The 57,671-nt window shown below is 45.0% G+C and carries 48 protein-coding genes and 1 pseudogene (1 of these 49 running past the window's edge); 45 read left to right on the plus strand and 4 right to left on the minus strand.

Annotated features, from left to right (window positions below):
* Positions 1 to 616: 616 nt before the first annotated feature.
* Together ACFQ0C_RS34580 and ACFQ0C_RS34585 are read right to left on the minus strand one after the other, a co-directional pair.
* Entirely contained in the window at positions 617 to 904 is a 288-nt protein-coding gene (locus ACFQ0C_RS34580) for a hypothetical protein (RefSeq protein ID WP_379373807.1), read from the minus strand.
* A gap of 288 nt (positions 905 to 1,192) precedes the next feature.
* Positions 1,193 to 1,294, minus strand: a pseudogene (locus tag ACFQ0C_RS34585) (exosporium protein C); the annotation flags it as partial.
* 152 nt (positions 1,295 to 1,446) lie between these two features.
* Between ACFQ0C_RS34585 and ACFQ0C_RS34590 the strand changes: the two are divergent.
* The 6 genes from ACFQ0C_RS34590 (at position 1,447) to ACFQ0C_RS34615 (ending at position 7,221) form a co-directional block, all read left to right on the plus strand.
* Positions 1,447 to 2,046, plus strand: coding sequence for a C40 family peptidase (locus ACFQ0C_RS34590; RefSeq protein ID WP_379373809.1), 600 nt, complete (start codon positions 1,447 to 1,449; stop codon positions 2,044 to 2,046).
* Between the two features lie 222 nt (positions 2,047 to 2,268).
* A complete protein-coding gene (locus tag ACFQ0C_RS34595) occupies positions 2,269 to 3,387 on the plus strand; it encodes an amidase domain-containing protein (RefSeq protein ID WP_379373811.1) in 1,119 nt (372 codons plus the stop codon).
* Between the two features lie 82 nt (positions 3,388 to 3,469).
* Positions 3,470 to 4,984 carry an oligosaccharide flippase family protein gene (locus ACFQ0C_RS34600; RefSeq protein ID WP_379373813.1) on the plus strand — a complete coding sequence of 505 codons (1,515 nt, stop codon included), beginning with the start codon at positions 3,470 to 3,472 and terminating at the stop codon, positions 4,982 to 4,984.
* Between the two features lie 30 nt (positions 4,985 to 5,014).
* Entirely contained in the window at positions 5,015 to 5,197 is a 183-nt protein-coding gene (locus tag ACFQ0C_RS34605; protein ID WP_379373815.1) for a VOC family protein, read from the plus strand.
* Positions 5,198 to 5,518: 321 nt separating this feature from the next.
* Complete coding sequence (locus tag ACFQ0C_RS34610; RefSeq protein ID WP_379373817.1) at positions 5,519 to 6,103, plus strand: undecaprenyl-diphosphatase; 585 nt, start codon at positions 5,519 to 5,521, stop codon at positions 6,101 to 6,103.
* Positions 6,104 to 6,330: 227 nt separating this feature from the next.
* Positions 6,331 to 7,221 carry a polysaccharide deacetylase family protein gene (locus ACFQ0C_RS34615; RefSeq protein WP_379373819.1) on the plus strand — a complete coding sequence of 297 codons (891 nt, stop codon included), beginning with the start codon at positions 6,331 to 6,333 and terminating at the stop codon, positions 7,219 to 7,221.
* Positions 7,222 to 7,328: 107 nt separating this feature from the next.
* On the opposite strand, the gene ACFQ0C_RS34620 is transcribed toward ACFQ0C_RS34615, so the two are convergent.
* On the minus strand, positions 7,329 to 7,646 hold the full coding sequence (locus tag ACFQ0C_RS34620; protein WP_379373821.1) for a hypothetical protein: 318 nt from the start codon (positions 7,644 to 7,646) through the stop codon (positions 7,329 to 7,331).
* Positions 7,647 to 8,154: 508 nt separating this feature from the next.
* A complete protein-coding gene (locus ACFQ0C_RS34625) occupies positions 8,155 to 8,766 on the minus strand; it encodes a GerAB/ArcD/ProY family transporter (protein ID WP_379373823.1) in 612 nt (203 codons plus the stop codon).
* A gap of 481 nt (positions 8,767 to 9,247) precedes the next feature.
* Between ACFQ0C_RS34625 and ACFQ0C_RS34630 the strand changes: the two genes are divergently transcribed.
* The 39 genes from ACFQ0C_RS34630 to ACFQ0C_RS34820 form a co-directional block, all read left to right on the plus strand.
* Positions 9,248 to 10,270, plus strand: coding sequence for a response regulator (locus ACFQ0C_RS34630; protein WP_379373825.1), 1,023 nt, complete (start codon positions 9,248 to 9,250; stop codon positions 10,268 to 10,270).
* The gene (locus tag ACFQ0C_RS34635) at positions 10,270 to 12,075 is read left to right on the plus strand and encodes a cache domain-containing sensor histidine kinase (RefSeq protein ID WP_379373827.1); all 1,806 of its coding nucleotides are present in this window, start codon (positions 10,270 to 10,272) and stop codon (positions 12,073 to 12,075) included. Before ACFQ0C_RS34630 ends, ACFQ0C_RS34635 begins: the two co-directional genes overlap by 1 nt.
* Before the next feature lie 95 nt (positions 12,076 to 12,170).
* On the plus strand, positions 12,171 to 13,145 hold the full coding sequence (locus ACFQ0C_RS34640) for an ABC transporter permease (RefSeq protein WP_379373829.1): 975 nt from the start codon (positions 12,171 to 12,173) through the stop codon (positions 13,143 to 13,145).
* 16 nt (positions 13,146 to 13,161) lie between these two features.
* A complete protein-coding gene (locus tag ACFQ0C_RS34645) occupies positions 13,162 to 14,055 on the plus strand; it encodes a carbohydrate ABC transporter permease (RefSeq protein WP_258216268.1) in 894 nt (297 codons plus the stop codon).
* 16 nt (positions 14,056 to 14,071) lie between these two features.
* Positions 14,072 to 15,715 (plus strand): ABC transporter substrate-binding protein, encoded by a 1,644-nt coding sequence (locus tag ACFQ0C_RS34650; protein WP_379373831.1) that lies wholly within the window; start codon positions 14,072 to 14,074, stop codon positions 15,713 to 15,715.
* Between the two features lie 57 nt (positions 15,716 to 15,772).
* A complete protein-coding gene (locus ACFQ0C_RS34655) occupies positions 15,773 to 17,173 on the plus strand; it encodes a sulfatase family protein (protein WP_379373833.1) in 1,401 nt (466 codons plus the stop codon).
* 789 nt (positions 17,174 to 17,962) lie between these two features.
* The gene (locus ACFQ0C_RS34660; RefSeq protein WP_379373835.1) at positions 17,963 to 18,937 is read left to right on the plus strand and encodes an SGNH/GDSL hydrolase family protein; all 975 of its coding nucleotides are present in this window, start codon (positions 17,963 to 17,965) and stop codon (positions 18,935 to 18,937) included.
* A 148-nt stretch (positions 18,938 to 19,085) separates the two neighbouring features.
* On the plus strand, positions 19,086 to 20,090 hold the full coding sequence (locus ACFQ0C_RS34665; RefSeq protein ID WP_379373837.1) for an ROK family protein: 1,005 nt from the start codon (positions 19,086 to 19,088) through the stop codon (positions 20,088 to 20,090).
* Between the two features lie 11 nt (positions 20,091 to 20,101).
* Positions 20,102 to 21,280 (plus strand): MFS transporter, encoded by a 1,179-nt coding sequence (locus ACFQ0C_RS34670; RefSeq protein ID WP_379373839.1) that lies wholly within the window; start codon positions 20,102 to 20,104, stop codon positions 21,278 to 21,280.
* A gap of 282 nt (positions 21,281 to 21,562) precedes the next feature.
* On the plus strand, positions 21,563 to 22,867 hold the full coding sequence (locus ACFQ0C_RS34675) for a polysaccharide deacetylase family protein (protein WP_379373841.1): 1,305 nt from the start codon (positions 21,563 to 21,565) through the stop codon (positions 22,865 to 22,867).
* Positions 22,868 to 23,263: 396 nt separating this feature from the next.
* Positions 23,264 to 24,778, plus strand: coding sequence for a phosphoenolpyruvate carboxykinase (ATP) (gene pckA / locus ACFQ0C_RS34680; RefSeq protein WP_379373843.1), 1,515 nt, complete (start codon positions 23,264 to 23,266; stop codon positions 24,776 to 24,778).
* A gap of 220 nt (positions 24,779 to 24,998) precedes the next feature.
* The gene (locus tag ACFQ0C_RS34685) at positions 24,999 to 25,688 is read left to right on the plus strand and encodes a TerC family protein (RefSeq protein WP_379373845.1); all 690 of its coding nucleotides are present in this window, start codon (positions 24,999 to 25,001) and stop codon (positions 25,686 to 25,688) included.
* A gap of 356 nt (positions 25,689 to 26,044) precedes the next feature.
* The gene (locus tag ACFQ0C_RS34690) at positions 26,045 to 27,259 is read left to right on the plus strand and encodes a threonine synthase (protein ID WP_379373847.1); all 1,215 of its coding nucleotides are present in this window, start codon (positions 26,045 to 26,047) and stop codon (positions 27,257 to 27,259) included.
* 18 nt (positions 27,260 to 27,277) lie between these two features.
* On the plus strand, positions 27,278 to 27,934 hold the full coding sequence (locus tag ACFQ0C_RS34695) for a helix-turn-helix transcriptional regulator (RefSeq protein WP_258216776.1): 657 nt from the start codon (positions 27,278 to 27,280) through the stop codon (positions 27,932 to 27,934).
* A 37-nt stretch (positions 27,935 to 27,971) separates the two neighbouring features.
* On the plus strand, positions 27,972 to 29,531 hold the full coding sequence (locus tag ACFQ0C_RS34700) for an ABC transporter substrate-binding protein (protein WP_379373849.1): 1,560 nt from the start codon (positions 27,972 to 27,974) through the stop codon (positions 29,529 to 29,531).
* A gap of 22 nt (positions 29,532 to 29,553) precedes the next feature.
* Positions 29,554 to 30,483: an ABC transporter permease gene (locus ACFQ0C_RS34705; RefSeq protein WP_258216774.1), complete on the plus strand. Its 930-nt coding sequence runs from the start codon at positions 29,554 to 29,556 to the stop codon at positions 30,481 to 30,483.
* Positions 30,480 to 31,385, plus strand: a complete 906-nt coding sequence (locus ACFQ0C_RS34710) for an ABC transporter permease (protein ID WP_379373852.1) — start codon at positions 30,480 to 30,482, stop codon at positions 31,383 to 31,385. Before ACFQ0C_RS34705 ends, ACFQ0C_RS34710 begins: the two co-directional genes overlap by 4 nt.
* 8 nt (positions 31,386 to 31,393) lie before the next feature.
* Positions 31,394 to 32,200, plus strand: coding sequence for an SDR family NAD(P)-dependent oxidoreductase (locus tag ACFQ0C_RS34715; protein WP_379373854.1), 807 nt, complete (start codon positions 31,394 to 31,396; stop codon positions 32,198 to 32,200).
* A gap of 1 nt (position 32,201) precedes the next feature.
* On the plus strand, positions 32,202 to 33,050 hold the full coding sequence (locus ACFQ0C_RS34720) for a polysaccharide deacetylase family protein (RefSeq protein WP_379373856.1): 849 nt from the start codon (positions 32,202 to 32,204) through the stop codon (positions 33,048 to 33,050).
* Positions 33,047 to 34,066 (plus strand): ABC transporter ATP-binding protein, encoded by a 1,020-nt coding sequence (locus tag ACFQ0C_RS34725; RefSeq protein ID WP_379373858.1) that lies wholly within the window; start codon positions 33,047 to 33,049, stop codon positions 34,064 to 34,066. Before ACFQ0C_RS34720 ends, ACFQ0C_RS34725 begins: the two co-directional genes overlap by 4 nt.
* On the plus strand, positions 34,063 to 35,070 hold the full coding sequence (locus ACFQ0C_RS34730) for an ABC transporter ATP-binding protein (protein WP_379373860.1): 1,008 nt from the start codon (positions 34,063 to 34,065) through the stop codon (positions 35,068 to 35,070). The genes ACFQ0C_RS34725 and ACFQ0C_RS34730 overlap by 4 nt, the downstream gene beginning before the upstream one ends.
* Positions 35,071 to 35,127: 57 nt before the next feature.
* Positions 35,128 to 37,086 carry a S9 family peptidase gene (locus ACFQ0C_RS34735; protein WP_379373861.1) on the plus strand — a complete coding sequence of 653 codons (1,959 nt, stop codon included), beginning with the start codon at positions 35,128 to 35,130 and terminating at the stop codon, positions 37,084 to 37,086.
* 16 nt (positions 37,087 to 37,102) lie between these two features.
* Complete coding sequence (locus tag ACFQ0C_RS34740; RefSeq protein WP_379373863.1) at positions 37,103 to 38,257, plus strand: M20 family metallopeptidase; 1,155 nt, start codon at positions 37,103 to 37,105, stop codon at positions 38,255 to 38,257.
* A gap of 1,679 nt (positions 38,258 to 39,936) precedes the next feature.
* Positions 39,937 to 40,395: a DUF2269 family protein gene (locus ACFQ0C_RS34745; protein ID WP_379373865.1), complete on the plus strand. Its 459-nt coding sequence runs from the start codon at positions 39,937 to 39,939 to the stop codon at positions 40,393 to 40,395.
* Positions 40,396 to 40,442: 47 nt separating this feature from the next.
* Positions 40,443 to 41,192, plus strand: coding sequence for an SDR family NAD(P)-dependent oxidoreductase (locus tag ACFQ0C_RS34750; RefSeq protein WP_258216764.1), 750 nt, complete (start codon positions 40,443 to 40,445; stop codon positions 41,190 to 41,192).
* A 51-nt stretch (positions 41,193 to 41,243) separates the two neighbouring features.
* Complete coding sequence (locus tag ACFQ0C_RS34755) at positions 41,244 to 43,319, plus strand: LuxR C-terminal-related transcriptional regulator (RefSeq protein WP_379373867.1); 2,076 nt, start codon at positions 41,244 to 41,246, stop codon at positions 43,317 to 43,319.
* A gap of 292 nt (positions 43,320 to 43,611) precedes the next feature.
* On the plus strand, positions 43,612 to 44,295 hold the full coding sequence (gene sdaAB, locus ACFQ0C_RS34760) for an L-serine ammonia-lyase, iron-sulfur-dependent subunit beta (RefSeq protein ID WP_379373869.1): 684 nt from the start codon (positions 43,612 to 43,614) through the stop codon (positions 44,293 to 44,295).
* Entirely contained in the window at positions 44,292 to 45,218 is a 927-nt protein-coding gene (sdaAA, locus tag ACFQ0C_RS34765) for an L-serine ammonia-lyase, iron-sulfur-dependent, subunit alpha (protein ID WP_379373871.1), read from the plus strand. Before sdaAB ends, sdaAA begins: the two co-directional genes overlap by 4 nt.
* Before the next feature lie 208 nt (positions 45,219 to 45,426).
* Positions 45,427 to 47,001, plus strand: a complete 1,575-nt coding sequence (locus tag ACFQ0C_RS34770) for a spore germination protein (RefSeq protein ID WP_379373873.1) — start codon at positions 45,427 to 45,429, stop codon at positions 46,999 to 47,001.
* 40 nt (positions 47,002 to 47,041) lie between these two features.
* On the plus strand, positions 47,042 to 48,139 hold the full coding sequence (locus ACFQ0C_RS34775) for a GerAB/ArcD/ProY family transporter (protein ID WP_379373875.1): 1,098 nt from the start codon (positions 47,042 to 47,044) through the stop codon (positions 48,137 to 48,139).
* 3 nt (positions 48,140 to 48,142) lie between these two features.
* Positions 48,143 to 49,339 (plus strand): Ger(x)C family spore germination protein, encoded by a 1,197-nt coding sequence (locus ACFQ0C_RS34780; RefSeq protein ID WP_379373877.1) that lies wholly within the window; start codon positions 48,143 to 48,145, stop codon positions 49,337 to 49,339.
* A 95-nt stretch (positions 49,340 to 49,434) separates the two neighbouring features.
* Positions 49,435 to 49,797 carry an ArsR/SmtB family transcription factor gene (locus tag ACFQ0C_RS34785; protein ID WP_379373879.1) on the plus strand — a complete coding sequence of 121 codons (363 nt, stop codon included), beginning with the start codon at positions 49,435 to 49,437 and terminating at the stop codon, positions 49,795 to 49,797.
* A gap of 23 nt (positions 49,798 to 49,820) precedes the next feature.
* A complete protein-coding gene (locus ACFQ0C_RS34790; RefSeq protein WP_379373881.1) occupies positions 49,821 to 50,255 on the plus strand; it encodes a BlaI/MecI/CopY family transcriptional regulator in 435 nt (144 codons plus the stop codon).
* Positions 50,252 to 51,106: a M56 family metallopeptidase gene (locus ACFQ0C_RS34795; protein WP_379373883.1), complete on the plus strand. Its 855-nt coding sequence runs from the start codon at positions 50,252 to 50,254 to the stop codon at positions 51,104 to 51,106. Before ACFQ0C_RS34790 ends, ACFQ0C_RS34795 begins: the two co-directional genes overlap by 4 nt.
* Before the next feature lie 262 nt (positions 51,107 to 51,368).
* A complete protein-coding gene (locus ACFQ0C_RS34800) occupies positions 51,369 to 54,011 on the plus strand; it encodes a heavy metal translocating P-type ATPase (RefSeq protein ID WP_379373885.1) in 2,643 nt (880 codons plus the stop codon).
* 508 nt (positions 54,012 to 54,519) lie between these two features.
* Positions 54,520 to 54,720, plus strand: coding sequence for a hypothetical protein (locus ACFQ0C_RS34805; RefSeq protein ID WP_258216756.1), 201 nt, complete (start codon positions 54,520 to 54,522; stop codon positions 54,718 to 54,720).
* A 65-nt stretch (positions 54,721 to 54,785) separates the two neighbouring features.
* Complete coding sequence (locus ACFQ0C_RS34810; protein WP_379373887.1) at positions 54,786 to 55,304, plus strand: redoxin domain-containing protein; 519 nt, start codon at positions 54,786 to 54,788, stop codon at positions 55,302 to 55,304.
* Between the two features lie 340 nt (positions 55,305 to 55,644).
* A complete protein-coding gene (locus tag ACFQ0C_RS34815; RefSeq protein WP_379373889.1) occupies positions 55,645 to 57,540 on the plus strand; it encodes a copper resistance protein CopC in 1,896 nt (631 codons plus the stop codon).
* 53 nt (positions 57,541 to 57,593) lie between these two features.
* Positions 57,594 to 57,671 carry the 5' portion of a DsbA family protein gene (locus ACFQ0C_RS34820; RefSeq protein WP_379373892.1) on the plus strand. Its footprint extends 591 nt past the window's final position, so 78 of the gene's 669 nt are visible here — the first part of the coding sequence; its start codon is at positions 57,594 to 57,596; its stop codon lies off the right edge, out of view.

A 57,671-nucleotide genomic window follows, 5' to 3' on the forward strand; every position in this document is an offset into this window, starting at 1 on the left:
CATGTTGTTAGCTTCCCTCATTCACTGTAGTATTGTTTATTAAAACACAAAAACCCAAAAGACGGGCACTTTTTTCAAAGTGTCTATCTTTCGGGTCACAGTTCACCCGAGGGAAAAAGGGCTCAATATATTGGATATTAACGGTGGGTGCGTGATTAAAATCCGATTTTATCTTTTCCAAAATACTATTAAAAATATGATTAAATCATCTATCTGGTCTAACACATTTTATCTGCGGACAGAACTGCTTCATTCCATCCCACTTTCCCCAGATACATCCCCGACATCTCATGGGCTGCCTAGGTGCCCTCAGTCACAAAAGAAAGAGAGCTCCTCATTTTAATTTACTTGTTTATCCAAATCCCTGTAAATACCTCATACGAGCCTACCTGTGAATCCGTAATAGAATATCTGGCAAGAAATTCATACCAAAACTGATCAGAAGAAATCGTTTCCCCACGAACAGCACGAATAGATAAGTAGTGGTGCCATAATATCCTTCAGAACCATTCTAAAATAATGTCTGACTCCATGAGATGTACTTCCCTCGAACGCGTCATCTGGACGAGTGTACATGATGCGTATTCGATCCGCCCATTTATTTGGGTACATGACCTTATTCTTGATAACCGCATAGAATGGAGTAATCTAAATGAAGGGAGTTATACAATGAGCCAAGAAAATGTTTATCAACAAATGCAAGGAAGAGAACCACAGAAAACAGAACTTCAACAAAGAGAATTTCAACAACGGGAACCTTACCATCCTCATCATGGCCATAACCCCGGGCATCCTCAACATATGACTTATCACCATCACCATCATCATTATCATTATCATTATCCAATGCATCATTATCAGGGTAGATAGCAATAAATTTCACATGAGCCAATTGCGAATTCAAGGTTCGCAGATGGCTTTTTCTTTTCCTAACATAAAAAGAACTGAGGGCGTATAGCTAGAATCGTTCATTTGCCGTTACTAAGAATCATGTTTGTCAAAGGAAAAGGCTCTCCATGTTACTTTATACACTCCGTCTTTCAGTTCGTGGATGAATAATGTTAGGCATTTGTTCAAACAATGTGAGCTCGTTCAGTGCTGTATCTATTTTCTCTGTAAATGAGAATATGAAAACCATTTGGCAATGAAAAAAAAAGGCACCTTTGTAGGTGCCAATATTGAACATAACGTATTATCTTGTTTGAACAGCAAGCCCACTAAAAGAAATCGGACCTACAACATCAACTCTTGTATTTGCGGTTTGGTTTTCAGCGGTCACTGTATAGATATAAGTCATCTCGAAAAGCCGAATTCTACAGCAAAAATAACAAAATCTGGCGATTACCTACAAATCTCTGTCATTTTCCGATAATAAAACCACCAATTGTACAGTATAGATATTCTCCTGAATAATCACACTATATGTATCTATGGGGAGGTGGTTAAATGAACAAGAAATTGTATAAAAATTTAATAAACATGCTTTTAGTACCTACCCTTATCTTTGGGGGATTGTCCGCTTGTAGTTCTAAAAAGGTGCCAAATGTAACCGATGGGGCTAAACCCTACGCCACTAACGATGCGAGACCCTTTAAGGCTAAAGAAGAGGCAGATAATGCCCAATGGGAAAAGACCGCTGATGCGATTATTGCAGAGGGGGTTCGTTACATGGGAGTGCCCTATGTTTACGGTGCAGAGAGATTTAATGATAAGGCGTTTGATTGTTCTTCTTACGTGCAATATCTTTATGCTAAACAAGGTATTCATTTAGGCTATAACGCAAGAGAACAGGCAGCCCAAGGACAAGATGTACCGTTTATAAATTTGCGCAAAGGGGATATCATGTTTTTCTCTGATGAAGATTTTCCGAACGAAACAGGATTAAATAAAGTGCGGCATGTCGGCATTTATATGGGGGATGGGCATATACTCCATACCTATGAGGAAGGAACTGGAGTCATCATAAGTAATATTCATAAGGATAAAAAAGAAGGGGAGTATTGGTATCAGAATTACCTGTTTGCCAAAAGATTAATCCCGGGTTAGGCGCTTTTAGAAACATAAACCTTCTTTGTTTTCAGGGATTCAGGGGCAGTTCGGGACGAATTCTTCCCGGCTGCTCTTTAGTTACGATGAGTTATCGGATGGTTTGCTTACTGTTAATTCAGTTGTCATGGATAAGATTCTTTGGTAAGCATCAAATTAGGATGGGCAAATCTTTTTAATTATGTCACGATCCTACCGGAGGTATCTATTGGAGTTATGAATATGAAACGTTTGAATTGGCTTATGATTATCTTGTGCGTACTTCTTTGTCCGGTTCAGGTTTTTGCTACCGATACGGAAGATGAAACACAGGATATAAGAACTTTTTTAATAAAACTATTCAACGACAGAACTCAGCTTTTAATTGATCAAAAGCCGGAAGCAATAAATCATTATTATGAAAAAACGAACACAAAAAGCAGGTATGCGTATGAGCAGGAGCTGTTGAGGTGTAAATATATCAATACTTGGGCGGAAAAAAGGGGCATCGTTTTTTCCGCCGCGGAAAGCAGCATCCGAATCAAACGAATAAAAAAAGAAGGGGATTTGGTAAGGGTTTCGTTAAACCAAAGCTTACAATTAAGCTATGTGTACAAAACAGATAACTACAATCCACAGTTCTTCGGCATAGGAACAAGGCATGCACTGACACTTAAAAAAATGAATGGCGAATGGTTGGTACTCCGTGAATGGTATACCGATCCGCTTACGGAAAATCCGAAATGGATTCAAGAATTAGATGGATTCCCAAACCCCGCTTTTACGAAATCCGAAACAGATACCTTACAAACCAGTGATAAAAAAAAGAAAAGATACGATAGAGAACGGGCAGTAGAATATGCCAATAAATACGCAGGCGATGCATGGGCGGCAGGCAACGATCATCGTTACAACAAAAAGTATTTGGATTATACGTATAAGGGAGGAGATTGCACCAACTTCGCTTCACAAGTACTTGGTGATCAGCAGGAAGGTGGAGGATTGAGAATGAGATCGGGATGGCATTACAGTTCTGAGGGGAGCCAGGCTTGGGTACGGACGGATTCCTTCAAAAACTTCGTATTACATAGCGGGTATGGCAGACTCGTTGCCAAAGGTTATTTTACAGATGTGGTTAGGTCGACTAAAAAATATTCGGGAGGAGCCGTTGCGGAATTGGAACCGGGAGATCTAATCGCTTATGAAATGGATGGGGATGTCGATCATTTTTCGATTCTGGTTGGTTTCGACGACCATGGATATCCGCTTGTCAATTCCCATACAGCGGACCGGTATCGCGTACCTTTTGATCTGGGATGGGATAAAAACACGAAATATTTATTAATTCACATAAATGACTGACTTGTCTCATCTCGAATCATATCTGAGTCGCTTGTGCAATAAGATAATTAGGACAAAGCGTACAGGTATTTGAGGTGAAACCATGAGATTACCCGATCTGGCAAAACAGATCGCACTTCGTACAGGAGCTATTTTCCTAGTTAAGGTAATAGGCTTCTTTGCCCGAATTATGTTATTCCGGTTGCTCGGATCCGAAGGCATTGGACTTTATCAAATGGCTTATTCCGCATACGGACTAATCCTTACAGCCATTACAGGAGGATTCCCTACGGCAATTGCCCTTTCAACAGCCAGAGACCGTAGACAAGGGTTGCAGCTATTTAAATGCGGGGCCATTTTTCTCGCCTTGTTTGGCGTCGTATTGGGGTTTTATTGCTACAATCTTGCGTCCTCTTTCTCTCTATTGCTCGGTGACGCGAATCTTGAATTCGCCTTACAATGTATTGCCCCCGCTGTAGCTATTGTACCGTTCCTTAGTTTCTTACGCGGGTATCTGCAGGGGATGGAATTTTATGGGTATATTGCGGTCTCAGAGCTTATTGAACAGTTGGTTCGCATTGCTGTAATGATCATGATTACAACCGCATGGTTACGGTTCGGTATCCCCTATGCAGTCGGGGGCTCGATGTTGGGAGCTCCAGCCGGTGCTTTTATATCCTTATGCTTTTTACTGATCGTTCTAGTAAGTTCTATCATTCATAATCTGAATTTTATCGATAAAAAACCTACATTGCAGAAGTTGACAAAGCCTAGTATATTTTTCTTTATCACTTCTGCACTTTCCATTCTTGCTACGCGTTTGATTGTTCCCGCTTCTGATTTTCTCGATGCCATCATAATCCCCCACCAGCTCCAAGCTGCAGGGTTGAGCGTTTCCGATGCGATTTCCGTTTATGGCATTATTACAGGTATGGCTGCAACAATTGTGTATATGCCCACACTCGTTACCTTCGCATTGGCCTACACTTTATCCACCAAAATCACAATAGATTGGCAAGCAGGGAGGCAGGATCGATTAGTTTGGCGTACGAGATCAGCAATGGAAGCGGTTTGGCTATGGGGATGCGGTTCTGCTATGGTTCTGTACTTTTACGCAGGGGACCTTTCGAATTTATTATTTTCGAATGATTCGGCAGAAGCTGGTATTCGTTACATGGCCCTAGTTCCTTTGCTGTCAGGAATCAGAGAGCTTTCGACCGTTGCTTTATGGGGAACTGGAAATAAAAAAACACCTCTAGTCGGGTTAATCATTGGTGTTATTTGTTCATTGACGCTTAATTATTTTTTAATCGCCATTCCCGGATTCACCTATGCTGGAGCTGCCATCGGGATACTTTCTTTAGAATTGATTGCTGCCTTATGGAATATGAACGCACTGAGAACCTATACGAAAGGGTTTTTAAAAGGAATAATTTCGAGAACGATCGTTATCGTCTTTCTTTTTGCCGTGAGCTTGTTTTTGGCCCATCTGACATCTAAAGCTGTTCATCTGCCCCGCCTTGTACAATCTATAGGTGAAATGACATTCATATACGGTTGGATGATCCTCTATATTTTAACGCGTTTCTTGAAAAATGAACGTCGCCTTATTTTATGAACGATGCTGCGGCGGAAGCGCAAATGGAATGTGAAGCCGCCTAATCTCAGCTGCGGGCTGCGATGGAATGAAATTGCCTCGACGCAAGGAGCACAAACGACCTTTGTTCTTCACAACAAGCAATTCATTGCCCAGATGGAGTCGGAGCTTAACCTAAGCACACCTTCAATCATGTTTATACCGACGATCTTGACTGATGTATCAGGTTTTTAAGTGGCAATACGGTCGGGAAATTGGTGAACATGCCTGTGGGTCGGGTATTCAACTTTGCCGATGATGTGAACAACTACTTTGGGGTTATGGAAAAGAAGTAACATGGTGTTCATATGCGTTGTAATAAACATCGCCTCAATGGCGATGTTTATTTATGTTTGATATGCCGCGGCGGACTGATGTTTTTGAAGGGGCTGCCGCTGCAGCTCCATTTTTACTTTTGCAAAAAAAATGGGTCAGGTAACATTTCTTAATAAGATTTTAATAAAGGTATAGTATGATTACTAACCGATGGTAATATGACTATTAGAGGAGACAATTATGAATTTAACTCAACTAGACTATCAATGGTTTCAAGCGGTTAATCAACTTGCCGCTAAGTTTTCTACTTTGAATCCATTGATGGCTTTCTGTGCCGTGAATTTGGATTACCTGTTTTACCTGGGCGTTGTCGTTTATTGGTTTGTACGAACCCCTGAGAATCGCCAAATGGTAGTGAGTACGCTATTATCCGCCGCAGCGGCGTTAGGAACAAACGGCATCATTGGCGCCATCTATCATCGGGATCGTCCATTCGTGGCTCATCACGTCATCCAATTAGTTAACCACGAGGCATCTGCCTCCTTCCCAAGCAATCACGCGGCTGCCGCATTTGCAGTTGCAGCCTCTATCTGGCTTTGGCGGCGGAAGGACGGTTGGGTTTGGTTCATACTTGCTGCTCTCATCGGTTTCTCCCGTATTTGGTCCGGTATCCACTATACGACGGATATCGTTGGGGGAGCCATTTTAGGAATTCTCATTGCGGTCGTGATTGGCAAGCTAGTGCGTTCGCGTGGGCTCAAATGGTTATCAGAGGCGTTGATCCGAAATTATGAATTAATTGAACATAAGGTTTGGAAGCCTTGATCAGCTTTGTAAGCTCTCACACGATGGAGGAGTCCTTTCTGGCAAAAAAGATATGTAACCGCTAAAGAGATTATATGATTATCGCTGATTTCCTCCTTCAGAGGATCGATAATTTGAGGAGAGGGGGATGGTACCTTGAAAGCTCCTCCTCTTGATGCCTATTTCAGCCTGCAAAAGTTGAGAAATAAGATGTATTAACATTGCTGAAAATGGGAATGGTATAGGCTATGAAAAAGCTGCTGCTTTCCGTTCTTATTACACTAGTTGGCGTATTTGTCTATTATGTTGCTTTCGGGCCTTTTTCGGGTCCTATCCATTACAAAAATCAAGCCGCAGTATTGGAATACCACGATATTGACCCTCATGAATCGGAATATAGCATTTCCCCGGAACGGTTTGAATTGCACTTAAAAGCGCTGAAAGAAAATCATTACAACGTCGTTTCAATGGAAGATTTTAGCTATTTCCTGAAAAAAGAAAAAGAGCTGCCTCCAAATGCGGTAGTGATCACTTTTGACGACGGGTATGAATCTTTTTACAAATATGCTTATCCGATTCTCACAAAAGAAAAGATGATGGCCACTATGTTTCTAATTGTCGGCTATGTAGGAAAACCTCCGTTTATGACTTGGGAGCAAATAACAACTATGAAGCAACAAGGCTATAGTTTTTATTCTCATACCTACAATGCCCATAATCCGGTCATGGGAGCAAAAGGACGACAAGTAACCCCCTTAACGGAGCCGATATTCTTAACAGACCAGAAGCGGGTAGAGACGGAAGAAGAATATATCGCCAGAATTAAAAATGACATCTCTAAGGCAAATCAAATTTGTGGAGAGAAAATTGGAAACCAATTAAAGCTGCTGTGCTTCCCCCATGGAAAATACACCGATCAATTAATAAAGTTAGCGAAGGAGGAAGGAATTGACTATTTCATTACAGGAAACGATGGACTTAATTCACCAGGCGATACACAGATCAAAAGAATCATCGCTGGAGCGCCTTACGTTACACCGGACAAGTTAATAAACAAAATGAACCAAGAACCAACAATAGTCGGTAAAATAAAAAGAACAGTGAAAAAACTTATTCAAGAGACTACACCACATGATTAAGCTTGATTAGCAACAAAAGAGTGACGATCGTGCAATGATAACCTCTTGTATGGCTCGCTTAATTCACAAATATCTCGAAAAAAAAGGAAAAGAGGTTGCCCTGAAGGTTATCTACCTTTTGGGACAGCCACTTTAAGGTTCTTTCTCAAATTAATACTAGTGTTCTCCTTGCTCATTTTCACCATGAGAGGATTTAGCTGGAGTTCCTTTGCTATGCTTGGTTGGGCTCTTCTTTGATGTTGGTTTGAAGAAGGTTTACCCACTGGATGCGGAGCAGGTGCTGGAGCGGTAATCGCTTGTCCGCCTCCTCCCGGAATTACGCGGCGGGCTGTAACAAAGGTCTTGTCCCATGTGCTGCCTGCATAATTGGAGATAGTGACACCAATTCCAACTCTATAGGTATGAAGTATTTGATTGTTACCCATATTGAATTAGGTGATCACCTAAGAACACGATACCACAAAATAAAAACCCATTAATTACCTGAGGTCGCAAAACCCCTTAACAGCCTTACATAAAACGCTATTATTAGAAGTCCATGAGAAATTTTTAATAGAAATGATCTTGACAAGGAAAGTCAAGTACTCACAATCAAAATTTCCTTTACTTCCTGAATTTAATGATTTTAACCCATAAATTCTAACGATCAATTACTTGAAAAAGAGTCAGAATGGATTATGTAGTATACCCCCATCTTTCGTTTATCTCCCAGATGTTATGAGTGGAATTATGTGGCTTTTTGGTGATTTATCAGTTACCTTTCTAGTTGATCTCGCATTCTCTATAGTAACTTATAGGAAAACGAGGTGATTAATATGGCTCGCATAAATTGATTTTAGTAAGCGAAATGCAGCGGTACGACCCGAACCTGATAAATAAAACAAACGAACCGTAAAGTCAGCACAAACATCGTTCCGTAATTTATAGGTTTGCTCATTTTATGCTGCAGCAGCATAAAATGAGCAACTCTATACTTCCTCCGAACACAATCACCCCTCCGTGCAGGTTCGGCCCTATTCCTTCCACAAAAAAGGGATGAATGATGCCATAATCCTTTTTTTTCATGGTAAACATGGAAATGCCGATTCCCAGCAACCACACGATCGGCAATAAAACGCTAGACATATAGACAATTGTTTTGAGTCCCGATCTTGCCGCGATGTAAGAAACAAGCACAAAACTGAGAACGACTACGGCGTTCGACGTTCTGGGAAGCAAGTAGATGTTTATGTTTCTTGTCATATCGAAAATGATCAACATCCCTAAGATCAGGGGGTATAAGACCAATACGCCGCAAACGAGCCAACATCCGAATTTACCGATCCTCTCTTTAAGCCAATCGTTAAATGTTGTAGCGTGCATGGACTTTAAAACCAGGTACATAATCAAACTCCAACCTAACAAAACCACATACCCAAGCAGGATGCTGAACCAGGAGTCCCGTCCTGCCGCTTGGATAAGATGAGAAATAATAAACACATGATTCGAGATGCCAAGCGACAGCAGCATGAATAGGATCAGCCGTCTTGAAAAGGTTGACTCCATCGCTTTCCCACCGGAAACAGGATCACAGTACGCATTGGTATAATATCCATAAATGGAATTTATATACATATAGTATCAGTACGATAATTCGACACATTCGCGAATGGCACGATTATTCAGCGTCCTTCACGGTGATATCGATTATTTGATCGATCATGTGATTGGAATTTTCAAAATCGACTGATTGGACGAAGTTTACATATTAAGGAAGTGCTGGAGCAGTTGTACCGGTCCATTCAGGATGACCGTTCTCAGGATCAGAACCAGCTGAGCCATTTTGGATTATTAACGGTAGGGAATTTTAGATTTTGATGACTATGTTCAGGTTTTAATGGGTAGGCAAGCTAAAGGGAATCTTAACATAATAGAGGTATGGATGAGACCGATTCTGCTTGTGTATCCTTTCCAGCAAAAGTATGTCAAAGGCGCTCTTGTCGGGGCGATCAAAGGATAACGTTTTTTTAGAACAGGGGGCAAACGAATGGCGAGAATCTTTGTTGTTGACGATGAACCTATCATCGGGATTGGGCTCAAAACGTTAATTGGGGAATATAAACGGTTTAGTGAGATCGATACGTTTACAGACGGTGTGTCAGCGCTGTCGAATATCGTAGCTAACCCGCCAGACGTTGTGTTAACCGATATTCGGATGCCTCGTATGGATGGACTGGAGCTATGCCGAAATATTCAGCAGCTAAAACTCTTCACCAAAGTTGTTGTGCTTTCGGGATATGGGGATTTTGCGTATGCACAAAAATGTATGTCGTACGGCGTACAGGAATATTTGCTAAAGCCTATTACTGAAATCGAGCTTTTTCCGGTGCTGGATAAACTGCTCGCCATGCGGGATGCGGCGGTTATTTCCTTCTCCCTATTTGAGCAGTGGATCGATCAATTGGAGGAAGCGGTTTGGATGATGGACAAGGTTCGGGCCGATGAACTACTTGAAGAGGGAAAGAGGGAGGTGTTTGCCTTTGAAACGGACATCCAGCAGCACCAACTGGTATACGACGCTGTCAGGCTGCTTCTCAAGAAACTGAATGCCAGAGGGGCGTATAGGTTTGAGACGAAGCCGCTTTTAGAGGAGAACACTGTCATCACGATTACGTATGAATGGTTTCAGGCCGAAATCGGAATATGGATACAGCGATTGAGCGAGTACCGCAATCATGAAAAAATCAATGTTTTGGAGGCGGCTATCCAGTACATCGATGAGCATCTTTTCGAGGAGGAGCTTTCATTGGACATGGTTGCAGGGAAGTTAGGTGTAACGCCGACCTATTTCAGCCATTATTTTAAGAAAAAGACGAATGAGACCTTCGTGCAATACCGGATGCGCAAACGAATTGATAAAGCCAAACAGCTGCTTGCCATTCCGCACTACAAAATCATCGACATTGTAACCGAGGTCGGTTACGAAAGCTACCCACACTTTTCCAGAGTGTTCAAAAAGGCAACCGGATATTCCCCTACCGAATATCGCGGGCTGCTCGGGATCAAGTAATGAATAACAGGCTGGCACGCAAGGTTTATATTTATTTTGTCATTATTATCGCGCTGACCTTGGTGACGGTGGGGGTCACCGGCTATTGGCGGTCATCCAATGAATTGGAGAATCAGTATGAAGGGCTGTTGACTCAAATCGTTGATAATGTTTTACATGAAACCGATTTATATTTAAAAAACTACGAGAGGGCAACGGTATCTATTCTGACGTCTCCTATAGTGAAAGAGGCTCTGGATCTTCCACGCAATACAACTACCGGCTTTTATACATCCGAAATTGCCATGAAGGGGGTATTTCAACCGGTTCTCATCAACAACCCGGAAATATCAATGACTTACATCATCGGTTACAACGGGTTCCAGGCAACGGATTTCAATATTCACATTGTTTCTTTTAATTACAAAGCTTTTCAAGAATATGTCGAACAGATGAAGGAAGACGATGAAATAAACGGGAAGCTGACGATCCAGGACTCCGGATTTCTGGACGGTCATCTCACACTCGTTCGCAAATTGGCGGACCGAACCTCATCTAAATCATTTAAAGGCATTATGGGCTTCGAACTAAAGATAGGGGAGTTGAACACGCTCTGGAAGGGTATAAAGCTCGGACAATCCGGGTATTTTTTTATCGTCAACGATCGCGGAAAAATATTATACCATCCGGATTCGAGCCGAATCGGCAAACAGCTTGACGGTATGCATTTCAATTCGGTTGAAGCCAATAAAGACCAAATATTTGAATTGCCCGGAGAACCGGGGCGTGTTTTCTTTAGTCGAAAGTCCGACTATTCCGGATGGACGCTGGTGGCAAGCATGTCGGTTGCTGAACAGAGGAAGCCGATTTCAGACTTGCGGCAAACAACGCTAATCGTGGGTATCTTCACCTTGATTTTGTCCTCATTTCTAGCTTATCGTTTCGGTCAATCTATTGTTCGTCCAGTTCGACTACTGGAAAACGGGATGCGTCAGACGGCCAAAGGCCAGTGGACCAAAGTACCTCTGACCGGAAGCCGTGATGAGATGGATCAGCTTATTACTAGCTACAATACGATGGTCTCCCGACTTGAGGAGCTTGTTGAGCGGGTTTACGAGACCGAACTGCGCAATCAAGAAAATTTAATGAAACGGCAGCTGGCCGAATTTCAATCGCTGCAATTACAGATTAATCCGCATTTCTTGTACAACACTTTGGAAATTATTATTTGTTACGCCGTTATTCAGAAATCAAGTGAAATTAAAGACATCGTTCGTTCTTTGTCGTATATGCTGCGCTATTCCATACGCACTGATTTGGAGGAAATTACGGTAGTCAACGAGCTTAAACATATTCTGTACTTTATGTCTATTATGAAATACCGCAACCAGCGTGAATTTGAAATCGATGTTCGCATCCCTGCAGATTATTTTCTGGACAGCATGGTTCGCTTGACGCTGCAGCCCTTGGTCGAAAATGTGTTTAAACATGCATTTCCCGATGGGATCGAGGATACTCACACGATTATTATTGACGCCTGGAAGGATGAAGCGGATTTTTATGTGACCGTAGAAGATAATGGCTGCGGCATGGATGCAGAATCTCTACTGCAATTAAGCACACGACTCATGAACAGCCGGGAAGAGAGTCTGTTGGATACACAACCAACATTCGAAGGCAGCATCGGGCTGCTCAATGTGCATAACCGGATTCAGATGGTGTTCGGACAGCAGTATGGGCTTTCCGTGCAAAGTGAGCAGGGAGTGGGTACGAAGGTTACGATTCGCATGCCGTCATCCAGTGCAAATAAAGTCATATCGGTGTAAATGAGCATAATGCTCGGCGGACCCTTTTTTCGTATTCTAAACAAAGAAAGACATCAAAGATACCTAGTCAGGGTCATCGAAACAGGGAGGGGTTTATGGAAGTTTCGGCTAGCAAGAGCAACACATTGTCTGCAGTTGTCCGTAAAAAGGAAAATTACTTGTCCAGACTGAGGAAGAACGCATCCAGCCATTGGCAGCTTTACTTGCTAATGCTGCTGCCGATTATTTATTTGCTCATATTCAAGTACGTGCCGATGTATGGGGCTTTGATTGCGTTTAAAAATTATATTCCGACTAAAGGGGTATGGGGTAGCGAATGGGTGGGCTTGAAGCATTTCGATCGTTTTTTTCATTCGTATGAGTTTGTTCGGATTATGAAAAATACGATTCTGATCAGCATCTATAGTTTACTTGCGGGGTTTCCATTCCCAATCATACTTGCGCTTTCCTTAAATTACGTAAACGCTCGTTTCTTTAAGAAAACCGTACAAATGGTCACTTACGCACCGCATTTTATTTCCGTAGTCGTTATGGTTGGCATCATCCTGCAAATGATGGACCCGCGGATTGGCCTGGTTCAAACGATTATGAAATATTTCGGATTCCCTGCAATCAATTTCATGGGCATACCCGAATGGTTCTCACATGTTTTTGTCTGGTCCGGTATTTGGCAAAATGTTGGTTTTTCCTGCATCATCTACCTGGCGGCGCTTGCAGCTGTCGATCCTTCGCTGCATGAGGCTGCTGTTGTGGATGGAGCGAATAAAGTGCAGCGTATGTGGCATGTCGACTTGCCGGGTATTATGCCGGTTGCCGTTATTTTGCTGATCATGAACACGGGTCATGTGCTGGATATAGGCTTCGAAAAGGTATTGCTGATGCAGAATCCGCTGAATATGAGCTCTTCTGAGGTAATCGATACTTTTGTGTACAAAGTCGGCTTGGCATCAACAGCAATCAACTATTCCTACTCGTCTGCCATTGGATTGTTTAAATCAGTAATTAATTTGGTCCTGCTGGTTCTCGTCAATCGGATAGCGAGAAGATTGGGCCAAACCAGTCTGTGGTAAAAAGGAGGGCGCATCTATGACGGGAAGTATTAAAGAAAGTGCGGATGACAGGCTTTTTACAATTCTGAATTATATCATCCTATCCATTTTTACGATTACGATTCTTTACCCTCTGGTTTACATTGTCAGTGCTTCCTTCAGCTCATCCACAGCGGTTATTTCCGGTAAAGTCTGGTTGTATCCGGTAGAGCCGACGTTAGCGGGTTATGAAGCGGTATTTAAGCATCGTTTAATTATGTCGAGCTTTTTGAATTCGGTCTATTATACGGTAGTGGGAACGACGATCAATGTGCTTTTTACACTCATTGCGGCGTATCCGCTTTCAAGAAAAGATTTTATGCCACGAAACGCAATTATGGCTCTGTTTGTATTCACAATGATGTTTTCCGGCGGATTGATCCCGTCTTACCTGGTTGTGAAAGGGCTCGGTATGATTGACACAAGGTGGTCTTTAATTATTCCGGGAGCGCTTGCCGTTATGAATATGATCATTACCCGTACTTATTTTCAAACGACCATTCCGGATGAATTGCTTGAAGCCGCTCAAATGGATGGATGCAGCGATTTTACGTTTGTACGAAAAATCGTGCTTCCGTTGTCAGGTCCGATTATAGCTGTAATCTCCTTGTTTTACGCAGTCGGACATTGGAACCAATATTTTAATGCACTGCTTTATTTAAAACATCAGGAGTTGTACCCGATTCAATTGGTTTTAAGGGATATTTTGGTGCAAAACGAGGTCGATGCGTCGATGATAACCGACGTTGCCGATCAAGCGGCAAGGGATGGTCTGCGGGAGCTGTTGAAGTTTTCCCTTATCGTCGTGTCTACGCTGCCCGTGCTCATCATTTATCCATTCATACAAAGGCATTTTGTCAAAGGCATGATGATTGGATCATTAAAAGGCTAATAAGGGAGGTCTTTACATGAAAAAAGGTTTAACAGCTTTAGTAGCGCTTACGACGTCTTTAGCGCTCCTAAGCGCATGTGCAGATAGCGGACAAAAGGAAGCTGCTCAAAAGAAGGAAGCAAGCAGTGACGATCAAGTAACGGCAGCGGGCGTATTCCCGATCACGAAAGAAAAGACGACGCTTAAGGTCATGGTCAAAGGCTCCAGCATTGTCGAAAATTTTGCAACCAACGAGTTCACCAAGTGGCTAGAGGAGAAAACGAACATTCATATCGATTGGGAAGTCGCTCCGGAAAAAACATTTGCAGAGAAGCTTAACGTTTCACTCGCAAGCGGCGATTATCCGGATGTGCTGCTTAATATGAGCGTATCGCCGATTCAGCAGTCAATTTACGGTAAGGATGGCGTATTTATTCCGCTGAACCCGTATATTGATAAATATGGCGTGGAAATGAAAAAGATGTTCGAGCAGGTTTCTTATGTAAAAGATTTGATCACTATGCCTGACGGCAATATTTATTCGGTACCTCAAGTTAATGATTGCTATCACTGCTCGCTCGGTCAAAAGATGTGGATTTATCAACCATGGCTAGACAAGCTCGGATTAAAAATGCCGGAAACGACTGACGAGTTTTATCAAGTGCTTAAAGCTTTTAAAGAAAAAGATCCTAACGGGAACGGCAAGGCAGATGAGATTCCGCTTGTCGGCGCTACTAACGGCCCTTCCTCGACATTGGACCTTTTTCTGCCCAGCGCTTTTATCGAGAAGGATTTCAACCTGCGCTTCGTTAAGGATGGAAAGGTTCAAGTTGCCTTTAATCAACCGGAGTGGAAGGATGCTTTGAAGTATATTAATAAACTATATGCTGAGGGTTTAATATCTCCGCAAACGTTTACACAGGACAGAAACCAGTTGAAACAAATGGGCTTGAACCCGGAAATCCCGATCGTAGGAGCTATTGCCTCGCAAAACCAAACGGTATTTGTCGATGTCGATAACCCGAGATTCAAAGACTACATTTCCGTACCGCCACTCAAAGGGCCTGCAGGCATACGTTCAACTGCATATAATCCTTACGCGGTCTCTACCGGTCAATTCGTTGTCACCAATAAGGCGAAAAATCCTGCTGCCGCATTCCGTATGGCTGACCTGCTGCTTTCAGAAGAAGCGACGCTGCGCAGCACACAGGGCCGTCCTGATCAGGAGTGGGTGCGTTCGGCGCCAGGAGAGATTGGGGTTAACGGGAAGCAAGCGAAATGGAAACCAATTGTTACGTTTGGCAAACTGCAAAACGTACACTGGGCGCAGGCGGGGCCGTCGTTGCGAACCAACGAGTTGCGATTGAGCGTGGCAGCTGATCCGAAAAACTCGCTTGAACTTATTTTGTATAATGAAACTAAAAAATACGAGCCTTACGAAATCGACCCGAGCAAAATTGTGCCGCCATTGTTCTTCACCAACGAACAAGCGGAGGAGCTTGCCACGCTTGAGAAGACAATTACGGACTACAGAACCGAATTTTTTGCAAAAACGGTTACAGGCTCGCTGGACATTGACAAGGAGTGGAACAACTATTTGAGCACCTTGGATAAAATGAACATAAAACGTTACCTGGAAATTTATCAACAAGCTTATACCCAGTATAAATCGAAAAAGTAATTGCGATATTTGTGCATCCGGAATTCAACAATCCTGTCTCGTGAGAGTGAGCATAAGATGAAAGAGCAGATCAAAAAGAAGCTTTCAGCCGAAAGACCTAATGTAGTGTTTATAATAGCGGACGATCATCGTGGTGAATCCATTGGAGCGTTTGGTAATGAAACCGTGCAGACACCGGTGTTGGATTCGCTAGCCGCAAGCGGGACATCTTGCCGTAACACGCATATATTCGGCGGCCTAACCGGAGCGGTTTGCGCGCCCAGCAGAGCGTGCGTCAATACGGGCATATCGATCTTTCGGTCGATGATCGGCAAAGACATGATGAACCGGGAGCATTCGAGCGTTATTCGCCCGGATGTTCGGTTAATGCCGCAAACGATGCGCGAAGCTGGATATCAAACTCATGCGGTCGGCAAATGGCATAACGACAAGGCAAGCTTCGCCCGAAGTTTCGAAGGAGGGGATAAGCTACTTTTTCACGGGATGAGCGAGCATACAAAGGTTCCCGTGCACGATTATGACCCGACCGGGGCTTATCCTAAGGAACAGGAATATATTGAACGGACGTTCTCGACGGAGTTGTTTACGGACTCTGCCGTCAAGTTTATTGAGGATTATCGGGAGGACCGGCCGTTTTTCCTGTATGTGGCTTATACAGCGCCGCATGATCCCCGAACGGCGCCGGAGCCTTATGCAAGCATGTACGACAAAGCCGCCATTCCGCTGCCTCCGAACTTTATGCAGGAGCATCCATTCGATACAGGTGATATGACGGTTCGGGACGAGAAACTCGCAATATTGCCGAGGGACGAGGGCGAAATTTGTGAACATATTGCCGATTACTACGCGATGATAAGCCATTTGGACGCGCAAATCGGTAGAGTCGTCGAATCGCTGAAGGCTAAGGGCATCTATGACGACACGCTCATCGTGTATACCGCCGACCATGGCTTGGCAGTCGGGCAGCACGGACTGATGGGCAAACAGAACGTTTACGAGCACAGCGTGCGCATTCCGCTTATATTCCGGGGGCCGGGTGTACCGGAGAACAAGCAGGAGCTTGCGCTGGCAAGCAATATTGATATTTTTCCTACAGTTGCCGGACTATGCGGCGTCGATCTACCGAAGGAAACGGAAGGCGTAAGTCTGTGTCCAATCTTTGCAGGGGAAAGCGATGGCGTTCGCGGTATCGTGTGCTCGGTTTATCGAGATACCCAGCGGATGGTGACGGACGGCCGATGGAAGCTGATTCGTTATTATCGCTCGCCATTAACGAACACAGGGACGGAACGAATTCAGTTATTCGATCTACTAAATGATCCTTGGGAAACGCAAGATTTGTCGGCAGAGCCGGCAAATGCCGGAGAGATCGAACGGCTTGCCTCGGGCTTGGCTTCATGGATGCATGCTTCCAGCGATATTTTGCAGAATAAGCCGGTCCTTCCTGTTACATCGTAGATTGGAGTAATGACCTACGATGAAATGATCTGACATTTGTTCACCAGGGTCCGACGACCATTGATTGAATACCTGAAAGACAAGTTGAACGGAGAGATGAGTAGTCGGCGTATATATCCGCTGGCCAAGTATGGAGGCTTGGAATTCCAATCAATTTTAAGTCGCGTAAATCGCGGCTTTTTTTTGTGGGATAAACATCTTGTGATGCGCCAATGACAAGATATTTATCTCATTCCCAATGAAAACTATTCATCACAATGAAGGCAGCCTATTTTCGTTATCCATCTAATCTAAATTATCTCTCGGAGAGCTTGTTTGAAATTGCTGGGAAATATTAGATCGAAATATTGTAAAATAATAATAGCTCAGCCTCAAAATCAGTACTTGACCCTCCTCCGACCTCTAGTCTCACAAAATCCTGCAAACATGCAGTTATTTTCCTACCGAAATTGTTGTAGTGGGAACAGACCTGCAAAAGTACATCAATTTTCATGGAAAACGCTCCGATTGAGCTAAGAATAAAAAAATAAATGCACATTTGCATGAATTCAATTAGACTTCGGATATACCGGCCCAAAGGCTGTATAGATGCAGTTTTTTGGGAGAAAGCAAGGGCTTCGAATCGAATTAATTCTAATAAAGTCGTATGCCCTGTCATTACCGTTCTTAAGTTTTTGTCTAGGGTTAGGCTGGACACGGAGACATAATCGGATGACTTCGTCAAGCGCTGATTTCGGTTTTGAGCCATAATAATAGCACTCAATTAACGATAGAAAGGTGAATGGAACAATGCAAACTATCGAAATAAATAAAGAGTGGTTTCGGGGGGCCGTTTCAATAGAAACGAATGATACCGGACTCCGGCCATGGCGGTTACCAAATGATCAGCTCAGCTTATTTGCATCAGAATTAGTGGAGAAGGCAGGGGAAACAGCGGGTGTTAGACTTGCTTTTCTAAGTGATTCCACTTCAGTGGAGCTGCATGTCGGTATAACGGATAAAGATATACTGTTTGATATAGTTATTGAAGATGAATTAGTCGATACCAAGACTCTCCTTGCAGGAGAAAAAATTTGTTTATTTACAAACTTACCAGGCAGCATGAAGAGAGTTGAAATTTATTTTTCGCAAAAGGCTGTCGTCATGGTGAAAGCACTAAAAGTCGATGATGGGGCATCGGCCACTCCCTTGCAAAACAATCAACCGCGGTGGGTTGCATACGGCAGCTCCATTACACAATGCAGCGCAGCTGAAAGTCCGGCTCAAACTTGGCCGGCAATCGTAGCACGCAGCAAAGGCTGGGACCTGACCTGTATGGGTTTTGGCGGACAATGTCATTTGGAACCAATGGTTGCTCGCGTCATCCGTGATCTTCCCGCTGACGTCATTTCCATGTGCCTCGGCATTAATGTAATGGGTGGCAATAGCTTAAATATCCGGACGTTTCGTTCTGCAATTATTGGCATGGTATCGATCATTCGGGAAAAGCATCGCAGCACACCCCTATTTTTATTTTCTCCTATTTATTGTCCTCACAGAGAAACAGACGAAAATTTAGTAGGGATGACCTTGGTTACAATGAGGAAAGAAATTCAGGAAGCGGTCAATATTCTAACCTCTTACGGGGATTCAAATCTTACTTATGTAGACGGTTTGGATATTTTTGGGGAAGCCTTTGTTGACAAACTACCAGATCAACTGCATCCGAACGCTGAAGGATATAAAATTATGGCTAATCATATACTGGGTAAATTGAATATTTAACAACTAATAAGGAAGTCTTGAATTAGAACCGTTTCTTTGTAATTCTCTTACGAAGGAGCGGTTCTTTTATTCATTGACAATAGCCGAGACTGTGACTAATATACTTAATAAAGAGCATTTAATAAGATGTTTATTAAGGGGAGGAATTATGAAGGGAGCCAACAATTTACTCGTCAAAATGATGAACCAGCGTCTTGTCCGCCATACGCTCAAATATATGCGCCAAGCGACGAAGCAGGAGCTTGCAGCGAAGACAGGCCTAAGTGTGGTGACCATTAATGCACTTCTCATGGATATGATCGCCGCTGGCGAGGTACACCAGGGGGAGATGGTGCCATCCAACGGCGGACGGCCTTCAACCTTGTATCATTATATGGGTGGTTATCAGCACGCGGTCATCCTTTACGGATATCAGAAGGACAAACGGAATTATATGAAGCTGCTCGTTGTGAACCTTTTTGAAGAATCTGTATATGAGGAAGCCGAATATATGGAGCAGGTGCTGGTATCAAGCTTCGAGGAAGCTCTAGATCGCGTGTTTGCACAGTTTCCGACTATTCACTTAATTGCTTTTGGTCTTCCAGGGGCGGAGCAGGATGGGATAGTTACGATCAATGACCACCCCGCGTTAGTGGGCAGCACCTTTATTCCGTATTATGTAGCTCGCTATGGTGTGCCTGTCATCTTTGTCAATGACATTAACGGAGCTGTAAACGGCTACTACCATCAGCATTGCGCTGAAGGTGAATCGGAAACGGTGGTGGGAATATATTTTCCAAGAAGCTACCCTCCGGGTGCAGGAATCATCATAAATGGAGGGGTGTATACAGGTTATCAGAATTATGCGGGCGAAGTTGGACATTACCCATTAGGGTGCGACTGGCTCACATTGGATTATAGTGATGAACAGCAGCTTACCGAAGCCGTAGGTCAACTTGTAGCTATGATCTGTACTGTGCTTGCCCCGAACCAGATTATACTGTATGGGGATTTCTGGAGCGAAGGGAATGACCAATCGGTTAAGAAATATGCAGAACAGCTTCTTCGAGACAGCTTCTGCATACAAGTGGCGGTTTCGAATCAATTCGAGAAACACTTTGAGCAGGGGTTAATTCAAATATCACTGCATGAACTGGATAATAGGAGAGAGTAGGGGACCATCATATGATGACATTATTGCTGATCATTATTTACTTATCGTTTATTGGCCTTGGCTTACCGGATTCCCTCTTGGGGTCTGCATGGCCGGCTATGCAGAATGATCTCGCGGTGCCTGTATCCTATGCCGGTATCGTGTCTATGATCATAGCAGGGGGCACCATTGTCTCGAGCTTCTACAGTGAACCGGTTATTCGAAAATGGGGGACAGGGCGCGTAACCGCGGTTAGTGTGCTAATGACGGCAGTTGCATTGCTCGGCTTCGGAGTAGCAACGTCCTTCATCTGGCTATGTGTGCTGGCGATTCCACTCGGACTTGGAGCGGGCTCGGTCGATGCCGCGCTTAACAACTTCGTGGCGCTGAATTATAAAGCCAAGCATATGAATTGGCTGCATAGCTTCTGGGGGATTGGCGCGACCGCGGGTCCTGCCATTATGTCGATGTACCTCATAAGCGATAGCAGCTGGAATATGGGATATTTGACGATTGGATTCATTCAGATCAGCTTGGTTGTGATCCTCATCCTGACACTTCCGTTGTGGAAGAAGGCAGATCCAGCAACGAAAGCTGGAGAAGAAGTGTCTGCTGCATCCGCACTAAAGCGCATTGACTTGTTGAAGATCAAAGGCATGAAGCCTGCACTTATAGCTTTTTTCGCTTATTGCGCGCTGGAAGCGACGACAGGCTTGTGGGGAAGCAGCTTCTTAGTTATTCACCGAGGCATTAGTGCGGAGACGGCTGCACAGTGGATCTCATTCTTCTACCTTGGTATAACGTTGGGGCGTCTAGCTTCGGGCTTCATGTCCACCAAGTTTGATAACGTGACCATGATTCGTCTGGGACTTGGCGGTATAGTGGTCGGCGTGCTGTTATTTGTGCTGCCATTAGGGGACTTAGTCTATCCAATCGGACTATGGTTGATAGGACTTGGCTGTGCGCCGATCTATCCGAGCATGCTGCATCAGACACCGCATAACTTCGGCAAGGAGCTGTCCCAGTCCATCATGGGCGTCCAGATGGCATCGGCCTATGTGGGCACAATACTGATGCCGCCGCTATTCGGCTTGATCGTGCAGCATGTAAACATTGCTTGGTTTCCGTACTTCCTGTTAGCAATTCTGCTGCTGCTGATCTTCATGTCGGAGAAGACCAATCGTGCAGTGGTTGGGCGCCAGACAGGATAAATGGATACAACCAATAACCCCCGTCCTTATCGTAGAGCAGCATTCCAGGGAGCTGCGCCATACATTGAGGGATGGGGGTTTATTCGATTGAGAGCCAAAAATGGCAGCATGCTAAGCAGTGCGTTTGGAGCCATATTCCCGAAACCACAACAATACTACGGAAATATTCTGGCTCCTGCGTAAAAAACAGTTATACTTGCAGTAAATGCATTTTCCGAGGAATTTCAGGAAATAATGTCCAGAGAAGGTCAATCTTAATAGGATGAGGGAGATTTCAGTATTATGAAGACGAAATGGTTTATTTGTCCGATGCTGACGGTGTTTGCAATGACTTTTTTTATATGTTCCTGCAAATCTTCCACAGTCTTGCCTAACCCAACCCATGCTCCTATTAGCTCTACGGTTCCATCGCCTGCCAAGGATACCGACCTTCCTGAACAATTATTGGAATCAGCCCGGGAAGGAAAGGCTTGGAAGAACGTATTTGCCGTCGGTCAAAGTACGATCGATCAAATCGAAGGTCAATGGGGGAATCCGGATACTGATGTTGAAGCAGGCAGAGGAATGTACGCGTCTTTTACCGGACCGCAAGCATCCTTTGGGTATAATATAATAAACCGGCTTGTATTTGACAGCCGCTCCTATGATCAAAGCCTTCAAAATTTGACACTCCAAAACATTGTAGAATCATTAGGCCCCCCGGAAAGTAAAACAGAAATCGGCACGGATGATATCTATAGCTATAACGCCGCTTCGAAATATCAATTGAAGTTTATTATCCCAAAAGGTACATCCAATGTTGATCATATCTCCGTTTTCTCTGAAGGAAGCGTTCAAAAGGGGCCGGAAAAGCCGCCTGCTTCCAAGGGGGATTACTTTTTGAGCATTGTAGGGAAATCCAATCAATTAACACAGAAGGCTTGGTCAGATATGCTCGCTTGGCGCAAAACGATCGTCGATTTTGCCAAATCCCATCAAGGAGATATTTTTATTAACGGTCCCGATGAAAAAAAGGTCGCCCTCACTTTTGACGACGGTCCGGATGATCAAACAACGCCTGCGATTATGGATATTTTGAATAAATATAAGGTACAAGCAAGCTTTTTCTTTATCGGGAAACAAGTAAACCAGTATCCGGACGTAGTCAAAAAAGTTTATGAAAACGGGCATTTGGTGCTAAATCACAGTTTTAAACATGATGACTATACCAAATTGGATGCGAATCAAATTCATAACGATGTGAAAGAAACAGAAGACGCTATTCGATCCGTAATTGGCAAAACTCCGTCTATCATGCGTACGCCCTACGGGGCAACGAATGATAATGTATTAGCCGCCGTGAAAAAAGAGGGACTCACCATCGTACTTTGGTCTATAGACACACTGGATTGGTCTCAAAAGGAAAGCGACAATATCGTAAATAATGTGATTTCCAACGTAAGAAACGGGGACATTATTCTAATGCACTCCAGCAAAGTACAGACAGTGAATATTCAAGCATTGCCAATAATCATTGAGCAGCTGCAGAAAAAAGGATTTTCCATCGTCAATTTGGAGACCTTGTTAGGCATTCATGCTTATAAATAATTCAAAGAATATAAATTAAACCTCCGGCTACTTGAACAGTGGTATGGGGGTCTTTTTGCTTTTGCCATATGAAAGAGATCGAATACGTGAACAAAATAAATTTTATAGAAAATATCAACTTAAATATTACACATCAAAAGAAAATAATGTATTATATATAAATGAAATACGTATTTAGTACGACATAATTAAAGGGAACAGTATGATAACTGGTAACATAACTGCTATTGGCTGTGGAGGGATGGGACTTACTTGACTACATCGGCTGCTCAAAATCAGCGGTAATCGATGGACCTTCCGTTATTTGATTTCAGAAAGGGTCGCACATAAGTGGAAAAAGCGGCAGTTAGCTTAGGCAATAATAAAAAATGTTGAAGAGAGAAGAGGAATGTTAAAGTGGAACAATCCAGAACAATAAACACACACAAAAATTTACATGCAGCCGAGCTTATGAAGATTGCGCTGGAAAGAAAAGAAGGGAGACTTGCAAGCACAAACGCACTGCAGGTATTCACTGGAAGTTATACCGGCCGTTCTCCAAAAGACAAATATATTGTCAATGAACCGTCTGTTATGGAACATATAGACTGGGGGACTGTTAATCAGCCTATTACCGAATATCAATTTGATCAGATTTATAATAAAGCCCAAGACTATATGATGGACAAAGAACTTTTCATATTTGACGGATATGCTGGGGCGGATTTGAATTACCGATTGCCTATTCGGATTGTAAATGAGTATGCCTGGCATAATTTGTTTGTTCATCAGCTTTTTATACGCCCTACGAAGGAAGAACTGGCCACACATCATGCTGAATTTACGGTAATCGCACTTCCCGGATTAAAGGCGGACCCCGCTACTGACGGTACCCGATCTGAAACGTTCATCTGCGTTTCCTTTGAGAAAAAGCTGGTTATAATCGGCGGCACGGAATATGCAGGAGAAATGAAAAAGTCGATTTTCAGCGTACTGAATTATTTACTGCCCTTCAAAAATGTCGTTCCTATGCATTGCTCAGCCAATGTAGGTGAAAAGGATGACGTAGCCCTGTTTTTCGGACTGTCAGGTACGGGAAAAACAACGCTTTCGGCTGATCCAAACCGTCGTCTGATAGGGGATGATGAGCATGGCTGGTCAGATCAAGGCGTATTTAACTTTGAAGGCGGCTGCTATGCCAAGTGCGTTAATCTCTCGGAGGAAAAGGAGCCCCAAATTTGGAATGCCATTAAAGCGGGTTCTGTTCTGGAAAATGTCATGCTGAATCCGGAGACCGGAATAGCCGACTATGATAATATCAGCGTTACGGAAAATACTCGAGCTGCTTATCCAATAGAGAGTATCCCAAATGCGTTGATTCCCGGTAAGGCTGGACATCCAACTGTCATTGTTTTCTTGACTGCTGATGCTTTTGGGGTGCTGCCACCGATCTCGAAGCTCACCAAAGAACAGGCCATGTATCATTTCTTATCCGGTTATACTTCCAAGCTAGCTGGCACCGAGAGAGGGGTTACGGAACCTGAGGCTACTTTCTCCGCTTGCTTTGGCGCTCCTTTCCTGCCGCTTCATCCGACGGTTTACGCCGAAATGCTGGGCAAAAAAATTGAGGAGCACCAAGTCAAAGTATATCTGGTCAATACCGGATGGACCGGAGGGCCGTATGGTGTAGGTAAACGGATGAACTTAGCATATACTCGTGCCATGGTTTCCGCAGCTTTAGACGGCTCGATAGAGCAAACGGGTTTCACGACCGATCCGATATTCGGCCTTCAGTGCCCTGATTCTGTAAATGCTGTCCCAAGCCATTTATTGCAGCCTCGCAACACTTGGCAGGATAAAGAATCGTATGACAACGCTGCAAGGGAGCTTTTGGACCTGTTTGATCGTAATTACAGGAAATTCACTTTATAAAATCTGTACAATTCCGAGGACTTCATTAGTCGTTTATGTGACAAGCTCCCCTTAAATAACGGGAGCTTGTCTATTATTGCAAATAGGGATTGTTCACCATAACATATAAAATATTATTCAGTTTGCAAAATCATGGTATACTTGAAAGCGTTCACGTCAAGGGATAATTATTCCTGGACATTGGGGCAAAGATTAAAAAATATTTGGGAGTGACGGTTAGATGGATGCTTTACTGGTAGGTTTGCTTAAGATTATTTTAATTAATATTGTGCTTAGCGGTGATAACGCAGTAGTTATCGCTCTTGCATGTCGGAATTTACCTTCCAATCAACAGAAGAAAGCTATATTCTATGGGAGTTTCGGGGCGATTGGCTTAAGAGTTATTTTAACCTTCCTTGCAGTATGGCTTTTGCAAATTCCTTTTGTGCAGGTTGCAGGCGGATTGCTCCTGGTTTACATTGCCATCAAGCTGCTGAAGGGCGATGGGGAAGAGTCAATTCATTCAGGTACAACTATGAGTGAGGCTATCAAAACCATTATTATCGCAGACTTGGTTATGAGCTTGGATAATGTCCTTGCGGTCGCTGGTGCAGCGGAAGGGAATTTATTATTGATCGGACTTGGACTAGCAATTAGCATCCCGCTTATAATTTGGGGAAGCCAGCTATTAATGAGTCTTATGAATCGATTCCCTATTATTGTGTGGTTGGGAGCGGGACTTCTAGGTTATACTGCGGGGGAAATGGTAATAAGCGATAAAGCTGCGGGACATTTTTTCGAAACGTTTATACCTGCGGTTCATTACATAATACCAATTGGTTTGGCTGCATTAGTCATAGTTCTAGGCCGATTATTATCGAGGAAAGCAAAAGAAATAGGAAAAGAAGAACTCGAATCAGCTGCATTATAAAATATATGGAGGACTGGGGAAATATCCCTGGTCCTCTATTTATTTGGAGAGTGCTAGTCATATAAAATTCGTTCATCTATTAAAAAATTGTGATTAATCCAATATTTTTGTGATTTAGGTTGACAACTTTATATTTCCCGTGCTAAATTGTTTTTCGAAGATAACAGAGTATTCCTACTAGATTAATAGAATAAAGCTGATCGGACCACCGAAAGCTCTAATTCGACCTGTATCCAACAGGCGTATTAGAGCTTTTTATTTTTTCTAGAAGGAAACGGCTCGTTTGATTAAAAAAAATTGTAGCTGGTAAAAATTTGTGAGGACTAATTAATTCTAAAAAAAGGAAGGTTGCCTTTATGAAATTCAGCTATATAAGCCAACTGCATTGTCCCAAATGTCAAAAAGAGTACCGCTTTGACGAAATCCAGCAATTGTGTACATGCGGTTCTCCATTGTTGGTCGATTATGATCTGCAGGAGCTTAAAAAGCATTGGACCCCGTCGAGTCTTGTTGGACGATCCAATGATTTATGGAGGTACCATGAGCTTCTTCCCGTTGTGAACCCCGAGAATATCGTGACGCTGGGCGAGGGATTGACTCCCCTGCTAAGGATGGATCGAATCGGTGTGGCTATGGGGATCGATAACCTTTGGATGAAGGATGAAGGCATCATTCCTACAGGTAGCTTCAAAGCGCGCGGGGCGGCTGTCGGCGTCTCCAAGGCGAAGGAGCTGTCCGTGAAGGAGCTGGCAATGCCGACTAACGGCAACGCAGGTGCGGCCTGGGCGTTATATGCCGCCAGAGCCGGCATCAAGGCTTCCATCGTGATGCCGGTCGAAGCGCCGGTCATTACTCGCAATGAATGTGCGATTTCGGGTGCCAATCTGAATCTGGTGAACGGCCTGATCAGCGATGCGGGAAAAATAGTAGGGCAAGCCGTCAAGGAGCACAATCTGTTCGATGCTTCCACTTTGAAGGAGCCTTATCGGATTGAAGGAAAAAAAACCATGGGGCTGGAGATTGTAGAGCAGCTCGGTTGGAAAGTTCCTGACGTCATTCTGTATCCCACTGGCGGAGGCGTAGGGCTGATCGGGATATATAAAGCTCTGAAGGAGCTCATCGAATTAGGCTGGATCGAAGAAAAGCTTCCTCGGTTGGTCGCGGTTCAGGCTGAAGGCTGCTCCCCGATTGTAAAGGCATGGGAGGAGGGCAAGCCGGACTCCCAATTTTGGGAGGATTCCACAACTATAGCCTTTGGCATCAACGTGCCAAAAGCGCTGGGCGATTTTCTTGTACTCGAAGCCATTTACAAAACCGATGGCTGCGCAATAGCCATTAATGATGCCGAGCTGCTGGAGGAGCAGGAGCAAATTGCCCGATTGGAAGGAGTATTCGTATGTCCGGAAGGCGCAGCAACATTCTCGGCGGCACGCAAGCTCAGGGAAAGCGGCTGGATTAAAGCGAGTGAAACCGTTATTGCCCTGAATACAGGCAGTGGAATTAAATATCCTGAAACCGTTCAGGTGGAGGTTCCTGTACTTGAGCCCGGAAAACGGATGACAAGAGGATAAGGAAAAAGGATGGATCACATGAACCATATACAGCAATCCATTTTCGACCAAGCCATTCGGACTGCGGATATGCTGGTGAAAATGCTGGGAAATGAATGCGAAGTTGCGATTCATGACTTTACTGATCTGGAGCAGTCTTTGATTCATTTGGCAGGAACTATAACGGAACGGAAAGTTGGAGCGCCGATTACGGATCTGGTTTTGCAGGAATTGAAGAAGCCCGATAAGGAAATCAAGGATATTGCCAACTATAAGACGGTATCAGCCAAAGGGTATGTGCTTAAATCTTCCACGGTTTTCCTTAGAGATCTCGAGGGTAAAGTCATCGGTGCAATGTGCATCAATTTGAATGTGAGCCATTTGATCACTATAAACAATCAATTGCAGCAGCTGGTTCAATTCGAGCATGAAGAGACGGATAAGGAAAGCTTCTATTCTTCCGTTCAGGAGGTGATTGCCAACTTGGTGGGCCAAGTGCTGAAAGGATTTAACAAGGCGCCGTCTTTGCTTGAAATGGATGAAAAGATTGAATGCGTAAGGCTTTTGGAGCAAAAGGGGACGTTCCTGATCAAGGGTTCTACTGAATATGTGGCCGGAGCGCTAGGTGTATCGAAATTTACAATTTACAGCTATTTGCAAAAGATTAGAGCGGATACTATGCTGCACCTTAATTAAATTTTACTTTATTTTAGAAATGATATTGGAGGATGTTATGAAACCTTTATTGAAAAGCGCGACTTTTATTTTCAGCTTATTTTTGATTATCACCCTGGTGGGGTGCAGTGTAGCTAACAAACAGGCGGCGAATAACGAACAGAAGCCGCAAGGCGGAGCTCAAGTGGAAAGCCGCAAGCTGGTGGTCGATTTGGCAAATGAATCATCCAATTTGGACCCGGGGCTTCAGTACAATTTTGACAGCTATTCGGTATACCGAAACATCTTCGATAATTTGATTCACCGTGATGCGAAAACCAATAAATTTGTACCGTGGGTAGCTGAATCGTGGAAGCAGGACTCGCCTACAACCTGGACCTTCAAAATCCGTGGCGATATTAAGTTTCACAATGGTGATGCACTTACAGCAGAGGATGTTGCTTTCAGTATTCAGCGTATTCTGGATAAAGATCTCCGCAGTCCGCAGTATGCCAACTTTAATATGATCACCACTGCCAAAGCGGAAGGCAGCGAGCTCAAACTTACGACTGATAAACCGAGCCCGACTTTGCTGACACAGCTTGTCAATTTGAGTATAGTGCCGCAAAAGTACGTGAAGGAGAAGGGGAACGATCAGTTTAACCTGAACCCTGTAGGAAGTGGCGCTTATCAATTCGAAAGCTGGGCGAAGGGAACACAGATTACGTTGAAGGCGAACGCTGGCTATTGGGGCGGCAAGCCGGAAATTCCAGCAGTTGAGTATCGCTTCGTATCCAATCCTGCGAGCCGTGTAGCTGATCTGCAGTCAGGCAAGGCTGATTTCGCATCCGCTATTAGCCCTGACGATGTAGACAACATTAAGAGCAAGTCAGAGCTACAAGTGTTCTCCACACCGACCGAGCGTGTAGCTTATCTGGCTTTTAATATGGTAGGTGATACTCCAACCAAGTCGAGCCAGGTTAACCAGGCAATTGCTTACGGAATTAACTATGATTCGTTGATTACATCGCTTCTTCACGGCTACGGCAAACCGGTTACCCAGGTGCTGACGCCTCTCTCGTTCGGCTATGATACAAGCATTCCGGGCTACACCTACAATCCTGAGAAAGCCAAGGCTTTGCTAAAGGAAGCGGGTCATGCTAATGGCATTACACTTGATTTTGCTACCTCCCCTTCGTTTGATCAGCGTATCGTTCAGGCAGTTCAAGGCGATCTCGATAAGATCGGCATCAAGGTCAACATTGTCAGCACAGACCAAGCGACCTATTTGAAAAAGGTTCAAGACCCAGCCCGCAAATGGGGCAGCATCCGTATGGGCATCTGGTCCTGCGCATGCATGGACGCGGATGGTACTATTCTTCCTTTGTTCCGCACAGGAACGATCTGGAGCAGCTATACCAACCCTACGTTTGACCAAGCGGTAGATGCGGCAAGAACAACGACAGATGAGGCTGTACGGACGGAAAATTATAAAAAAGCGTTGAATGTGCTTCAGCAGGATGTGCCGGGAATCGGATTGTATCAGGCCTATGCTTTATATGGAGCCTCCAAGCAATTGCAGTGGCAGCCGGACCCGCAGGAGAACTTCTTTGTTAAAGATATGAAATGGGCGAAATAAAAAGGCTTAGGAGGGATCGCACATGCTATATGTAGGACAGCGAATCGTCCAAGCTCTGGTTTCAGTGTTTGGTGTAGCCACCATCATCTTTTTCATCCTGCGTTTAACCGGAGACCCTGTCCTGCTAATGGTCCCTCAAAATGCAACCGCTGAAGATATTGCCGTGCTTCGTCACGCACTCGGGCTGGATCAGCCCGTAGGTCTTCAGTATGTGAGCTTTCTACAGCAGATTTTAACCGGAAATCTGGGCTATTCCTACGTTCAAAAAATGCCGGTCATGGACATTATGATGGACCGGATTCCTTATACGATCGACTTGGCGATGTCTGCACTTATTCTTACTGTAATTATTGGAGTGCCCATGGGAATGATCACAGCGATTTACAAAGGCACTTGGGTTGAAAAAGTATGCATGCCATTCATTCTGGTTGGACAAAGTATGCCTGCCTTCTGGACAGGCATACTTCTCATTATGCTGCTTGCGGTCAAGTTCCGCTGGCTGCCCTCATCAGGGGCTGAGAATCTCCAGTCGCTCATTCTTCCCGCGATTACCTTGGCCTCGCTGTCTATAGCAACGGTCGCTAGAATGACCCGTTCCAGCGTGCTGGAGCAGCTGGGACAGGATTACGTGAGAACAGCCCGCTCGAAAGGGGTAGGGGTTCCCAGGCTGCTGTACCGGCATTTGCTGCGGAACGCCTCCATTCCGATCATCACGATCCTTGGCCTGGAATGCGCCAATTTATTGGGGGGATCTGTCGTTACTGAGACGATTTTCGCATGGCCCGGTTTGGGGCAGCTGACCATCCAGTCGATCGCGGCCAGGGATTTTCCATTAGTGCAAGCTGTCGTTGTGCTGGGTGCCTCGGTTTATATTTTCATTAACCTGATGACCGACCTGGTGTACGGATGGGTAGACCCAAGAATCAAGCTGGGGAGAGAGACATCACAATGAGCCTATTATCTACACCGGACCAACAAGCACCAACACGTTCCTGGATACAGCAGACAAAGGCCAGACTGTGGAGGTTGGGGCCGATTTCCATCATTCCTTTTGCTGTCATTCTTTTGCTGTTCGTTCTCATTGCCCTCATGCCGGGATGGTTTGCGAAGCATGATCCTACGCTGACGGCACTTTCAATCCGTTTAAAATCACCGGGTTTTGTGGGACCAGACGGATCCTCTTATTTGCTCGGTACCGATGAGTTGGGCAGAGATGTGTTCAGCCGATTAATTTATGGAGCTCGTGTCTCCTTGTTTGTATCGGTGACCGCCGTCTTTATATCCGGTATCATTGGAGGATTATTGGGGATGCTGGCTGGATTCTACAGAAATTGGGTTGGTGCTCTAATAATGCGTGTGGCGGATATTTTATTATCCATCCCGTTTTTTTTACTGGCGATTTTGACCGTAGCGGTGCTGGGGCCCAGCTTGTTGAACCTGATAATCGTCCTTGGCCTCGCTCGATGGCCCCGATATGCCCGTGTTACTCAAAGCACGACGCTTTCTACAGTGAACAAGGACTTTGTAAAAGCAATGGCAGCATTGGGTGCGCGTCCGGGCCGGCTGCTTATCCGGCATATTTTGCCTGAGGTGATTCCCCCGCTGGTGGTGGTCGCCACACTGGAAGTCGGACTTATGATTATATTCGAAGCTTCACTATCGTTCATCGGTTTGGGAGTACAGCCGCCTAATCCGAGCTGGGGCTCCATGCTGTCTGTCGGACAGCAGTACGTGTCGACAGCTTGGTGGCTTGCCACTTTTCCGGGCATTGCCATCTTCCTCATTGTGATCTCGATTAATATGATCGGAGATTATGTGCGGGATCGGTTGGATCCGAAAAATCAAAAAAGATAAACCTCGAGGTGATTGCATTGCATTTTGAAGGCATTTTTATAGGTAAAAAGGTTGTCATCACAGGAGCAGCCGGCATATTCGGCACCTGGATCGCTCAGGCCTTTGCTTCCCAAGGGGCCAAGCTGATCTTGTCCGATATTCGCGACAATGAATTGAGGGCGATGAAAGAGGATCCATTGTTGAAGGATGCAGAGCTGCTGTTCCATACGACCGATTTGGCTCAGGAAGCATCCATCGTTGAATTAGCTGAATTTGTTGAGCAGGAATGGTCTTCGGCTGATATTTTGATCAATAATGCCGGTATATATCAAAGACACAAGCTTCTGGAAATGAGTGTGGAAGATTGGAACACTTCGATCGGAGTGAACGTCACGGCTCCATTTCTGTTAACGCAGCTGCTTGCACAGCAGATGATCAAAGACGGCAAGCCTGGCTCGATCATCAATATCAGCTCCGGCGCTGCGCTTAGCAATCAAATCGGCGGGGGGCATTACTCTACGGGCAAAGCAGCTTTATCCATGCTGACCCGTTCCTTCGCGCTGGAGCTTGCCCCGTATCAGATTCGGGTCAATGCTGTAGCGCCGGGCTTTGCCCCGGGCAGTGAGGTGAGCGAGCTGTCGGAGGATTATGTGGCGAATATGCTTACGCAAATTCCGCTTGGCCGCACCTCAGGTCCGCAGGATGCTCCTACGGCTATTCTGTACCTATGCTCCGAGGCGGCTTCCTTCATAACGGGATCTACGTTAACGGTAGATGGCGGTCGTACGGCAGGCACGTTCAAATCGCCGAAGCCTCAGGCTGGAAAGCAGGCTTAAGATGACGAATGCTACCTATGCATGGCCGGATGGAAAGCGCTGCGCTGCGGCTTTTAGTATCGACTTCGATGGAGAGACCCCTTATTTGTGGCGCTCCCGGCATACACAGCCCAATACACTTGGAGAGCTGGAGCAAAGAGCTTTTGGACCCCGCCAGGGGATTTACCGCATCCTGGAGATGCTATCCCGTTTGGATATACGCGCCAGCTTCTTTATACCAGGGGTTATTGCCGAGAAGTATCCTGCGGCGGTGGAGGCGATCGCCAAGGAAGGGCATGAGATCGGACTTCACGGGTATTTGCATGAGCGAGTGGATGAACTGACCAAGGAGCAGGTGCAAGAAAGCATTGTACGCGGAAAGCAGGCCTTGGAGAAGGTTATAGGTCCAAGAACGATGGGGTTTCGCTCACCCTCTTGGGAAATGACGCCCGATACCTTCGAGCTGCTGCAGCGTCACGGGATTCCTTACGACAGCTCCATGATGGGATATGATCATCCGTATTGGATCGATGGACTTCCAGAGGTTCCTGTTCAATGGCTGCTCGATGATGCCATCTTTTATCGTTACACCGGAGGCGTTGGGGGAAATCCACCCTTAAATCCGAATACGGTAATCGATACCTGGCAGCAGGAATACGAGGGTATTAAGCGGTACGGAGGCTTGTTTCTACTGACGGTTCACTGCTGGATCAGCGGCAGGGGCTCGCGTATGGTTGCGCTGGAACGGCTGCTTTCCCAGCTTAAGAATGATCCGGAAGTGTGGTGGGCCACCTGTGGGGAGATCGCTGAATATCATGCCAAGCAGTATGCGGGACAATTTCGCGAGACACTGGGGGGGCGTACGCCATGACCGTCCCAGTGGAGACAGGAGCAAGCGGTAAGGATTCATCTACCATTATGAAGATTCATAATCTTTCTTTATCCTTTCAGCAGTCCTCGGGTCCGGTAACGGCCCTGCGGAACGTTTCTCTGCAGCTGAAAAAAGGCGAAATCCTGGGACTTGTCGGGGAAAGCGGCAGCGGCAAAAGCCTTACGGCGCTGTCTCTGATGAAGCTGCTTCCTGCCAATGCCCGTTTTGATGGAGGAGACATTGAGCTTGCGGGAGTTTCACTGAAAAACATGCCTGAATCGGGGATGCGGAGCATTCGGGGCAACACGGTTTCGATGATTTTTCAGGAACCGATGACGGCTTTGAATCCATTGATTCCGGTCGGGCGGCAAATCGAGGAATTATTTATTTTGCATAAAAAAATGGGCAAAACGGAACGTAAGAGAAGGGTTATCGACCTGCTGAAATCAGTGGGTATCTCGGAGCCCGAGGTCCGTTTCCGTCAATATCCGTTCGAGCTGTCCGGAGGTATGAGGCAGCGGGTTATGATTGCAATGGCACTAGCCTGTAATCCTAAAATGATTATCGCGGACGAGCCTACAACGGCTTTGGATGTTACTATTCAGGCACAAATTTTGGATCTGTTAAAAGACATTAAGCGGGAATACGGTACGTCCATTCTGCTGATTACCCATGATATGGGCGTCATTGCAGACGCAGCGGACCGGGTTGCCGTAATGTATGCGGGGCAGTTGATGGAGCTCGCAGCCGTTGACGACTTAATCGAATCGCCGCGCCATCCTTATACAGTTGGATTGCTGAACAGCATTCCCGATATTACGGGTGACGGGGATGCGGAGCTGAACACCATTCCAGGCGTTGTACCGGATCTGAAAAGCTTGCCGAGAGGCTGTCCTTTTCATCCGCGCTGTACTTTTGCAACGGATCTTTGCAGAGAGCAAAATCCAGAGCTGATAGCGGATCAGCAGGGACATGCCGTGGCTTGCTGGCACCCGGTAGAGGGGGAGTTTAAATGAGTCAAACCGTCAATCGAGAAGGGACGGCTGCGGCCCCCTTGATCGTTGTGGATCATATAAAGAAGCACTATACGCAATCCTCCAAGCTGTTTGGGCTGGGCCGCTCCTCTGTAGTTAAAGCAGTGGATGGAGTAAGCTTTGAGCTGGCAGCAGGAGAAACGCTAGGCCTGGTGGGAGAAAGCGGCTGCGGCAAATCGACGACAGGACGTGCAGTGCTTTATTTGGAACGCCCAACGGAAGGGAAAACATGGTATAACGGTCAGGATCTGTCGACGCTTCAGGGGGAGGAGCTCAGGCGGCTGAGAAAGGACATGCAGATTGTTTTTCAGGACCCTTATTCGTCGTTGAACGTCAGAATGAAAATTCGCGATGTCTTGACGGAGCCCTTTCACATTCATGATCTGCATGCTGGGCAGGAGGCTCAGCAGGCTAAGCAGCTGTTGGAGATGGTTGGCCTCCCTCAGGCTAGTTTGGATAAATACCCTCATGAGTTTTCCGGAGGTCAGCGCCAGCGTATTGTTATTGCGAGGGCAATTGCCCTGCGCCCCAAGTTTATCGTATGCGATGAACCCGTATCTGCATTGGACGTCTCCGTACAGTCCCAAATCGTAAATCTCTTCGGTCAGCTTCAAAAGGAGCTTGATCTCACTTATTTGTTCATTTCGCATGATTTGTCTGTCGTCCGACATGTAAGTGATCGGGTGGGTGTCATGTATCTTGGAAAAATGGTCGAGTTGGGCAGCAAAACATCGATTTTCGGTAAACCGCTGCATCCATACACCCAGGCGTTAATGAGTGCCATTCCTATTCCGAATCCCAAAATGCAGAGGCAGCGGGAGAAAATTACACTGCGCGGGGAGCTGCCGAGTCCACTTAATCCGCCTGCTGGCTGCCGGTTTCATACCCGCTGTCCTTGGGCGGAGGAGCGCTGCCGGCAAGTCGAGCCGGAATGGCGTGAAGCTGAACCGAATCATTGGGTGGCCTGCCATTTGGTTAACCCTTAGCGCTTCATAAGCGGGGGAGAATATTCACTTTCAGAGAGAAAAGGAGCTGAATACATCATGCTGCGATCAACGGATCTATCCCGGCTTACACTGCTTGGGGCGCCGAGCGTTCATCCCCGGGAGCGGGAGAAGGTAGTGCTCGCCAAGGGAAGAATGGACATAGAGCAGGATGTTTATATTAGTGAACTGATCGTGTTAAACACGAATACGCATATTGAAACTGTTCTGTTTGAGGCGCCAAAAGAGGGGGAATTGCCCTCCGATCATAGTCCTAGGTGGTCACCGAATGGCGACCTGCTGGCTTTTATACGCAAGTTTGGAGCGAACGACGAGCTTTGGGTGTACCGGCCATCATCCGGCAGCATTCATGCGCTCACGCCCAAGTGGAAAGTGAAGGATTTCGTTTGGGCTCCCGATAGTCGGACTATCGTTTTTACAAGCCGGGTTAATGAAATCAATACGACTGCTTATACGGTAAAACGAATCCGATATAAGCTGGATGGCGAAGGGATGACGAACGGGTATACCCACCTGTTTGAAGTAGATGTGGAATCATCTGAGGTTTCCAGGATAACTGCTGTGGAATCGGATCATGGAAACCCGGCTTTTTCAGCAGACGGACAAAGCTTGTATTATACAGTAGATTACCCGGACGGGGTCGATCTCGCCAAAAGTCCCCAAGTTCATGTCCAGAATAGGGTAGATGGTTCAACTACCGCAATTGCACCGGACGTAAAGTCGGTTTCGGCACTCGTTCCGCTTCCGAACGGCTCCTTGCTCGGTTCGGGGAAGAAGCATACACCGAACAGTGCCGAATTCGACCAATGGTTCCAAGTGGAACCGGGCGAGAGGGAATACTGGCTGCATGGGAATGTTGATGTGCCTCTCGGGTATCACATTATAAGCGACAGCAAGCGGACAGGCATCAATACAGCAGTGGTGCATCATGCGGCGAGCGAGTTTATTTTCTTTGTAGGAACGTATGAAGGCAGACAGTCGATTTACCGATTGGATACCACTTCTTCCCAGGTGGCAGCCCTTCCTCTGGCGTTGAACGTCATTGCGTTTGCAGTTGAATACTGCGATACGCGAGAATTTACGGTGGTGTTTGTAGGTGATGCCATGGACCATCCAGGAGAGCTGTACCGTGCGGTTTGGAAGGATCAAAACCCCGTTCAGGTGGAGCGGATTACCGGTTATAACGAGGAGATGCAGCAGCAAGTCTCTTCAGCGGAAGTCCACGAACATTTCTATAAAACTCCAGATGGTCTGACTATTCAAGGATGGACGATGGAGGTTTTGAAAAAGGACGCTAGCCCACGTGCAGGGACGATTCTGATGATTCACGGCGGGCCGCATCTTGCTTATGGTCATTCGTTCCATTTTGACTTCTGGTACCTTGCGAGCCGCGGGTATCGAATTGTCTTTTGTAATCCGAGAGGCAGCTATGGTTATGGACAAGCTTTCTCCTACGGGGTTGTTGGGGAGTGGGGCGGCAAGGATGTTCAAGATATTCTTGGTTTCCTGGAAGACGTATCCGCTGCCGATAAATTTGTAGCTGAAGAACCGCTCTATGTAATGGGCGGCAGCTATGGAGGCTATTTGGTCAATTGGCTGATCGGCCATGATCACAGGTTCAAAGCAGCCGTGACCGAACGGTCGATTTGTAATTTGTACAGTAAAATAGGCAACAGCGATCTTGGCTTTCAGATTAATCTGTACGAGCTAGGTGGTCAATCCGATCTTTGGAACGATGAAGAATACATCATGGATCGTTCACCGATACGTTATGCCGAGCAGGTCTCCACACCCGTCTTGATTCTCCATGGGGAACTGGATCACCGTTGTCCCATCGAGCAAGGGGAGCAGTGGTTTCTGGCCTTGAAACGACTTGGCAAAGACGCGGAGTTTATCCGGTTCCCTGGAGCTTCACATGCGATGGCTTCGTCGGGCAGGCCTCAGCAGCGCTTAGCTCGGCTGGATGCAGTAGCGGATTGGTTCACTAAGAACGTATAAAGGCAGGTGTGCGAGCATGAGTAAATTGTTGGAGTTTATAAATGGGCAGCAGGATGCTTTGTTGTCGGATTTGGAGAATCTGGTTAATTTGGATACCCCGACAAGCAGCAAAGCACTGGTGGATCAGGCGATGCAGATTGTTATCACTCGTTTTCAGGAGCTGATGGGAGGTTCTGTTGAATCCATTCCCCAAGAGAAGTTCGGCAATCAAGTGAAGCTGTGCTTGGGCGAAGGAACAGATTCAGGATCAGGGCAAATTTTGCTCATAGCGCATATGGATACGGTTTGGCCGGAAGGTGAGACCGCCAAACGTCCTTTCAGGCAAGAGGGACAGCGTTTGTACGGACCAGGAATTTTTGATATGAAATGCGGTCTGCTGCAGGGACTGTATGCTATGTATGCGGTTGTTTCCCAATACAAGCTTACTAAAAAAATGGTATTGTTCATCAACACGGACGAGGAGGTGGGCAGTCCCTCCTCTAGAAAGTGGATTGAAGAAGAGGCTCTGAAAAGCGATGCTGTCTTCGTTCTGGAGCCTGCATTAGGCCCGTTAGGGAAGTTGAAAACATCCCGCAAAGGAGTCGGAAGATTTGCCTTGGAGATCGAGGGCGTTCCCGCTCACTCGGGGATCAACCACAGCGAGGGCGTTAATGCGCTGCAAGAGCTAGCCCATCAAATCTTGTATTTACAAGGATTGACAGACTACGCTAAAGGCTCAACGGTCAATGTGGGCATTGCTTCAGGAGGCACGGCAGTCAATGTGGTGAGCGGTCAAGCACGGGCTGAGCTTGACCTTCGGATCGAGTCGATGGATGAAGCGGAGCGGCTTAGCCGGCATATTCTGAATGTATCGCCTGTCTTGGCGAACACGAAGCTGCATGTGCGGGGTGGCATTATCCGCCCGCCTATGGAGCAGGCTATGAGCCGCAAGCTGTTTGCCAGTGCCCAGGCGATTGCGGGTGAATTGGGCTTTTCCCTTGAGGAGACCGCCACAGGTGGGGCCAGCGACGGCAATTTCACTGCTGCATTGAACATTCCGACCTTGGACGGATTGGGTGCGGTTGGTCATGGCGCCCATGCTCTCGATGAATATGTGGAGCTGGACAGTATCTCCTTACGCTGCGCTTTGCTTGCTCATTTGATCAAGGAGCAGATGGAGGAATTGAATTAAAAAAAGAATTTGTACCTGAATTCAGAATTCGGTACAAATTCTTTTTTTTGTTGTTAAATCGGTGGATACGTGTGCATCGCCTGTTAGGGGACATGTTGTACACTGAGCCTTAGATGCCGCGTGGTGTTGGACCGACCGCCATGCAATGCCGCAACGCGCGCCCGGGATTCTCTCGCGTTGGAAATGTGATCTGAATGGTGCCTAATTTCTTAATAGCTTTAGAGCGATCTCAATTGAAATTAACGTCTATCTCTGGAGCTTTAGCTTTTGTTCGTCCTCTAATGGCGTTTTTTTAATTTTGGAGCGTGGGATCATCGACTTGTTTAACTGGGATATCTTTTACACCTTGATAAGTTACTGCCTTCATACATCAGCCACCTATAAATAGAAATACGCAATGTATAATGCCTATTTTTTGAACAGTCCACTCCATCAGCGAAGTACTTTCATAGACTGGTGTGTGACATGGGAGGAGGAAAATCATATGGGGTTTGATGGAATAGGTATTGGAATGACTGCCGCAGGTGTAATGCTTGTGTTATTTATACTTCTTGTTATTACTGGCGGCGGCATCTAATCATGAATTTATAACATTACTCACCTGTTTTGGATATTGTTTTCTCAACCTTGACTAAATGGTAGCATAGTGAAAAACGGGTGCGAAGGCAGCCGTTTTTTTTTGTAATAACAGACTTTATATGTTTCGGGGCTCCCCGCAAAGTATTTGAATCAACTTCGAAGCAAGACCCCACTTTGTGGGGATATTTTACACGCCGGATTGTTCTATACAGCCTAAAGTGGGGATACCCTATCTAAGTGATAAGGAAGTATAAGTTTGAACCGGAACTTGCCTTTCTTATATCACAAGAAAACCACCACTAAAACAAGAATATATTTTATCTAAAGGGCTTCGAATAGAAGCTTATCCAAGGAATGAAAAATGAACGGGCAACCTGTACCTGTCTACATTACTTAGATTGAGCAGAGTTAACATTAGAGCTTAGGTATTTAACGCACTCCATTATCAAGGGGGATTTTTATAGGTATAGCGGCGAAGCAGCGCTGGCGACGAGCCCTGGAGGATTTTGTACGGAACTAAGAGTTTCGTTATTCCATCTGTCAACTCTAATCTAAGGAAATAGCGGAAGTGGGAATTCCGTTATGCTGGCCGAATTGAGCATTTATGCATAAAAACAGAGTGATAACGGAACTAGCGGTTCCGTTATCACTCTGTTTTTTGGGCTTTCCAGCTAATAAAGGAACTATTACTTCCGCAATGACCTTCACTTTAGTGGATCGGTACTGGCGGGTTGTATAGGTGCAGTGCAGGTGATCTCTTCTCTAAATGGAGATGGGGCTAGATGTACATGGAACACTGCAAGGGAATTCATTGTTGTGAATAACGGCTCGAAGTGAGGAAGCAGCGCAAAGTAAAGGGTAGAACAAAAGAGGGCATGGCTGTGGGATGGAGGAGTGTGAGCGTCGGCCCTGGTCTCCGGTGACTGCTCAGGTATGCAACCTACCTTTGGAAGAGGAATCTAACTGTTTAAAAGATACTTAACTACTACCTTTCTACTACCTGAGGATACTATCGCTCGCAATACACGAATGATAAATTTAAGAGGTTCTAGGATGACGCGTCTGCAGAACTAATGATGGAGCTTGGGAGTGGACAGTAAATGGGATGGCTTGTTGTAATTCACGTGTTGTCGTCGATTGTCGGTATTGGGCCGACCTTTTTCGGACATGTTTTGTTCAGGAAGAAGCAGCAAAGGGAGGAGCTTAGACAATCGTTGGCACTGTTTCAGCTGCTCAACTATTTCCCTAAAATAGGCGGAACGATTGCTGTTTTGTCCGGTGTGGCACTCGTAGCCTTGTCAGGTTGGAAATTTACGGATCTATGGATTTGGATTTCTCTCGTATTATATGTGCTTATACAGGTGGTTGCGGTAGGAATGCTCGGTCCAGTAATGAATCAATTAATACAAGTATTGAATGGCGAGAATGGACGATCAACTGATCAGGACACATCAACGAACAAGGCAGCAATACTTCTCTCGAAAGCTAATCGGCTATATAATACGGCTTCGATTATGGGTATCATATTGATTCTTTTAATGATCGTAAAACCAATGTGATGTGCTGACAATGAAACAACTCATTATATAAGAGGAGGAACATAAAAATGAATTTACATGGTAAAGTAGCTTTCATCTCCGGAGGAGCGCGCGGAATCGGAGCGGCAACAGCACTTATGCTGGCCAAGCAGGGGGCCATGGTTGCGGTGAATTATATTCAACAGGAGGATTCCGCTCAGGCGATCGTGGACCGTATTCGGAATGCAGGGGGAAAAGCAGAGCTGGCCAGGGCGGATGTGCGTGATCCTGACCAGGTAAATAGCGCCATAGCGCATATTCAGACAACGCTTGGTGACATCGACATCCTGGTAAGCAATGCGAATATGTCCTTCGTGATGAAGCCGATGATCGAGATGCAATGGGAGGAATTTGCCCAGAAGCTCAATGATGAGATGAAGGCAACTTTTACGTTGACACAAGCGGTTTTGCCTGCTATGATTACCCGAAAATATGGAAGAATCATCTATATATCCAGCAGTGCGTCGGATGTCGCAACACCTTATTTTGCGGCACATGGCTCCGCCAAAGCAGCGCTTAATGCGTTCGCGAAATATGTAGCACTGGAGAACGCCCCCTATGGAGTTACGGCAAACGTAGTTTCTCCAGGACTTGTCCAGACAGATGCTTCACGTTATACACCGGAAGAGATTAAACAACAGATTGCGGCCATGACGCCGCTGCAGCGTGTAGCGATGCCAGACGACGTATCGGGTGCGATCGCTTTCCTGGCGAGTGAAGAGAGCCGGTTCATAACGGGTACTTGTACGAATGTGAACGGTGGATTGCTTATGGTGTAGGTATGCATCACAGCAGCGGTATTTAGATGGAGAAGGGTGCGGTTGGGAGGCATGGATAAGGAATCGGACAGTGCAAAAGAGGTTGGGGAACGATTCGTTAATGAAATTGATCAGATTGAACGGCATTATCTGGTAGGCAGGCAGAAGGAAATCCAATTCTTCCGCGAAGAGCTTACTGGGAAGGGGCATAGAGGAGCTATTCTCAATATCTATGGCACCGGTGGCGTAGGCAAAAGCTACCTCCTCGACGAATTCCGCCGGATTGCCATTGCTCATCATGCCCAGACGAGGTTCCTGCTGCTCGACAGCAGGGATTTTCCGCATAACCCACAGGATTTCTGCCTCCATTTGCTGCGGTTGCTTCGTTACAAGTTATCTAAAGATGAACAGACGGATAACCAGGATCGTTTGTTAGAGCTGTGCCAAAAGGTGATTCAACAGGTGACTGAGTCTGAGTCAGTTAGAGTCATTCTGGCATTGGATACTTTCGAGGAACTCGGAGAGCTCGAATACTGGTTCCGGGAAGAGTTCCTGACACAGCTCCAGTCCAACGTACTCGTTATTTTATCCGGACGTTACCCGATTCAAGGTACATGGCTGTCTTCCCCTGCATGGCGACAGCTTATTAGGCAAATGCCTATTGGGGATCTGGATTATTCCTCGGTCAAGGAGTATTTGAATCGTTCCGGCTTCAAGCGGGAAGACCAAATCCACCGGATATGGAACAAGACCAAGGGGCATCCGTTGACTCTATCCCTGCTTGTGTCCACTAATCTGTCCAATGCCGTGCAGCCAATGGAGATAGAGGAAGATAACGGCATATTCGCTCAAGTTGTGCATACCTGGTTGAAGGAGCTTCCGGACCCGCAGCTTCGGGAGTTAGTGGAAGCGGCCGCGGTACTACGGCATTTCAATCAGGAGCTTCTCTCCTGTGCCATGGATAATCCTGTCCCGACTGAGCACTTTCTTAAGCTCGTTGGGCTTTCTTTCGTCCGTCGGGTGGATCGGGGCTGGCTGCTCCATGACCTTATGCGGGATGCAATTACTCATGAGCTTCAGGTTCGCACACCGGAACAGTACGCGGGGATTCGAAAGCGCTGTGTGCTCTACTATTACGATCTGATCAAGCAATCGGTCCACAAGAAATCTGTCGCTTGGGAGACTGCCGAGTGGTTCTATTATATTGGTGATCCGGCTATCCTTGCCTTCTTTTATCAAAATTCGGGTACCCATAAGCTGGAACCGCTTAATAGCGCTAATTGGTCCGAGGCGGAGCGTTACATGGAGAACAGGCGATTATTGGCTAAAGAAGCGAGGATTACTTATACGAATCCAGAAACATTGGAACGTTATGATTACGTGATTTCTGAGCAAGAAAATCTGTATACCTTGAAGCATATCCATCTTCAGGAGCTGTATGAGCTGGATGTGAGCACCGTCAAACTGATCCGGGATGGGCTAGGAAATATGTCAGGCCTTTCAGTAATCATCCCAATTAATGTACACACATTGGACTATTTATGTACAAAGCCGCTATCCTCGGCATATTTTGCAGGATTGCCGGAGCAGAGGCTGAAGGAATTGAAGGTGCCGCGGGAGTCAAAGGCGGGGTATTTCGTGAAGACGATCGATATTCCCGATTTCGCCAACCATTCGATGCGCGCAGCTGCCGGCTTAACATTCATCACGCATATCATTTCTGCCGAATTCCTCATCGCGGCTCCTCCGCCTAATCCGTTCTTCGGAGAAATTCATCAAGGCCTTGGATGCCAAGTTGCCAAGCATGCGGTGCATTACGACTATGACGGCATAACACCGACACCTTATTATGTTATTGATACAAGAGGAAATAAGCTGCAAAATTATTTGAACAAAATGCTTGCGAGCTTTGGCATGCTCGACGAACGCAGAGATGTGCAGAAGGAGTATGCCGCCCTGACATCGCGAGAGAAGGAAATCGTGGAGCTTATCATTGAAGGGCACACCAATACTGAAATCGCTAGTAAGTTGTATCTCAGCGAGATGACGGTGAAGAAGCATTTGACGAATATTTTCAGGAAGCTGGATATTAAGAACAGAAACCAGTTGGCTTTTCTGATGAGGGAGCGTCATATAAGTAGGAAGTAACCATTTTATAACTCTATACGGAAAATAATGCAAGGCTGAAAATCCTATCAATCTGGGATTTTTTTTTGTCTAAAAACATGGATTTATGGGCCAATAGAAACATCCGAATGAAAGTTCATTTTTAGTAGAAAAGAACGCTCGCGACGCTTAGGCTGGGGTTTGCAGCTAATAAATAATTTTTTTTGAGAATGTTGTTAAATATAAGGAGGGATTATAATGCGATTCAACTGAACGATGATGAGTTTCTTCACAGCCATTTAACGGCCTGATTGGCCTAATCGGAGGATGTTTCATGCGGTTTAAGGATGTGTTTTCTATCATCGGCCCGGATATGGTCGGCCCCTCCAGCTCGCATACGGCGGGTGCTGTGAGAATTGGCAGAGTTGCAAGGCAGCTATTCGAGGTTCAGCCGGAAAAGGTAAATATATATCTGTACCGTTCCTTCGCGGATACCTATCAGGGACATGGGACGGATGTGGCACTTGCCGCAGGTTTATTGAACTGGGATACGGCTCACGAGCACATCCCGGAAGCTCTTGTTATTGCCGAGCAGCGGGGAATGCAGCTAAACTTTATTGCGAAATCCGGAGGCGCACTTCATCCGAATACGGCAATCTTACAGATGATGAAGCTTAATCATTCCATGCGTGTTACGGGTACCTCGATTGGGGGAGGAAATATTGAAATTGTCGGGGTGGACGATTTCGATGTTCGTTTCTCCGCCAGTTTTCCTACGATGGTAATTACACACGCAGACCGGATAGGTATGTTGGCGGAGGTAACCCATTTATTCAGCCAAAACCACCTGAACATTGGGGCGATGGATGTGGATAGAAAGAGCCGGAACGGACAGGCTTTCACAGTCATCGAAGCGGACGGAGCCATATCACAGGAGCTGATTCAAGCCGTTCGAAATCTTGAAGGTGTCGTCTGCGTTCGAATGATCGATTTAACAACAGGAGGTGAGGAAGCTTGAGATTCCGTGAGCTCCATGAATTGATCGCCATATGCACTCAAGAAGAAAAGACGATACATCAATTGATGCTGGAAGAACAGTCCTTGGAATCAGGTCGAACACCGAACCAAGAGAATGCCCAAATGAAGTCTTATTATCTTGTTATGAAAGAGGCCGTTCACCGGGGATTAAATAAAGATACGTTATCTCGCAGCGGGCTTACAGGAAATGATGCCAAGAAAGTGGCGGCAGCGGTTTCCGCAGGAGAAGGTATGCTCGGACCTATAGGAGACAAAGCGCTAGCCTATGCGCTGGCGGTTTCTGAAGTGAATGCCAGTATGGGGCGGGTTATAGCTACGCCTACGGCCGGTTCCTGCGGAGTCATTCCCGGTGTATTCCTCAGCACACAAGAATATTACGGATGGAGCGACGAGCGGATGACGGAAGGGTTGTTCACCGCAGGCGCGCTTGGCTTCATCATTGCTAACCGCTCCTTCGTGTCTGGAGCTGAGGGAGGATGCCAAGCCGAGATCGGCTCAGCCGTAGCGATGGCTGCGGGCGCTTTGGTTGAACTGCGAGGTGGGTCGCCTGTACAAGCGGTGCATGCGGTAGGGCTCTCCTTGAAAAACTCGCTCGGTCTTGTTTGCGATCCGGTCGCCGGATTGGTCGAAGTACCATGCATCGTGCGCAACGGCTTTGGTGCCGTCTCGGCTATTACCGCTGCCGAGATGGCGCTTTCCGGGATTCGCAGCGTCATTCCAGCGGATGAAGTGATTGGGGCCATGCTGGAAATCGGGGGGAGCATGCCGGAGAAATACCGTGAAACCGCGAAGGGCGGGCTCGCCGCTACGCCGACCGGTCAACAGATCATGCAAAGCCTGCTCGATCATCGGGCATTAGGGGCAGATACACTGAAGGCTCCGGCAAATCTGCCGAAACAGTGAAGGACAGTGTAACACAGCATAAGAATACAAGGTTTCAACAACTAAACCGATTGCTTCAGCAATGGGTTATTTTTTTGTTTCATGCATTGCGAGCTTCAAGAACGTGAATGATATCTCATTATTTTACAAATAGTAACTGTAGAAATTTTATAACTATTTATAACAAAAATAATAAGGGGAGGATCTTATAAATTACCGGAAACTTATGATGCTGCGAAATAAGGGAACGTGGAATGATGATCAAATCCCCAATCCTAATCAGTCCAAATCTGAGGATACACTAATCCATAATGATATTACCTTTAACGAACAAGCTTTAAGAGAAATTTTCCATCTATGCTCAGATATCATATTTCGTCCGATTCAAATTCATGGGCAAACAAAAGTTATGTTGATCTATTTGGATGGGTTTATTGATAACGCTATTATGGATGAGGTAATTCTTAAGCCGTTGATGTTTCATGGGATGCCTCAAGGACTGGAGCAAATCGGAAACCTCGAAGGATTAATCAGAGGGGAAGCTATTGCGGTCAGTCAAACAAAACTTGTACATCAAATTTGCGAAATGGTACAAGCCATTCTCAAAGGCCAGGTTGCTATTCTTGTTGACGGACATGGCAGCGCATTGCTTGCAGAGCTGAAGGGATTTGAGAAAAGGGGGGTTGAAGAACCAACCTCGGAAGTGTCTATTCGCGGTCCACGGGACGGATTTACTGAAACCTTGCGGATCAATACGAGTTTAGTGAGGAGACGAATCCGAAGCGCCCGATTAAAATTAGAACCTTTAGTTATTGGAGAAATGTCCCAGACTGACGTTGTAATCCTCTATATTGAGGGAATTGCTCAAAGCACGATAGTGGAGGAAGTACGCAGAAGATTAAGCAGCATTCAAATTGATGCCGAAATTGGAGCAGGCTTTCTGGAAGAATTCATTGAAGATCTTCCATTCTCGCCTTTTCCGCAAATACAGAACACAGAGCGTCCGGATGTTGTTGTTTCCAGTTTATTGGAGGGCAAGGTGGCCATAATGGAAGATGGCAGCCCTTATGTTCTTATAGTTCCCATGACATTCTGGTCAGCTATGCAATCAGCTGAAGACTACTATGAAAGATTCCTGTACGCCACAGCGGTCCGGTGGATTCGGTATACTCTTCTTATCATGTCTCTATTACTTCCAGCTGCCTATGTTGCTATTGTTTCCTATCATCCCCAGTTGATGCCGACAAACCTCTTGCTAAGCATCGCGGCTGCTCGTGAACCAAGCCCCTTTCCTGCGGTAGTTGAGGCGCTGCTGATGGAATTTACATTTGAAGCCTTGCGGGAGGCTGGAATACGATTGCCCAGAGCTGCGGGCTCGGCGGTCAGTATAGTGGGGGCGCTTGTAGTAGGACAGGCTGCCGTACAGGCGGGAATTGTATCCGCCCCGATGGTTATCGTCATAGCGACTACAGGGATTGCTTCATTTGCCATTCCCAGGTACAACTTTGGCACTGCATTTCGACTCTTGCGTTTTCCGATGCTTTTATTGGGAGGGATGCTTGGATTCTTTGGAATAGGAATTGGAAGTCTTGCCATTCTTATTCATCTTGTTAACCTTCAATCATTCGGTGTCCCTTATCTTACACCAGTGGCTCCACAGTTTTTAAACGGATTGAAGGATACTTTGATACGTGCTCCCAGGTGGGCTATGCAATTTCGTTCAGTGTCGATTACAGGCAAAGAAAGCGAACGAATTTCCCAAGGTCGGAAGCCGGGACCTCAGCAAGGCGACAACCAGCCGTAATGATCTTCAGAAGGGGGCGGTGAGAAGGATGAGGAGTGGCATGCAGCTTTCAGGAGGTCAAATCTTTTGGTTGATGACAACCACAGAAATTGGAATGTGTATTCTTCTGTCCATATCACCGTCAATTAAAGAAGCAGGCCAGGATGCATGGATATCTATAATCATTGCAGGAATGGCGGCGATGCTAATCACGGGGATGTCGATTAAGATAAGCTTACATTTTCCGAATCTCACATTCGTTGAATACAGTCAAGTTATATTAGGGAAATGGATTGGAAAGGGTATTCTTCTCATCTACTTTGTCAAATGGTATTCCATATTGGGTGCAATTCTTCGCCAATCCACCGATTTTTTGCATCTTGTATTATTTAACAAAACACCATTATGGTTAGTTATTTTACTGTTTGTTCTGATCCTGATATATGCTATCTATCATAAAGGCGTAGAAAGCTTGGCGCGATGCAGTGAAGTTATAGGTCCGTTGATAGTACTTACAATCATCCTGGTTTTTATTCTAAATTGGAAAAGTATGGACTGGCAACGGCTGCAGCCGGTGATTGCTGACGCAGGATGGTCTGGAATTATTAAAGGCTCGCTGCCCTCCATGGTTTTTTTCTCTGAGGCCACTACGATCATTATGCTGGTGCCTTTCATGATTAAATCGTCTGATGCCTTGAAACGGACTTTACAGGCGATAGCGTTAGTCACCGGGCTGCTTTGTATTTCAACCATAGCGATCATTCTGACATTTGGCAACCTTGCAGCAGGGATGAGGTATCCTTACTTCACAATGACAGGTTTTATTTCCATATTGGAATTTATACAGAACATAGATGCAGTGGTCGTCATTATCTGGTTTTTCAGTGTGTTTGTAAAGTTGGCGCTTTATCTGTTTATGGCAAGCTACGGAACCGCACAGTGGCTTGGAATTAAAAACTGGAGGAAAATGATTTGGTTCGTTAGTCTCATAGGCTTTGTTATTGCTGTTGCTTTCCGAAATGTAGATCAAGCGTCAATCGACTATGCTTCCAAGTATAGACTACTAATTGACTTTCCCTTATCCACAATATTAATTCCGCTTCTGTTATGGGTAGTATTTCTTATCCGTAAAAGAAGTCTAAATAAGGGAGCTAATTAATGGATGAAAAGAACAAGCTTAAGCCTAAGTGTAGTGTTGTTATTGCTTCTTACCACGGGGTGTTGGGATCGTAAGGAACTCAATGACAGGGCGCCCTTGTTAGGTTGGGGAATGGATCTTGTAAAGGATGGTACATACCGGGCGACTGCACAGCTGGCTATCTCCTCTAAGTTAGGGGGCGGACAGGGTCCTACTGGACAGGAGTATCCCTATTTCATTGAAACTGGATTTGGGAAAAATATAAGAAACGCGGCTGACGACATTCAGACAAAAATTTCACGGACCTTATTTGCAGGTCATCGTCGGGCTATCATTATCGGAGAATCTTTGGCACGCCATGGACTAAAAGAAATCGTGGATGAGTATAGTCGTAATGTCATAGTCCGACTGCGTTCGGATATGTTTATAGTCAAAGGCGGGACGGCTACTGAGCTGCTTCGTCTCACTTATCCATATGAACGAATTCCTATTTTTGGAGCTGTAAAGATACACGAAGCTGGTGGCATAAAACCCGAATTCACTCTGCGGGACTTTTTAATAGCTGCATCCAGTGAAGGCAGCAGTCCGGTACTGCCCGTGCTTGAGATCTTACCGGAACCTCCTGCACCTAAAGGTCCGAAGGGGGAGCAGGCACGCGAGCCCAGAATTAAACATACCGGGACTGGCGTTTTTAATAGCAATCTGAAGTTGGTCGGTTTTCTGGATGCTAAGGATTCTTCCATGCGAGAGTGGGTCTGTGGTATCAGGAATTCCGTATCAATTGCCGAGAGCTTACCGGAAATAGGTAATATATCCCTTGATGTATATCAATTAAGAAGCAAAATTACACCTGTAATACAGGATAATAAAGTATTAAAAGTAAACATCATTATGACTGGAAATGGCAGCCTTGTCGAAAGTAACACGAATCTGGATCTCTCTGAATCCAACAATCTTATAAGGATGCAGGATGAATTGAGTAAACAACTGGAAGAATCGACTATGAAAATGATAAAAAAAGCACAGCACACTCATGGAAGAGATGTTTTCGGAATCGATAATGTTATTCACAGAAAACATCCGTATCTTTGGAAAACGTTAAAGATCCGTTGGGACAAAGAGTTTGCAAATGTGGATGTCTCGGTCAAGGTGAATTTGGTTATTCGTGATACGGGTCAATTGGGAAAACCGCTGCAGTTGAAAAAGAATGAGATCCAATAAGCCGTTTCCTTCTGCGCTCCTCTATCCTTTCTGGTATAATGTATAACGTAACAGCGGCCTGGACATAGCGGCAATCAATGAGGGTGGTGCTTATTTTGGAAACGGTGCTTCAAGAACGATGTGATGAAACATGTGAAGGGACTTTCAATGTTGTCACTTTAAAGCAAAATTTAATAACCGAACATACAGCGGCGGGCTTGGCTGAGGTGTTTAAAGCGCTCGGAGACCCCACACGTGTAAAAATCATATATACTTTAGTACAAAATGAACTTTGTGTGCATGACCTGACCGTAGTTTTGGATATGAGTCAATCTGCCATCTCTCACCAACTGCGGTATTTGCGAAACCTGCGAATCGTTAAACGCCGTAAAGTAGGGAAGACGGTGTTTTACTCCCTAGATGATGAACATATCGAACAAATATTTGTCCAAATGCTGCAGCATATAAAGCACGGGTAAATAGCTTTGAGAAAGTGTGTGTGATGATGAAAATTAAAAATTATCATTTTCAAGAGGAAGGCTTGCAGCGCTTCCTTGGTTCACTTGAGGTACAGATTATGGAAATAATGTGGGCATCAGGTCAATTGAGCATAAAGCAGGTACATCAAATCATTGATGCAGGTACCCCCTATTCCTTCAATACCATTATGACGGTTATGAACCGTTTGTTTGAAAAAGGACTTCTGGAGAAACAAACATCCGGTAAGGGAAGAACGAAATTGACGCTTTTTAAAGCAGCCTGTACAAAGGAACAATTTTTAGCTGAACAGGCCAAAAACGTTACTCAAGGATTAATCAAAGAGTTTGGCGATATGATGGTTACTCATATTATTGACGTAATGGAGGAAGCGGACCCAACCCTAATCCAGAAGCTGCAGCAAAAACTTGATGAAGTTAATCGAAGGAAGAAGCTATGATACGATTCGAAAGACCTCAAATATCGATGCTCCTGATCATTCTAATATCTGGCCTGGTCTTATTGCAGATGGGCCTCTCCTTATCTCATCAGCTTGGTGATGTTCCCTTTGGCCACAATACACTGGGGTATTTAGCTAACCTTATATCTGATATGTGGGTCAACCATTCCTTGTCCGAAATGTTATTCTCCTTATTGATTTGTTTCACTGTATATCGAATGCTCCATTATATCGTTAAACAATCGTATTTGGCGATTAAGTGGAATTTTTTTATTAAAGGACAGGTACAAGGAAAACTTACAAAGAGATGGAATAATAAATTTAGAACATGGGATGAAACTATCTTAGTTCTTCGGGAAAGCTCGCCTCTAGCCTTTGCAGTTGGCTTTATGCGACCGAAAATCGTTATCTCTACAGGATTGCTAGATTTATTGTCTCCGGAAGAAGTTAAGGCTGTGCTGCTTCACGAAAGATACCATTGTCAATGTCACCATCCGCTTAAAAAATGGATTACCGGATTGTTCATCAAGAGCATGGAATATGTACCTGTTATCAAAAGCTTGGGAGCGCACTTTGAAATTTGGATCGAGCTGCAAGCAGACCGTTATGTTATGAAAAAAACGAACACTCCTTTAATTTTAGGATCAGCCTTGATGAAATTAATAAAAGTTCATAATAAGTTTAAAATGGTTAGGGTTAGTTTTGCTGAACATGCCATCAATTACCGGCTGCAGCAAATCATTGATCCCGATAAGCCCATTGCTGCAACCTTGTTTACCGGGAGATGTGTTTTTATTAGCAGTGCGGTAATGCTTGTGATGTCGATGATTGTTATGTTTCAGTGCGTGTAAAGCAGGGGAGAGATCCTCTGCTTTTTTTGTTTTTTAAAACGATAGTGTAAGCGGCGATTTATGTGAATACTTAAAGAATCTGCCAAAGCTCTCACAATAAAAATAGGGCAAAAGCCAATAGTAAAGTGGGCGGGTCTATTGGGGAAGCACACTTTAACGAATTAGGCTATACATGATTGACACATGGATAAGAAAGGCATATTATATAAACAAACAATACATGAGCAATTAATCATATGTAATTTAAAGGAGCCTGATTCTTATGTCTGGAAAGTCATCATGCTGCAGTCAGGATGCAAAACATAGTCATATCCATGAGGAAAAGGACCGGGATCATGAATCGTGCTCATGTGCTCAACATGAGCACCATAATCATGGACATGATCACAGCCATGACCCTAACAACCATAAGCACAGTGATGATCATCATCATGGTCAGGACAGTAACCATGGGGATCAACATGATCACAAGAGCCACAATGACAGTCACAGCCATACTCACGATCATGATCACAAGCATGGGGATTCATGCGGCGGAAATCATAGTGCTAGTACAGTAAACCAGACGGTTACCCTTGAAGGTATGCATTGCGGTGATTGTGCTCTGAAGCTGGAAAAATCGATCTCCCGTATAGAAGGAGTAGCACAAGTTCAAGTAAATTTCGCTACGGCAAAGATGAGCCTTGGTTATAACCAATCCCAATTAGACTTCGATACCATTAAAAAGCATATTCGTAAACTCGGATACAGTGTCCAAGAACAGGCCGCCGCAAAGCAATCCAGCGTTTTTCGGATTGAAGGCATGGACTGTGCAGACTGTGCACAAAAGTTAGAGAAACGTGTGGGAGCTCTTGCATCTGTAAATCAAGTCATGGTGAATTATGGCGCGGCCAAGATGACGGTTGAGCATGATGGCAGTGCTGAGCAGGCTGTAATTCAGACTGTAAAGCAAGCCGGATATACGGCCTTGCCGGATACAGGCGGCAAGCCTCTAGTGGCCGATGAACGCAGTTTCTGGAGACGTAATAATAAAGTGATTCCTACTGCATTATCAGGCTTGATATTTACAATAACATGGGCTCTTGAGCTCGTTCATGCAATCCCTGATTCCATATCAACGATCTTTTATGCATTGGCTATGCTAATAGGCGGTTATCGCATTGCGCGAACAGGCATTTATGGTCTAAAATCCAGAACCATCGGCATGGATCTTCTTATGACGGTTGCGGCACTTGGTGCAGGACTCATAGGACAATGGGAAGAAGGCGCTGCTGTTGTATTCCTTTTCTCCTTAGGAGAAACATTGGAAGCTTACACCATGGATCGTACTAGAAAGTCAATACACGGTCTTATGGATTTATCACCGAGGGAAGCGCTCGTCCGAAGAAACGGTGAAGAAATGATGATTGCGATCGAGGCTATTCAAATTGGCGACACGGTCATCGTTAAGCCGGGTGAAAGAATAGCTATGGATGGCGTGATTAGCAAAGGAGCTTCAACTATTAATCAAGCTCCAATCACCGGTGAATCGATTCCAGTCGAGAAGGCAGAAGGGGATGAAGTGTTCGCAGGTACGGTCAATCAGCAGGGGGCTTTGGAAGTGAAAGCCACTAAGCTGTCTAAGGACAATACCTTGTCACGTATCATCAATCTTGTGGAAGAAGCACAGGCTCAAAAAGCTCCATCCCAGCGGTTTGTGGATGTTTTTGCCAAATATTATACGCCTGCCGTGCTTGTAATTGCGTTGCTAATTGCCATTATCCCACCTTTGTTTATGGGTGAATCCTTTCAGGTATGGTTTTATAGAGCTCTAATGATGTTGGTCGTCTCGTGTCCATGTGCTTTAGTTATATCGACACCGGTGTCCATTGTTTCTGCCATTGGCAATGCAGCCAAAAATGGAGTTTTAATTAAAGGCGGAGCTCATCTTGAACGGTTAGGGGCTGTATCTGTTGTTGCATTTGATAAAACAGGTACGCTTACAGCTGGAATTCCGCAAGTAACAGAGATCATTCCGCTGGATTCCCGAACAGAAGATGAGGTATTATCTATAGCGGCCGCAGTGGAGTCAGCATCTGAACATCCGGTAGCAAATGCCATAGTAAGAAAAGCAAAGCAGGCCAACCTTCCCATCAAATCCAGCTCCTCGTTTACTTCGGTGACAGGTAGAGGTGCTCAGGCTAGCATCGAGGGAACCTTATTCTACATCGGGAGCCCCCGTTGGTTTATTCATGAATTGAAACTATCTTTGGAAAATATTAAGGATACCATTCAAAGGCTCGAAAAGCAGGGGCAAACCGTTATGCTAATGGGCAGCGGGCAGGATGTATGGGCAATATTTGCTGTCGCAGACGAGATTAGAGCCAATAGCAAGTCCACTCTTGAGCAGCTCAAGGCAATTGGCATTGAACGGACCGTCATGTTAACGGGGGATAATCAAGGTACGGCTCAAGCCGTTGCAGCGAAGCTCGGAAACATTGACTACCGAAGCGAGCTGCTGCCTGAAGATAAAGTGAGCTCCATTAAAGAGCTCATGGGCAAACACGGTTATGTTGCCATGATCGGGGATGGAATTAACGATGCACCTGCATTGGCAACAGCTACCGTAGGGATTGCAATGGGAGCTGCCGGAACTGATACGGCATTGGAAACAGCAGATGTTGCATTGATGGCCGATGATCTTTCCAAGCTGCCATTCGCTATCGGATTAAGTCGGAGGGCATTACGGATTATTAAACAAAATATCGCTTTTTCGTTGCTTGTCAAAGTCGTATTCCTCATCATGATCTTCCTGGGCACATCTACTCTCTGGATGGCTGTTCTGGCTGATACAGGAAGCTCGCTAATCGTCATTGCGAATGGGATGAGGCTTCTGCGTACAAAAGCAGGTTCAATTAGTGCTTAACACAGATAGGGGCACATAGTTAACGATAGCTTCTGCCGCTAAGGGCAGGAGCTATTATAATTTCGATTAAAACGGAGGAATCGGGTATGCATTCTCACTTCAGTATGAATTTGGATTTTAAGGTTGTAAGGAAAAGCGGGTTCTTGCTATTTCTGGTCTTGGCTTTGATTTTTATCTTTGATTTGTTGGTAGTTTTTAATTTTAATACAAGGCTTTGTTTTTATGTTGCCCCGTTTTTATTACATTTGGTACTATCCATCTTTGTCAAAAAGAAAGAATCCTGGTTAACCGGGGCTATTTTTGCAACGCTTTGTTCCATGCTCTGTTTCATTATTATTTTCTTTTTGTTCTTAAACAAGTCTGCTTCATGATTTTGTCATTATTAAACTACATATCATAGTGTTTTATATCTTTTTTTATGTTATTTTATAAATTGTATAGCCAAGAGTATAAAAAGCGTAGAACTGGAGTACGGGTATGCAAGCTTAATCACGTAGGAGGCCTGAGTTTGGCGACGATAATTTTATTGCTGTGTTTAGTCATTATCGGCTCATTTTTTAGTGCAGCACTTGTATTATTCTTTCAAAGAAAAAAACGGCAAGGCTCCCTCCAGCTTTGTCTGGGGTTCATCACGATCATTCTGTTTTATTATGCCATTTATAATGATTGGATATCTATTCCTGAGCATTTGGCCGATTATGGAAGATGATGAAAAGATGGCTACTGTTATAAAAGATAGGGATAGAAGTGTTGAACACATGCTAAGGAGAACCTATGAGAAAGAATAAAAAATGGCTTCAAGCAACCATTTTTACGTTTGTTCTGCTGGTCGGAATCTATATAGTTGTCATTAATACACTGGAAGGTAAAGATTCGGTAACTATAGGAACAAAGGCACCGGACTTCACGGTAACCGGATTGGACGGCCAAATGCATGACTTATCCCAATACAAAGGAAAACCTCTAATCATCAACTTTTGGGGCACCTTCTGCCCTCCTTGTGTGAGGGAAATGCCGGCGTTGCAAAGTCAGTATGATAAATGGAAAGATCAGAATGTTCAGATCGTTGGGATGAACTTAAATGAAAGTCCGGTAACCGTAAAAGCATATTTGCAACAGTATAACATCACGCTGCCGATTCTTTTAGATAACGATGTTATTAGGAAGAAATACAAAGTTTTCTCTTATCCGACCACCTTCTATATTGACGCGAATGGAATTATTCAGGATATATTCGTGGGTGAGATGAGTGAGAATGATGTCTCGACACGAATAAATAGACTGCTGCGGTAATTAGAATTCCGCTTCCAGCTTTACTGTTTATTCATGTCTGCCTGATGTTAAGGAGGAATTACAATTGGGTACGTGGTTTTTATTCAATACCGTGTTTGTTGTGTTTTTTATCCTTTATTTGATGACCGCAAGCAATGCAAAAAGGATGCTAATGTACAGTGTTGCTGCTGATCATATTAAGGCAAAAAGGCTAAAACTATTCTCGAAAGTATATTTGTTTATATGGATTACTTCACTTATTGCTATGATTTTGAGCCTTTTCTAACTAGCAGCTCTTAACGAATCTGGAACAAGTGTGAATGAAATTATTGCAGTCTAGCTCCACTAGAGAGAGGATCATATGAGAAACAAAGCATGGATTATCTTACTCACCTTATTGGCAGCAGTGCTATCCCTTCAGATATTGCCGAACGCCCCAGTATCAGCCCACTCTGACATGGAGAAAGTGTACCCAAAAGCAGCCGAAACGCTGGATCAATCCCCTTCCACCATTGAAGTGTGGTTCGGAGATTTAGTTGAAGTGTACAAGGGCTCCATTATTGTTACGAGCGATAAAAATGTTCAAATACCTGTAGCTGCTCCCAGATTGGACCCTAAAGACAATCGTCATATTATAGCGGATATAGAAAAAGAACTGCCTTCCGGAACTTATACAGTCACAGTAAACGTTATTAGTATTGACAGTCATCCTATTAAGGGGGCGTTTCAATTTGTAGTTAAAAGAACTCAACCTACGGAGGAAGAAATTTTCCAAAACCTGAAATTGGTTCGGACGGCACCCATGGACGGAGAGATAGTTCCATCATCCCCCGATCAATTGGAGTTATGGTTTACTGAATCGGTTTCTATTTCAGCTTTTGGTATATTTAACGATCGAGGGGAAAGTGTACCTACTAAAAATCCTGTTCAGGACCCGGCTAATCCCAAACATTATATCGCGCAACTCAATAAGCCGCTTGAACCGGGAACTTATTCCGCACATTGGTATGCCGGCGTTGGAGGGAATAAAGAGAAGAACGGGGTCTATTATTTTGCCATTCAGCAGTATTCGTCTATTAAAGGTACGAATGTGATACCGTCTCAATCTATTATGGCCGATTTCGGGCTTTTGCAGGTTGGTCATTGGTTATCCTTTTTCGGTATTCTTTTACTTGCCGGCGGTTCCTTTTTTATATTATGTATAGCAAAAAAGCTGGGAAATCAGGAACGGTGGCATCGGTTTACGTTTTTTTTATACGGTATAAGTGCTATCGGCGTCTCTTTACAGGTTGCTTCACATAGATGGGAGTATCCTAATGTGCCGTTCAATGAATTCATATGGCTTTCCTTCGTTTGGGTTCCTGTTTTACAGCTGCTGGCAGTCACGATGGGGTTCTGGTTTCTCCGAGGCTATTTGCAATTAGGTATGTTCGGTTTGGCTATTATGCTTTGGGGATTTTCGGGACATTCTACCTCTCTGGTTTATGGAGGGAATGTCGAGATTGGAATGGATATCTTACATTTGCTAGCGGTGACTATATGGTTGGCCGGCTTAATCGCTCTTCCTATATTGATGCCTAAAGAAGAGTCCACAGCCACGGAATGGCTCAGAACGGTCGGGAGCTTGTATTCAAAATGGGCGCTTGCGTCTATTGGGATCATTACCTTGAGTGGTATATGGATGAGCGTGAGCTATGTGCCTTCTTTTACATGGGAAAGCTTATGGGCAAGCAATTGGGGAAAAATGCTTTTAATGAAAATCGTTTTATTAATTGAAATCGTAATTATCGGGTATCTGCAAAGAAAATTGTTATCCAGAATCGCTGTTACGAGCATCCAGTTCCTGAGAAACATTCGAATTGAATTTTTTATCGGATGTATGATATTGATTGCCGCAGCCATCTTGATCGATTCATCGCCGCGTGAAGCTGCACAAGGTGTATTTCCTGACAAGAATACGGTAAACGGGGTCACAGCAAAAGTAAATGTCACTCCTCTTAAGTCAGGTGCAAATGACATTGTGATTCAATTTGATAACGAAACTGAGCTGCAAAGTGTGAAAGCTACACTGAGCATGCCTCCCAATGAACGCAAGGAGAACTATGCTTTCTCCATGGGCAAGGGACAATATAAACTTACGGGCAACCTGCTTCATTCAGCCGGGACCACTTATTTGGATATAGAAGCAGTAAAAGTTAATGGGGAACGTATAATTATTCCTTTCAACATAAAAGTTCCGGGTGTAATGAGTGAATAATTGCTTGAATTCAAATATAGTGGCAGCCCCATATAGGATTGGAGAGATGTTCTATGACTAAAAGCAAAAACAGTTCAAAATTTATGGTAATACTGACACTTGCCCTGGTCGTTTTATTGATTTCATTATTT

It is taken from the genome of Paenibacillus sp. GCM10027630 (genome assembly GCF_042676305.1).
In the GTDB taxonomy this organism is placed as follows: domain Bacteria; phylum Bacillota; class Bacilli; order Paenibacillales; family NBRC-103111; genus Paenibacillus_S.

Bases quoted from the DNA above. Each gene is read 5' to 3' on its own strand.
- ACFQ0C_RS34590 (WP_379373809.1), top strand. From the start codon at position 1,447: ATGAACAAGAAATTGTATAAAAATTTAATAAACATGCTTTTAGTACCT.
- ACFQ0C_RS34595 (WP_379373811.1), top strand. From the start codon at position 2,269: ATGAAACGTTTGAATTGGCTTATGATTATCTTGTGCGTACTTCTTTGT.
- ACFQ0C_RS34600 (WP_379373813.1), top strand. From the start codon at position 3,470: ATGAGATTACCCGATCTGGCAAAACAGATCGCACTTCGTACAGGAGCT.
- ACFQ0C_RS34610 (WP_379373817.1), top strand. From the start codon at position 5,519: ATGAATTTAACTCAACTAGACTATCAATGGTTTCAAGCGGTTAATCAA.
- ACFQ0C_RS34615 (WP_379373819.1), top strand. From the start codon at position 6,331: ATGAAAAAGCTGCTGCTTTCCGTTCTTATTACACTAGTTGGCGTATTT.
- ACFQ0C_RS34620 (WP_379373821.1), bottom strand. From the start codon at position 7,646: ATGGGTAACAATCAAATACTTCATACCTATAGAGTTGGAATTGGTGTC.
- ACFQ0C_RS34625 (WP_379373823.1), bottom strand. From the start codon at position 8,766: ATGGAGTCAACCTTTTCAAGACGGCTGATCCTATTCATGCTGCTGTCG.
- ACFQ0C_RS34630 (WP_379373825.1), top strand. From the start codon at position 9,248: ATGGCGAGAATCTTTGTTGTTGACGATGAACCTATCATCGGGATTGGG.
- ACFQ0C_RS34635 (WP_379373827.1), top strand. From the start codon at position 10,270: ATGAATAACAGGCTGGCACGCAAGGTTTATATTTATTTTGTCATTATT.
- ACFQ0C_RS34640 (WP_379373829.1), top strand. From the start codon at position 12,171: ATGGAAGTTTCGGCTAGCAAGAGCAACACATTGTCTGCAGTTGTCCGT.
- ACFQ0C_RS34645 (WP_258216268.1), top strand. From the start codon at position 13,162: ATGACGGGAAGTATTAAAGAAAGTGCGGATGACAGGCTTTTTACAATT.
- ACFQ0C_RS34650 (WP_379373831.1), top strand. From the start codon at position 14,072: ATGAAAAAAGGTTTAACAGCTTTAGTAGCGCTTACGACGTCTTTAGCG.
- ACFQ0C_RS34655 (WP_379373833.1), top strand. From the start codon at position 15,773: ATGAAAGAGCAGATCAAAAAGAAGCTTTCAGCCGAAAGACCTAATGTA.
- ACFQ0C_RS34660 (WP_379373835.1), top strand. From the start codon at position 17,963: ATGCAAACTATCGAAATAAATAAAGAGTGGTTTCGGGGGGCCGTTTCA.
- ACFQ0C_RS34665 (WP_379373837.1), top strand. From the start codon at position 19,086: ATGAAGGGAGCCAACAATTTACTCGTCAAAATGATGAACCAGCGTCTT.
- ACFQ0C_RS34670 (WP_379373839.1), top strand. From the start codon at position 20,102: ATGATGACATTATTGCTGATCATTATTTACTTATCGTTTATTGGCCTT.
- ACFQ0C_RS34675 (WP_379373841.1), top strand. From the start codon at position 21,563: ATGAAGACGAAATGGTTTATTTGTCCGATGCTGACGGTGTTTGCAATG.
- ACFQ0C_RS34685 (WP_379373845.1), top strand. From the start codon at position 24,999: ATGGATGCTTTACTGGTAGGTTTGCTTAAGATTATTTTAATTAATATT.
- ACFQ0C_RS34690 (WP_379373847.1), top strand. From the start codon at position 26,045: ATGAAATTCAGCTATATAAGCCAACTGCATTGTCCCAAATGTCAAAAA.
- ACFQ0C_RS34695 (WP_258216776.1), top strand. From the start codon at position 27,278: ATGAACCATATACAGCAATCCATTTTCGACCAAGCCATTCGGACTGCG.
- ACFQ0C_RS34700 (WP_379373849.1), top strand. From the start codon at position 27,972: ATGAAACCTTTATTGAAAAGCGCGACTTTTATTTTCAGCTTATTTTTG.
- ACFQ0C_RS34705 (WP_258216774.1), top strand. From the start codon at position 29,554: ATGCTATATGTAGGACAGCGAATCGTCCAAGCTCTGGTTTCAGTGTTT.
- ACFQ0C_RS34710 (WP_379373852.1), top strand. From the start codon at position 30,480: ATGAGCCTATTATCTACACCGGACCAACAAGCACCAACACGTTCCTGG.
- ACFQ0C_RS34720 (WP_379373856.1), top strand. From the start codon at position 32,202: ATGACGAATGCTACCTATGCATGGCCGGATGGAAAGCGCTGCGCTGCG.
- ACFQ0C_RS34725 (WP_379373858.1), top strand. From the start codon at position 33,047: ATGACCGTCCCAGTGGAGACAGGAGCAAGCGGTAAGGATTCATCTACC.
- ACFQ0C_RS34730 (WP_379373860.1), top strand. From the start codon at position 34,063: ATGAGTCAAACCGTCAATCGAGAAGGGACGGCTGCGGCCCCCTTGATC.
- ACFQ0C_RS34735 (WP_379373861.1), top strand. From the start codon at position 35,128: ATGCTGCGATCAACGGATCTATCCCGGCTTACACTGCTTGGGGCGCCG.
- ACFQ0C_RS34740 (WP_379373863.1), top strand. From the start codon at position 37,103: ATGAGTAAATTGTTGGAGTTTATAAATGGGCAGCAGGATGCTTTGTTG.
- ACFQ0C_RS34745 (WP_379373865.1), top strand. From the start codon at position 39,937: ATGGGATGGCTTGTTGTAATTCACGTGTTGTCGTCGATTGTCGGTATT.
- ACFQ0C_RS34750 (WP_258216764.1), top strand. From the start codon at position 40,443: ATGAATTTACATGGTAAAGTAGCTTTCATCTCCGGAGGAGCGCGCGGA.
- ACFQ0C_RS34755 (WP_379373867.1), top strand. From the start codon at position 41,244: ATGGATAAGGAATCGGACAGTGCAAAAGAGGTTGGGGAACGATTCGTT.
- sdaAB (WP_379373869.1), top strand. From the start codon at position 43,612: ATGCGGTTTAAGGATGTGTTTTCTATCATCGGCCCGGATATGGTCGGC.
- ACFQ0C_RS34770 (WP_379373873.1), top strand. From the start codon at position 45,427: ATGCTGCGAAATAAGGGAACGTGGAATGATGATCAAATCCCCAATCCT.
- ACFQ0C_RS34775 (WP_379373875.1), top strand. From the start codon at position 47,042: ATGCAGCTTTCAGGAGGTCAAATCTTTTGGTTGATGACAACCACAGAA.
- ACFQ0C_RS34780 (WP_379373877.1), top strand. From the start codon at position 48,143: ATGAAAAGAACAAGCTTAAGCCTAAGTGTAGTGTTGTTATTGCTTCTT.
- ACFQ0C_RS34790 (WP_379373881.1), top strand. From the start codon at position 49,821: ATGATGAAAATTAAAAATTATCATTTTCAAGAGGAAGGCTTGCAGCGC.
- ACFQ0C_RS34795 (WP_379373883.1), top strand. From the start codon at position 50,252: ATGATACGATTCGAAAGACCTCAAATATCGATGCTCCTGATCATTCTA.
- ACFQ0C_RS34800 (WP_379373885.1), top strand. From the start codon at position 51,369: ATGTCTGGAAAGTCATCATGCTGCAGTCAGGATGCAAAACATAGTCAT.
- ACFQ0C_RS34810 (WP_379373887.1), top strand. From the start codon at position 54,786: ATGAGAAAGAATAAAAAATGGCTTCAAGCAACCATTTTTACGTTTGTT.
- ACFQ0C_RS34815 (WP_379373889.1), top strand. From the start codon at position 55,645: ATGAGAAACAAAGCATGGATTATCTTACTCACCTTATTGGCAGCAGTG.